Origin of the sequence: Pseudomonas sp. 10S4, assembly GCF_034344865.1 — a bacterium.
Taxonomy (GTDB): Bacteria; Pseudomonadota; Gammaproteobacteria; order Pseudomonadales; family Pseudomonadaceae; genus Aquipseudomonas.
Window position 1 is genome coordinate 5,970,839 of sequence record NZ_CP133774.1, and the last position, 57,671, is coordinate 6,028,509.

At 59.8% G+C, this 57,671-nt stretch carries 40 protein-coding genes and 10 pseudogenes (1 of these 50 cut by a window edge); 27 read left to right on the forward strand and 23 right to left on the reverse strand.

Going from position 1 to position 57,671, the window contains the following annotated elements; genetic code table 11:
- Positions 1 to 276 carry the 5' portion of an oxidoreductase gene (locus RHM58_RS27850; RefSeq protein WP_322268788.1) on the reverse strand. Its footprint begins 570 nt before the window's first position, so the window shows 276 of its 846 coding nt (coding positions 1–276); the start codon lies at positions 274 to 276; its stop codon lies off the left edge, out of view.
- A 113-nt stretch (positions 277 to 389) separates the two neighbouring features.
- Between RHM58_RS27850 and RHM58_RS27855 the strand changes: the two genes are divergently transcribed.
- Positions 390 to 1,307, forward strand: coding sequence for a LysR family transcriptional regulator (locus RHM58_RS27855; protein WP_322268789.1), 918 nt, complete (start codon positions 390 to 392; stop codon positions 1,305 to 1,307).
- A gap of 158 nt (positions 1,308 to 1,465) precedes the next feature.
- Here the strand turns inward: RHM58_RS27855 and RHM58_RS27860 are convergent.
- Positions 1,466 to 1,636 (reverse strand): annotated as a pseudogene (locus RHM58_RS27860) (transmembrane sensor/regulator PpyR); the annotation flags it as partial.
- A 69-nt stretch (positions 1,637 to 1,705) separates the two neighbouring features.
- Positions 1,706 to 3,064 carry an XAC2610-related protein gene (locus tag RHM58_RS27865; protein ID WP_201257418.1) on the reverse strand — a complete coding sequence of 453 codons (1,359 nt, stop codon included), beginning with the start codon at positions 3,062 to 3,064 and terminating at the stop codon, positions 1,706 to 1,708.
- Positions 3,065 to 3,223: 159 nt separating this feature from the next.
- On the opposite strand from RHM58_RS27865, the gene RHM58_RS27870 reads away from it, so the two are divergent.
- The 3 genes from RHM58_RS27870 to RHM58_RS27880 all read left to right on the forward strand — a co-directional run bounded on the left by RHM58_RS27870 (position 3,224) and on the right by RHM58_RS27880 (position 8,561).
- Positions 3,224 to 3,721: a VOC family protein gene (locus tag RHM58_RS27870; protein ID WP_322268790.1), complete on the forward strand. Its 498-nt coding sequence runs from the start codon at positions 3,224 to 3,226 to the stop codon at positions 3,719 to 3,721.
- Positions 3,722 to 3,755: 34 nt separating this feature from the next.
- Positions 3,756 to 4,589, forward strand: coding sequence for an AraC family transcriptional regulator (locus tag RHM58_RS27875; RefSeq protein WP_322268791.1), 834 nt, complete (start codon positions 3,756 to 3,758; stop codon positions 4,587 to 4,589).
- Between the two features lie 288 nt (positions 4,590 to 4,877).
- Positions 4,878 to 8,561, forward strand: coding sequence for a hypothetical protein (locus tag RHM58_RS27880; RefSeq protein ID WP_322268792.1), 3,684 nt, complete (start codon positions 4,878 to 4,880; stop codon positions 8,559 to 8,561).
- Positions 8,562 to 8,571: 10 nt separating this feature from the next.
- On the opposite strand, the gene RHM58_RS27885 is transcribed toward RHM58_RS27880, so the two are convergent.
- The 5 genes from RHM58_RS27885 to RHM58_RS27905 form a co-directional block, all read right to left on the reverse strand.
- The gene (locus RHM58_RS27885) at positions 8,572 to 9,159 is read right to left on the reverse strand and encodes a LysE family translocator (RefSeq protein ID WP_322268793.1); all 588 of its coding nucleotides are present in this window, start codon (positions 9,157 to 9,159) and stop codon (positions 8,572 to 8,574) included.
- A 196-nt stretch (positions 9,160 to 9,355) separates the two neighbouring features.
- On the reverse strand, positions 9,356 to 9,631 hold the full coding sequence (locus tag RHM58_RS27890; RefSeq protein WP_322268794.1) for a hypothetical protein: 276 nt from the start codon (positions 9,629 to 9,631) through the stop codon (positions 9,356 to 9,358).
- A gap of 11 nt (positions 9,632 to 9,642) precedes the next feature.
- Positions 9,643 to 10,371, reverse strand: a complete 729-nt coding sequence (locus tag RHM58_RS27895; protein ID WP_322268795.1) for a rhomboid family intramembrane serine protease — start codon at positions 10,369 to 10,371, stop codon at positions 9,643 to 9,645.
- Positions 10,372 to 10,454: 83 nt separating this feature from the next.
- The gene (locus RHM58_RS27900) at positions 10,455 to 10,889 is read right to left on the reverse strand and encodes a hypothetical protein (RefSeq protein ID WP_322268796.1); all 435 of its coding nucleotides are present in this window, start codon (positions 10,887 to 10,889) and stop codon (positions 10,455 to 10,457) included.
- A 25-nt stretch (positions 10,890 to 10,914) separates the two neighbouring features.
- On the reverse strand, positions 10,915 to 12,084 hold the full coding sequence (locus RHM58_RS27905; RefSeq protein ID WP_322268797.1) for a lysozyme inhibitor LprI family protein: 1,170 nt from the start codon (positions 12,082 to 12,084) through the stop codon (positions 10,915 to 10,917).
- Positions 12,085 to 12,298: 214 nt separating this feature from the next.
- On the opposite strand from RHM58_RS27905, the gene RHM58_RS27910 reads away from it, so the two are divergent.
- The 4 genes and pseudogenes from RHM58_RS27910 (at position 12,299) to RHM58_RS27925 (ending at position 15,953) form a co-directional block, all read left to right on the forward strand.
- On the forward strand, positions 12,299 to 13,339 hold the full coding sequence (locus tag RHM58_RS27910) for a DMT family transporter (RefSeq protein ID WP_322268798.1): 1,041 nt from the start codon (positions 12,299 to 12,301) through the stop codon (positions 13,337 to 13,339).
- An 80-nt stretch (positions 13,340 to 13,419) separates the two neighbouring features.
- Positions 13,420 to 14,502 (forward strand): bifunctional transcriptional activator/DNA repair enzyme AdaA, encoded by a 1,083-nt coding sequence (locus tag RHM58_RS27915; RefSeq protein WP_322268799.1) that lies wholly within the window; start codon positions 13,420 to 13,422, stop codon positions 14,500 to 14,502.
- Positions 14,503 to 14,526: 24 nt separating this feature from the next.
- Positions 14,527 to 15,343 (forward strand): annotated as a pseudogene (locus RHM58_RS27920) (isocitrate lyase/PEP mutase family protein).
- The gene (locus tag RHM58_RS27925) at positions 15,336 to 15,953 is read left to right on the forward strand and encodes a DNA-3-methyladenine glycosylase family protein (protein ID WP_201202611.1); all 618 of its coding nucleotides are present in this window, start codon (positions 15,336 to 15,338) and stop codon (positions 15,951 to 15,953) included. The pseudogene RHM58_RS27920 and the gene RHM58_RS27925 overlap by 8 nt, the downstream one beginning before the upstream one ends.
- A 143-nt stretch (positions 15,954 to 16,096) precedes the next feature.
- On the opposite strand, the gene RHM58_RS27930 is transcribed toward RHM58_RS27925, so the two are convergent.
- The 3 genes from RHM58_RS27930 to RHM58_RS27940 all read right to left on the reverse strand — a co-directional run bounded on the left by RHM58_RS27930 (position 16,097) and on the right by RHM58_RS27940 (position 19,297).
- Complete coding sequence (locus tag RHM58_RS27930) at positions 16,097 to 17,194, reverse strand: extracellular solute-binding protein (RefSeq protein WP_322268800.1); 1,098 nt, start codon at positions 17,192 to 17,194, stop codon at positions 16,097 to 16,099.
- A gap of 2 nt (positions 17,195 to 17,196) precedes the next feature.
- The gene (gene aguA / locus RHM58_RS27935; RefSeq protein WP_322268801.1) at positions 17,197 to 18,312 is read right to left on the reverse strand and encodes an agmatine deiminase; all 1,116 of its coding nucleotides are present in this window, start codon (positions 18,310 to 18,312) and stop codon (positions 17,197 to 17,199) included.
- A 100-nt stretch (positions 18,313 to 18,412) separates the two neighbouring features.
- The gene (locus RHM58_RS27940) at positions 18,413 to 19,297 is read right to left on the reverse strand and encodes a LysR substrate-binding domain-containing protein (protein WP_322268802.1); all 885 of its coding nucleotides are present in this window, start codon (positions 19,295 to 19,297) and stop codon (positions 18,413 to 18,415) included.
- A gap of 246 nt (positions 19,298 to 19,543) precedes the next feature.
- On the opposite strand from RHM58_RS27940, the gene RHM58_RS27945 reads away from it, so the two are divergent.
- The 3 genes from RHM58_RS27945 to RHM58_RS27955 all read left to right on the forward strand — a co-directional run bounded on the left by RHM58_RS27945 (position 19,544) and on the right by RHM58_RS27955 (position 21,617).
- Positions 19,544 to 19,948 carry a PaaI family thioesterase gene (locus RHM58_RS27945; protein WP_201256995.1) on the forward strand — a complete coding sequence of 135 codons (405 nt, stop codon included), beginning with the start codon at positions 19,544 to 19,546 and terminating at the stop codon, positions 19,946 to 19,948.
- 100 nt (positions 19,949 to 20,048) lie between these two features.
- A complete protein-coding gene (locus tag RHM58_RS27950) occupies positions 20,049 to 20,537 on the forward strand; it encodes a GFA family protein (protein ID WP_201256996.1) in 489 nt (162 codons plus the stop codon).
- Positions 20,538 to 20,828: 291 nt separating this feature from the next.
- Entirely contained in the window at positions 20,829 to 21,617 is a 789-nt protein-coding gene (locus tag RHM58_RS27955) for a MipA/OmpV family protein (protein WP_201256997.1), read from the forward strand.
- A 125-nt stretch (positions 21,618 to 21,742) separates the two neighbouring features.
- On the opposite strand, the gene RHM58_RS27960 is transcribed toward RHM58_RS27955, so the two are convergent.
- The 3 genes and pseudogenes from RHM58_RS27960 to RHM58_RS27970 form a co-directional block, all read right to left on the reverse strand.
- Entirely contained in the window at positions 21,743 to 23,029 is a 1,287-nt protein-coding gene (locus tag RHM58_RS27960; protein WP_201202604.1) for an ATP-binding protein, read from the reverse strand.
- A complete protein-coding gene (locus tag RHM58_RS27965) occupies positions 23,030 to 23,737 on the reverse strand; it encodes a response regulator (RefSeq protein WP_322270912.1) in 708 nt (235 codons plus the stop codon). It lies immediately after the preceding gene.
- A 213-nt stretch (positions 23,738 to 23,950) separates the two neighbouring features.
- Positions 23,951 to 24,558, reverse strand: a pseudogene (locus tag RHM58_RS27970) (tRNA-(ms[2]io[6]A)-hydroxylase).
- Positions 24,559 to 24,716: 158 nt separating this feature from the next.
- On the opposite strand from RHM58_RS27970, the gene RHM58_RS27975 reads away from it, so the two are divergent.
- The gene (locus RHM58_RS27975; RefSeq protein WP_201202600.1) at positions 24,717 to 25,580 is read left to right on the forward strand and encodes a universal stress protein; all 864 of its coding nucleotides are present in this window, start codon (positions 24,717 to 24,719) and stop codon (positions 25,578 to 25,580) included.
- Between the two features lie 146 nt (positions 25,581 to 25,726).
- On the opposite strand, the pseudogene RHM58_RS27980 reads toward RHM58_RS27975, so the two are convergent.
- Positions 25,727 to 26,196: pseudogene (locus RHM58_RS27980) on the reverse strand (DUF1289 domain-containing protein).
- A 509-nt stretch (positions 26,197 to 26,705) separates the two neighbouring features.
- On the opposite strand from RHM58_RS27980, the gene acnB reads away from it, so the two are divergent.
- The gene (acnB, locus tag RHM58_RS27985) at positions 26,706 to 29,315 is read left to right on the forward strand and encodes a bifunctional aconitate hydratase 2/2-methylisocitrate dehydratase (RefSeq protein WP_201205215.1); all 2,610 of its coding nucleotides are present in this window, start codon (positions 26,706 to 26,708) and stop codon (positions 29,313 to 29,315) included.
- Positions 29,316 to 29,386: 71 nt separating this feature from the next.
- Here the strand turns inward: acnB and RHM58_RS27990 are convergent, their stop codons facing one another.
- Positions 29,387 to 31,054 carry a SulP family inorganic anion transporter gene (locus tag RHM58_RS27990; RefSeq protein ID WP_201256998.1) on the reverse strand — a complete coding sequence of 556 codons (1,668 nt, stop codon included), beginning with the start codon at positions 31,052 to 31,054 and terminating at the stop codon, positions 29,387 to 29,389.
- 194 nt (positions 31,055 to 31,248) lie between these two features.
- Positions 31,249 to 32,529 carry an HAAAP family serine/threonine permease gene (locus tag RHM58_RS27995; RefSeq protein WP_201204389.1) on the reverse strand — a complete coding sequence of 427 codons (1,281 nt, stop codon included), beginning with the start codon at positions 32,527 to 32,529 and terminating at the stop codon, positions 31,249 to 31,251.
- Positions 32,530 to 32,910: 381 nt separating this feature from the next.
- On the opposite strand from RHM58_RS27995, the gene RHM58_RS28000 reads away from it, so the two are divergent.
- The 4 genes and pseudogenes from RHM58_RS28000 to RHM58_RS28015 all read left to right on the forward strand — a co-directional run bounded on the left by RHM58_RS28000 (position 32,911) and on the right by RHM58_RS28015 (position 35,816).
- Complete coding sequence (locus tag RHM58_RS28000) at positions 32,911 to 33,294, forward strand: tautomerase family protein (RefSeq protein WP_201256999.1); 384 nt, start codon at positions 32,911 to 32,913, stop codon at positions 33,292 to 33,294.
- Between the two features lie 30 nt (positions 33,295 to 33,324).
- Positions 33,325 to 33,942, forward strand: a complete 618-nt coding sequence (locus RHM58_RS28005) for a TetR/AcrR family transcriptional regulator (RefSeq protein WP_322268803.1) — start codon at positions 33,325 to 33,327, stop codon at positions 33,940 to 33,942.
- A gap of 175 nt (positions 33,943 to 34,117) precedes the next feature.
- A pseudogene (locus RHM58_RS28010) lies at positions 34,118 to 34,641 on the forward strand (cysteine hydrolase family protein).
- A 209-nt stretch (positions 34,642 to 34,850) separates the two neighbouring features.
- The gene (locus RHM58_RS28015; protein WP_322268804.1) at positions 34,851 to 35,816 is read left to right on the forward strand and encodes a 2-hydroxyacid dehydrogenase; all 966 of its coding nucleotides are present in this window, start codon (positions 34,851 to 34,853) and stop codon (positions 35,814 to 35,816) included.
- A 261-nt stretch (positions 35,817 to 36,077) separates the two neighbouring features.
- Here the strand turns inward: RHM58_RS28015 and tssA are convergent, their stop codons facing one another.
- The 5 genes and pseudogenes from tssA to RHM58_RS28040 form a co-directional block, all read right to left on the reverse strand.
- Complete coding sequence (gene tssA, locus RHM58_RS28020; protein WP_201257003.1) at positions 36,078 to 37,157, reverse strand: type VI secretion system protein TssA; 1,080 nt, start codon at positions 37,155 to 37,157, stop codon at positions 36,078 to 36,080.
- A pseudogene (locus RHM58_RS28025) lies at positions 37,154 to 40,971 on the reverse strand (type VI secretion system protein). Before RHM58_RS28025 ends, tssA begins: the two are co-directional and overlap by 4 nt.
- Complete coding sequence (locus RHM58_RS28030) at positions 40,968 to 41,735, reverse strand: DotU family type IV/VI secretion system protein (RefSeq protein WP_322268805.1); 768 nt, start codon at positions 41,733 to 41,735, stop codon at positions 40,968 to 40,970. Before RHM58_RS28030 ends, RHM58_RS28025 begins: the two are co-directional and overlap by 4 nt.
- An 18-nt stretch (positions 41,736 to 41,753) precedes the next feature.
- Positions 41,754 to 43,085, reverse strand: coding sequence for a type VI secretion system baseplate subunit TssK (tssK, locus tag RHM58_RS28035; protein WP_201255515.1), 1,332 nt, complete (start codon positions 43,083 to 43,085; stop codon positions 41,754 to 41,756).
- A gap of 55 nt (positions 43,086 to 43,140) precedes the next feature.
- Positions 43,141 to 43,590, reverse strand: coding sequence for a type VI secretion protein (locus RHM58_RS28040; protein ID WP_201255516.1), 450 nt, complete (start codon positions 43,588 to 43,590; stop codon positions 43,141 to 43,143).
- Positions 43,591 to 43,816: 226 nt separating this feature from the next.
- Here RHM58_RS28040 and tssB point away from each other — a divergent pair.
- The 10 genes and pseudogenes from tssB to RHM58_RS28090 all read left to right on the forward strand — a co-directional run bounded on the left by tssB (position 43,817) and on the right by RHM58_RS28090 (position 57,077).
- Positions 43,817 to 44,385, forward strand: a pseudogene (tssB, locus tag RHM58_RS28045) (type VI secretion system contractile sheath small subunit).
- Positions 44,386 to 44,413: 28 nt separating this feature from the next.
- A complete protein-coding gene (gene tssC / locus RHM58_RS28050) occupies positions 44,414 to 45,895 on the forward strand; it encodes a type VI secretion system contractile sheath large subunit (protein ID WP_201255518.1) in 1,482 nt (493 codons plus the stop codon).
- Between the two features lie 336 nt (positions 45,896 to 46,231).
- Positions 46,232 to 46,735: an Hcp family type VI secretion system effector gene (locus RHM58_RS28055; protein WP_201255519.1), complete on the forward strand. Its 504-nt coding sequence runs from the start codon at positions 46,232 to 46,234 to the stop codon at positions 46,733 to 46,735.
- A gap of 15 nt (positions 46,736 to 46,750) precedes the next feature.
- Positions 46,751 to 47,193, forward strand: a pseudogene (gene tssE, locus RHM58_RS28060) (type VI secretion system baseplate subunit TssE).
- Positions 47,177 to 48,969 (forward strand): annotated as a pseudogene (gene tssF, locus RHM58_RS28065) (type VI secretion system baseplate subunit TssF). Before tssE ends, tssF begins: the two co-directional pseudogenes overlap by 17 nt.
- Positions 48,933 to 49,958, forward strand: a complete 1,026-nt coding sequence (tssG, locus tag RHM58_RS28070; protein WP_201255522.1) for a type VI secretion system baseplate subunit TssG — start codon at positions 48,933 to 48,935, stop codon at positions 49,956 to 49,958. The pseudogene tssF and the gene tssG overlap by 37 nt, the downstream one beginning before the upstream one ends.
- 2 nt (positions 49,959 to 49,960) lie before the next feature.
- Positions 49,961 to 52,503: pseudogene (tssH, locus tag RHM58_RS28075) on the forward strand (type VI secretion system ATPase TssH).
- Between the two features lie 155 nt (positions 52,504 to 52,658).
- Complete coding sequence (locus tag RHM58_RS28080) at positions 52,659 to 54,020, forward strand: hypothetical protein (RefSeq protein ID WP_322268807.1); 1,362 nt, start codon at positions 52,659 to 52,661, stop codon at positions 54,018 to 54,020.
- A 490-nt stretch (positions 54,021 to 54,510) separates the two neighbouring features.
- Complete coding sequence (gene tssI / locus RHM58_RS28085) at positions 54,511 to 56,520, forward strand: type VI secretion system tip protein VgrG (protein ID WP_322268808.1); 2,010 nt, start codon at positions 54,511 to 54,513, stop codon at positions 56,518 to 56,520.
- A 14-nt stretch (positions 56,521 to 56,534) separates the two neighbouring features.
- A complete protein-coding gene (locus RHM58_RS28090; RefSeq protein WP_201255526.1) occupies positions 56,535 to 57,077 on the forward strand; it encodes a toxin-antitoxin system YwqK family antitoxin in 543 nt (180 codons plus the stop codon).
- A 122-nt stretch (positions 57,078 to 57,199) separates the two neighbouring features.
- On the opposite strand, the gene RHM58_RS28095 is transcribed toward RHM58_RS28090, so the two are convergent.
- Positions 57,200 to 57,595 carry a DUF4280 domain-containing protein gene (locus RHM58_RS28095; RefSeq protein WP_322268809.1) on the reverse strand — a complete coding sequence of 132 codons (396 nt, stop codon included), beginning with the start codon at positions 57,593 to 57,595 and terminating at the stop codon, positions 57,200 to 57,202.
- Positions 57,596 to 57,671: the final 76 nt, after the last annotated feature.

Genomic DNA, 57,671 nt, shown 5'->3' on the forward strand with positions numbered 1-57,671 from the left:
ACCGAAACCGGCGTTGTTGACCAGCACGTCGATGCGCCCGAAATGCTCGATGGCAGCTTGAGCTACCGCCGTGCTCTGGGCTTCGTTGGTCACGTCCAGGGTGGCGGCCAGCAAGCCCGGTTGATCGCCGAAACGCTGAACGATTGTGCTCGCGTCGCGAGCCGTGGCCACCACCGCATCACCGTTGGCCAGCGCGGCGGCAACGATTTTCGCACCGATACCACGGGAAGCGCCGGTGACGAGCCAGACACGTTTGAAAGAATGAGAAATGCTCATGTTCGATACCTTGTGTGGGGTTGGGATAGACACCAAGGTACGCAGGAAGATTGGTCGGAAAAATGCCCTCGTGTTACAAGCACTATGAAACGCTCTTTCATAATGGTTCGACCATGAATCACGATCCGTTCGACGGCTTGACCGAGTTCCTCGCGGTAGCCGAGCACAAAAGCTTCACCCTTGCCGCCACCCGGCTGGCCGTCACGCCCACGGCGGTCAGCCATGCGATCAAGTTGCTGGAGCGGCGCACTGGCGTGTTGTTGTTTCAGCGCACCACCCGCCGCGTGGCGTTGACCGAGGCCGGCGCCAGCCTGTTTACGCGCTTGCGCCCGGCGGCCAGTGAGATCGATGAAGCGCTGGCGGTGCTCAGCGGCTTTCGCGATCAACCGATGGGCACCCTGCGCATCACCGCGCCACGTTTGTCTGGTGCGCTGTTGATCGAGCCGCTGATTCCGTTGTTTCGCCAGGCCCACCCGCAAGTCACCCTCGATATTTCCCTGGATGACGCCACGGTGGACCTGATGGCCGGCGGCTTCGATGCCGGGATCCGTTTGGGTGAATCGATCGAGAAAGACATGGTCGCCGTGCGCCTGACACCGGACCTGCAATGGTCAGTGGTGGGCTCTCCGGCCTACTTCGCCAAGGCTGGCCAACCCGCCAGCCCGGAAGAACTGACCGGGCATGAATGCATCGGCTTTCGCTTTTCGACCTCGGGCAATGCCCATCGCTGGGAGTTTCAGCGCGATGGTCGCGACTTTACCGTCGGCGTTGCCGGTGGCGTGATCGTCAACGACCGCAAGTTGCTGGCGGCCGCTGCTCGAGATGGCTTGGGCCTGGCGTATGCCTGCGACCTGGAGATTACCGACGATCTGGCGGATGGACGACTGCAACGGGTGCTGCAGCCATTCGTGCCGCTCAGTTCGGGGTTGTACCTGTACTTCCCGAGTCGCACCCAGACCCAGCCGAAACTGCGGGCGTTTATTGATTTGGCGACCCGCTGGATCGCTGAACGCGGCGGCCTCGGACGCTAATGTCAGTCAATTAAGCCTGACACCGATTCTGTGGCGAGGGGCTTGCCCCCATTGGGTTGCGGGGTAACCCCCGGCTTTTCTCAGTGTCACCGAGTCGTCTGGATTTACGACTGCTCCGCAGCCGAACGGGGCAAGCCCCCTCGCCACAGGTTTGATTATCAGACCACCACTCGGGATAGGTAGATACTCAGCCGATGCGGGGTCAGCAGGCGCATCACATAACCGATTTTGAGCAGGGTTGGGCCGATAATGGTCATGGCATGCATCGAAATCAGCGTCAAAATCGACAAATACCCGGTGTAAAGGTAAGCGCCGGAGATGCTGACCAGCGGTCTTAATGACTCGAGATCACGTCATTTTGACTGCTGATAGCACGGTGGGATTTCTAGCCCCCTGCCTCAAGGTACTTTTACATAACCGCCGCTGTATTTCTGATACTCACCGTAACCCGTCACGCTAGCCGCACCGTTGAGCAATTGCAGGCGAAAAATCGGCCCGCCCTGGGCATCCAGCACAATGGCCAGATTGCCGGCCAGCAACGTCGACTGATAATGGATCTCGCTGGGTGGATCCTTAAGCTGGAAAGCGTTGAGGCTGATGTCTGCGGTCTCAGGGCCGTTGTCGACCCCCGGCAGTATTTTCACAAACATCTCACCCACTCGCTGCTCTGCGGCATTGCTAATCATGTAGTGGCCCTGACGTTGATTGTCGGCAACCCGCTCGAGTTTTTGCGGCGCAACTTTGAAAGCGGTGGGCCGCATTTTGATGCTGAACTCACGGCTGGCGCTACGCCACGTACCGGTCTGGGTCCCCTGTACGTTCGGCGTGCCTTCCAGGTACCAGTCGCCGGTCATCTGACCGTCGTCGCTCAATTCGTGCAACAACACACCGCCATCGTCGTACGCCCCACCGACCAGCCGGATCGGCTTGCCGCTGCCATTCTTACCGTAACGAACTTCACCGACGTACACCGCCCCCTGAAGTTGCCACCAGAGTTCGACCGCGATCTTGTCGTCGAGGGTGCCACGCAACATCACCGGAGGCTCAGTGTCCGGGCCCTCAAGATGATGTCGTTCGATCCACTGACCCGCCGTCAGTTCGCGCTCGGTGACGTCCATGTAGCCCGCCGGCATGAAGGGGTTTGCCTCCGTCGGCATCTGCGCGGCCATGATCTTTTCGGCGACCATGACCGGTTGATTTTTCTCTATCTGCCAAGTCGCGTACTGATGCCAGCAGCAGCCGCTTTTCGAGCTCGTATGCAAGCGCTTGGCGACTGGATCAACACCGAACATGCCCAACTGCCCATCACGGGTCAGGTAGGAGTAATTGGGGTTAAAGACCAGAGTCGGGCTCGCGGGATCGGACAGGTAGATGTCATAGGAAGGGCCGCCGTAACCGCCCTCACTGCCGTTGCGTACCGCCATATCCTGTTGCCCGTCGAAATTGAAGTCATCGAAAAACAGCAGGCTCTGATCGCCGTAGGCCGGAGCCTGGTTGATCTCCATCATTTTGCTGTTGCGTTCTAAATCGACAAACGCCTCGGGCGACTCAATGCGTTGCAGCTCCTGGCCACTGGACTTATCGCGCAAGGTGACCTGCGCGGGCGCGCCCTCGAAGCTTTGGGCTGGAGGATTGGGGAACACCACCTCAATCGCATACTTCTGTGCCGGATCGGTGAGGTGAAAAGTCAGCGGCTCAGCACTCGCACAAACGCTGGCGAGCAGGCAGGCAACAGCCAATAAACGAGGGGTAACCATGATGCTGAGCGTCCTTGCGGCAAAATCGGGGCGGCAAGTCTAGCGACAAACAGTTCGGGCCGATATGTCTTCTCGACTTGTCGATCTACGGCACCGCCAACCGGCTACCGAGTGACTACGCTGATAGTCCAGCGTGCTAACCCCGTAGAGGAGAACACCATGCAACGCGTGCAAAAACTCACACCCTGCCTCTGGTTCGATGATCAGGCCGAAGCGGCTGCCAAATTCTATTGCTCGATCTTCGATCACTCCAAAATCACCGCCATCACCCATTACGGCAAGGCTGGTTTCGAGCGCCACGGTCGCCCCGAAGGCTCGGTGCTGACTGTGAGTTTCGAACTCGATGGCCAGGGCTTCACCGGGCTCAATGGCGGCCCGGTGTTCAAGTTCAACGAAGCGGTTTCGTTCCAGGTCAATTGCCAGACTCAGGAAGAGGTCGACCATTACTGGGGCGCGTTATCTGCCGTACCCCAGGCCGAGCAATGTGGCTGGGTGAAGGACAAGTTCGGGCTGTCCTGGCAGATCGTCCCGGTGGCCATGATGGAGATGCTCAAAGACCCCGACACGGTCAAATCCCAGCGGGCCATGCAAGCGATGATGCAGATGAAAAAACTCGACATCGCTGAACTGCAGCGGGCCTTTAACGGCGAGAGCTAATACACTCAAGCGCTGACCTGCCAGGACACTAACGATGAAGCATGCCGCTGCCAAAGATGCCGACAAAGCTCCACGTTTCTGGCGCGACGACGCCCTGCCCTTCATCGAAGCCCGGGCCATCGCCGATGGCCGCGAAGTCTGCTACGCCCGGCATTCCCACGCGCACTTTTCCATCGGCGCGATTACCGCCGGGCTCAGCACCTATGTGCATGAGCAATCGGAGTTTCAGGTCAGCACCGGCACCGTGGTGCTGATGAACCCCGGCGATGTCCACGCCTGCAACCCGATCGATGACCAGCCCTGGTCGTACCTGATGCTCTACGTCGAGACGCCGTGGTTGACCGACCTGCAGCATCAACTGGGGTTCAGCCAGGACCAGGCGTTTCGCCGGTTTGCCATCACCCACAATCGTGACGCCAGGCTGTTTGTCGGCCTGAAGGATCTGTACGCCGTGCTGGTCGATGAACAGCAAGACATACTGCGCAAGCACAGCGCCGCAGTGGAATTTTTCACCGAGATGCAGCAGTGCCTCAACCCTATCGATCAGCCGCTGCGCGAGCCCAATTTCAAACTCGAGCGAGCCGCCGACTACATCCGCGACAACTGCACGCAACTGCTCAAGCTTGAAGATATTTGCGAAGCTGCGCAGTTGTCACCGTCCTACCTGATCCGCGCGTTCAAGCAGCATTACGGCATGACGCCCCATGCGTTTTTGCTCAATCGGCGCATCCAGTTCGCCCAGGACCGCTTGCGCAGCGGCAAGCTGATCGCCGATGTGGCGCTGGAAGCCGGGTTTGCCGATCAGGCGCACTTTCAGCGGGTGTTCAAACAGCATCTGGCTGCGACTCCGGGGCAGTATCGCGGTTAGAAGTAATCGCCTGTTGAAGGTTTGGTAAACCAATAGTCCCGTGCAACTTTATACAATCAGCAATACACCTCCCTGGCTAACTCCGCCCTGACAACAACCTATAACGGCGCTATTGCTGACTGCCCAGCAATACGGTCATCTGCAAACAAACATGCAGACATACAGCAACAATGGCAACGCTGCATGTTTGCCTTTAGCCTGCAAACCCGAACAACTTCTAAACATACTTGCACCCTTCAACAAACACCAAATCAACAGTAACAACATCCGAAGATGGAACTTCAGAGCATGCAAAACCAGAACAACAACCCAGTTACTTCCAGCAATGAACTTCAAAAACCAGCCATCACCAAAGCACTGGAAAACTTTCTCACTGACGATCATGTTCAAAGCACTCTTCAATGGTCCTGGGATCGCCTGGCCATGAAAAGCGTGAGCGGTTCCAACTTTGATCTGGTTCATCGCTCTGGGAGCATTTGCCTTTCGAGACTGATCCGGCATCCGGCTTTTCTGAAACTGCGACGGGAACACGCCCTGCCCGACCAGGCGGCATATCAAGTCGATAAACATGGCCGTATTTATCACGTTCGGCAAAACCTGAGTTCCATCGAGCGTCCGGGGAGCCCTCCCGTCGTCATTACTAACGCCTACTTCTCGCGCACAGACATCACCGCTCACATCGCCGGTATTCCGGCGCTGGACGAAGACCTGAAACTACTGACGAAAATGGCGGCATTGACCGGTGGGTTCATCAGCTCAAGCGAGTGGATTTCGGTAGGCCAATGGCTCGACTTCCAGGGTTTACCGTTGCCAACCAACGAACAAGACGCCAGAGGGCTGATTGATCTGCTCAACTTCGCGACACTCCCCGAGGCCCCTAGATTTGGTAACTACTGGCAACTTCTGGATGCCCCCGAAGACTCGCCCTTCAAACTCACCGATAACAATCGCGCAATCATTCGTAAGGTAACCCGGTATTTAACCGGTGGCAAAACCTCCCTGGTGGCACATTTGGGCAAACACTTGCTGTTTGAAATCGCCTCGGCGGGTCAGTTACCCACCAGCCAGGATTACCGCTTACAAAGGCTGATCGAAATTACTTCAGGGACGTCGGAACAAGGGCAAGCGTACTTCGATGCCCTGGGCTGGTTCACCGACGAAACCAAGCCGAAACCGTCACCCGAGTTTGTCGAGCAGTTGCTGATCGCCGCCATGCTGCTCGACCTTGATCCTACCGTCGACAGTGCCAATACAACATTTGCCGGCTTCGATCTCTATTCGGCCGATGACTTCATGCTTCATCCGTCCACTGTGCGCACGCGCCTGGAACAGCATCTGGTCGACAGTCTCAAGCTTCATCAAGCGTTCGCACCGCTGGTTGCGCAGCTGGTGCTTGGCGGCATGGCGCCGCAATACCTGTTTGCCGACTGGCCTGGTGAACTGCGCCTCGGAACGCCAGCCTGGGTGGTGAGTACTCAAGCGGTACATTTTGCTGAAGCCCTTATCCCTGGTGTTTCGCGCAAGTTGAGCCATCAACATCTGCTCGGCCTGGGTCAGTCTTCCCAGGCAACCCCGCAACTGGCTTCGTTGCATGCCGCCCATACGGTGGACCCGATGGTCACCTGGGCGCTGATGAACAAAATCATTGCGAGGGACACCAACGGCAACCTGACCCAGGAAGCGCTGACCCTGGCCGCTAAGGAATACGAACAGTACCTCGATAAAATACTCAACGCCGCCACAGCACTCGGCCAGGCAATACCCCACCGCAAACCACTCGCGCTGAAAGAACTGAAATCCACCGCACCCGCCTGCGATCCTGGCGAACTGTTGGTCAAACACCGAGGCAGCGGTGGCGGTGCCGGGCGAAAGGTCTCGGTTCTTGATCTTTACATGGGCGATGAACTTCACAGCCAGGATTGGGATCGCGTCAGAGGCACCAGTATTTACCAATCATTTCCCGAGTTGGCAGAACTGTATCCCGTTGCCGACTTGTATGAAGAGGCCATCAATCGGCATCACAGCGCAACAACAGAAGCATTGGCCAGCAACATCGAAGTCACTCTTTCGCAATTGTCCCGCAGTGAAGCTTCATTCATCGAGTACGGCGCTGTCGGTATTTATTGCATTGAGGAATACAACACGACCCGCTTTCCAACTTTACCGTCACCGGGAGGTATACCCCGTCCCTTGACCCCTATTCCAGGAGAAACCGGTCGTTACGGTGTGATTCTCTGTGCGCAAATGAATTCGCAGGTTCGTTGCTTTGAGCTGTTTCCATTACGACTGGAATGCCGACTCAATCCGAAACTCGAATCCGTGTTCCGCCCCCTTGTGACGCAAGAGGGGAATGGCCGCAAGGTGAAATTTGCCGGCCGTGAAAAGTTCGATAACGTCCCTCTGGACATACGGGCGTACTTACAAAACCAGGCACCGCGCAGCAATGCGCAATCAAGGATGTTCATCCGAAAGATCGGAGAGTTCCAGGCACCGTCGGCCACAACCGTTTCGAGCGTTGAAAACCCCTTCTTCCGCTCGGCACGCAAAGAAGCACTCAGCAAGCTTATTGCTGAAGAAAACCCCTATTTCACCGTCAAAGAACTGAAGCAGATAGGCCTCGACCAGACCGAACGGGAACGAGCGATCGAGAAGACCGATGCCATCTTCAATACAGTGCTCAATATGATTATTCCGTTCAAGGAGTGCGTCGAAGAGATGTCCTCGGGCAACCCCTCCCGCCAACAAAACGCACTCCTGGGGTGTGTCATGGATGCAGCGGCACTTGTCCTGGTCTTTGCGCTCGTGCCGGGCAAAATTGCCGTCACCAGTGCCAAAGCCACGACCGTGGTAACGAAACTGCTTTCTGCATCGAGGGTCGGTGCCCGTGCCGTGGTCGGGTTGATCAACCCTTTGGACGGTATTCCGAAACTCCTCAAGGGCGGCCTGAAGCTGATTGGCAAAGGCGCCTTGAAAGTTGGCCATTACTCCGCCTCTAGCGCCCAGATCGCCCGGGCGCAGTTACGGCATCTGACCGGCACCCACTCTTATGATCTGATCAAGGCAATCAACCACACCGGCAGCGCATCGCAGATCCGCATGAGCCTGGACACCTTGGCCCATGCACGGGCGTTGTTTAAAAGTGATGGCCTGGAAACTGCCGAGCACGTACTCAAACACCTGCACGCCAATGACGTGAAGTTGCTCAAGCACGTGCCTGAACAGGAACTTCAGCATTTGTTGGAAAACTCGTTGGCCGAGATAGCGCGCAAGTCTGGCGACACCCAATCGCTGACGAAGCTACTGGATGCTGACGTTGTCGGCTCGCTGATACGCCAGCAAGCGCAAAAGTATTCACTGGCCAACCTTCGCCAGTTCAAGGATCACGCTGTATTGCCGGAGCTCTTCCACGACACCCTGAAGGTGGAATACAAAAATCTGACGGCCATGAATCAACACCAAACGACATTACTCGCCTCGGACCTTGGCAAGTCGCCTTACAACGGCATCCTGGAAGATGTGTCCTTTAACCCTGACCGTTTGACCGACAACGCAGATCGAGCCACCGCCTGGATTCTCAAAGCGTCGAATTCCCGAAACGAGGCTGACAACATCAGGACTTTGCTCCACGAATACAGCAACAATGGCAAGTCCCTGACTGATCCTGCGGTTTACAAGGAACTGCATCGACGTCTGGTGCCCGAGACGACAGATGCCCTGCGCAGCCCTACCGCTCAGGCTCGTTACCCTTCCAACGTTTCGGGCGCGGCGATGTTGGAGAAACACCTGGCAACCCTGGATCCAGCCCATGAGCATTTCGGTAAGCAGATGCTCGGCTCCTTTCTGGGCTACCACAGCTTCGTCGACGGAAATGGCCGTACCGCACGGGCGATCTATGCCATCACGGAACTGCGCGCCAATCGATTCAACGCCCTGCCTGTCTCGACAGAAAATGCCCTGAGCGGTCTGGCGTGACACAGGGAATCTAGGTCCGGATCAGATACCCCGCACACACCACCAGCAGCAACGCCATGCTCCGGTTGAACAGCCGCATGCCCCTGGCGTTGCTCAAATACCCGCGCAAGAAGGTCCCGGCATAAGCCCAGCAGCCGACCGAGAGATAACAGACCACCAGATAAATCGCCGCGAATTGCCAGACCAGCCGCGCGTCGCCGTCCGCGACAAAGGCGCCCATGCCCGCGACACAGGCCAGCCAGGCCTTGGGGTTGAGCCATTGCATCATTGCGCCGTAAAACATCGAGGGCGCCTTGCCCTCCTGACTGGCGCCCAAGTGACCGTTATCGACCGCCAGTTTCCAGGCCATGAACAACAGAAACGCCACCCCAGCCACTTGCACCACCCGGGTCAGCACCGGCCATAACCGCAGCAACTCGTGCAGGCCCAGGCCCATCAACACCAGCAGCAAGACAAACCCCAGGGTTGCCCCCGCCACATGCCGCTGACTGGCACGAAAACCAAACTGCGCCCCGGAACTCAACGCCACGATATTCACCGGCCCCGGGGTTATCGAAGCGACCAGGGCAAACGCCGCCATGGAGATCAACACACTCATCACACACCTTCTTCAATTCAGTTGAACCGGACCTCAAGGTAAAGAGCGCACCGATCACTGTATTGAACAAAACACCCCTCCCGTGCCCACCACAAAACAATGTGGGAGCAGGCTCGCTCCCACAGGGATGTTTTCGTCAGGGTATACCGCGGCGGCGGCGCGGCAGGATTGTTGGGTGGGGTAACCCTGACGGTTGCTAAGGGTGGCGACCATCAATAGGAGATGAAAGTCTTTTAACAGCGGCGACCTGCACCACTGAGTCGCTCATGAGTGCCCTGAACTGGGCCTGCGTCGCTGCATCCGGCTCGCGGCCCTGATTTCCCATGATGACTGCCACGCGATACATTTTCCGATTGTCGTCGATGTAGCTCAGGATCGCTTCCCGTAGTGCAATTCGTGGCGAACCGTTTGGTAGAGGGGCATTCTCGAAGGAGGCATACAGCTTTTCCCATTGAGGGACGACTTCCTGCATGATTTTGTTGGCTATCGCATATCTTTCGCCTGGCGTATGCACAGGTACCCGCAAGAGCGCGCCCCCTCGCTCATCGCTTTTGCCAAGCTGGGGGCAATAGTGTGCTCCAAACTTGTGAATTGAAGCTCTTCATTGTAAGCCTCGCGGATATGCGCCAACAGGTAAGTCGACGAGCCCAAAACGACGAGTGCCAGCGCAGAGGAAAGCAACGCGCTTTTAAGCGCTACTTTTGCGCGAGCCGGCTCGTTGAGCGGCCTTGCCAGCGTCAAGCCGAGTAAAACGCCACCCACCAACCCGCCAAGATGCGCGCCGTTGTCGATGCCCTGGTGCGTAAAACCGTAGAACAGGTTGTACGCGATGAGCACCACGATCGAGATGCGTTGTTGCAGAGCAATCGACGTCGGCAACTCGTGGCGGAACTTCAGCACATACACCAGCAGCCCACCGAACACCCCGAAAATGGCGCCCGATGCACCCGCACTGTTGACGGTCGGATGCCACAGCACACTGACAATGCTGCCGGCCACGCCGGCAAACAGGTACAGCGCCAGGAATCGCCCACTCCCGTACAGGCGCTCCGCCAGTCGGCCGATCTGGAACAGTGCGAGCATGTTGAACATCAAGTGAACCAGGCCGAAATGGACAAACACCGATGTGAGCAGGCGCCACCATCCACCACCCAGGGTTTCAGGGCCGAAGTTCGTGCCCCATCGGACGGTCATAGGAATGTTCTGCGCCATGATCCCGACGCCGCCCGCGCACATCGCCAGGTAAACCAGAACGTTTATCGCGATCAGCCCGTAGGTGACCCTGGTGATCGGCGTCAGCGCAAGGATTCGTTCGGAGTAGCTGGATAACGCTGTTTGCTCCGCCTCATGGGCAGGCGTTGTTTGCCTGGGGAGCCATTCCAGGATTTTTTTGCTTCGTCGCCGCTGGACGCGATCAAGAAGACACGTTGAATTCCGGCTGGCGCATGGATGTCGAAATAGACGTACTTGCGGATGGTTTTTGCATCAAAGATCTGGTCGCGCGGGATAACCCGCTTCGTTTCGAAGGGGCGCTGAAACAGCTTAAGACTCGACTTGATGAGCGCTACATCCTCATCGGTGACGCAAAGCTCGCCTTTCCTGAGCATTGAGCGCAGAACAGTGCCGCGCTGTCCACGTGGAGGCCGGACCGCGAACCGGACCCTCGACGTTCCAATTGGCGTCCCCTGCGCAACTTCCGGAGGTTGCGAGGTGTGGGTGAAGTCGTCCATCGTTGGCTCGATCCGTTCCATCGTCTTACCCTCTCTCGCAAAGATCAAAAGCCCCGGAGATGAGCGCACTCACTGCGCTCATCGCCTGTTCTTTTGCAAGCACTGGCGGGACACCGAAATGGCTCGAATAGTACGTCGCCAACTCATCGCTCGCGTCCCGAATTGACGCCTGATGCCGTGTAATAAAATGCGGCTCGTCGACCTCTTTTTCCGCTCCGTCGTTGTTTTCATCCTGAGCGCCGGGACTTATATCGAGTGCTTTCGCCTTCCATAAGTCAGTGCGGTGCAAACGAACGGCAACCAGTGTGTAGTCAAACTCACGTGCGAGACTGAAGCGAATGGTCCCCGGGCAAGAGGGTTGTACCGCCACCGCCGCTTCCGTCAGTCGATCCACCGTTTTCAATCGCGACGTCATCGCCTTGCAGTCACTCTGGGTCAGTCGACCATCGATTGCCCCGCCGTATTCCGAACGCAGAACGCCCAGCAACCCGGGCCGCCGCACAAGCGCCGAACACGGAATTGTCAGCGAATAATCGTCGACCGATGCGACATTCAAGAATGCGGAAAAGTTTTTATCCGATGACGCCGCTTCATGTGCATTTTTAACGCCGGACAACGGCGATGCCACCGGTTTGTCATGAAGCGCTTCGAAAGACGGGGCAATCAGCCTCTCCACAGCTGTCGCACGATCGGCGCCATCCTCGATGGTCGCGTAGCGATAGATGGCTTCATACAACGGGGCGGATCTGGAATTCTGTCGGGCAAGTTCTGCCAGCGCGACATCCGGCGCCCGGAAAAGCGCCGCAACGGCCAGTTGGTTCAGCCGCTCATCGTAGGCACTGACGAGACACGCATGCATGTCGTCATTCGAACATTGCTTGTCGCGCGTTTTCAGCCATTGCCGTTGCACGGTTTGCTGCTGCGACAGACCCCGATCTGACGCGTCCGAACGGGACGCTGCGAACAGGACAGCCATTGTTCGATCCCGTGTCGACAGCGCGGGATCATTAAAGATCATCCTTTCGATGGCGTTACTCGACGCCTCACATGAAAAGCTCGGGCCGGACATCGCCGGATCCTGCGCGGAATGTGCGATGGGCACTCCCAACGCAGCACCTTGCAGGGATAGAACGACAATCAGGCGTGTTATTCGACTCGCGTATGACGTGACCTGCACTCCAGCCTTGGTTTTCAATACGCGTGTCCCGTTAGCTTATTGTTGTATGTCAAAATGCTACCACCGCCACCTACCCTTTCCTAATGAATACCGTGAACAGATATTCGGGCGCCCTTGCCTTCAATTCGCGCGGGGTTGTTGTCGGCGGCGGCTTCGATACTATTGATGGCGCGCCGTGCGTGAACAGCGCAAATCCTGCGGGTTACGTTGACTCAATGCCTTGGAGCCCTGAATGAACCTGAACATTGTCTACGCCCTGGGCGCCGCCGCCCTTTTCGGTGCGAGCACGCCGCTGGCCAAGTTACTGGGGCTGAACGTCTCGCCAATTCTGCTCGCCGGGTTGCTGTATCTGGGCAGCGGCGTAGGGCTAACCATCGTCCGTTTGATCCGCGATCGGGGCTGGCAGCCCAGCGGCCTGAAGTCCTCGGAATGGCCGTGGCTGATCGGCGCCATCGCTTTTGGCGGCGTGCTGGGGCCGGTGGCGTTGATGTTCGGTTTGACTATGACCTCCGGCGCCACCGCCTCGTTAATGCTCAACCTCGAATCGGTACTCACCGCCGTGCTGGCCTGGCTGGTGTTCAAGGAGAACGCTGACCGGCGCATCGTCGCCGGGATGCTGGCGATTGTCGCCGGTGGCTTGCTGCTGGCCTGGCCCCAGGGTTCGGCGCAAACACTGGGCTGGATCGGGCCATTGGCGGTGGCGCTGGCCTGTGCCTGTTGGGCGGTCGATAACAACCTGACGCGCAAGGTCTCGGCTTCGGATGCGCTGTTCATCGCTGGCATCAAGGGGCTTATTGCCGGGCTGGTCAATTGCAGCCTGGCGCTGCTGCTCGGCGCGAAACTGCCGCAGTTCAATGTGCTCGGGCCGACACTGATCGTCGGCTTCCTGGGCTATGGCATCAGCCTGGTGCTGTTCGTACTGGCTCTGCGAGGGCTGGGCACTGCCCGTACCGGCGCGTACTTTTCGACGGCACCGTTCCTCGGCGCGGCGATTGCCATCCTGCTGCTGGGCGAACCGGTGACGCTGACGTTCTGGGCCGCCGCCCTGCTGATGGGCCTCGGGGTGTGGATTCACCTGACGGAAAGCCATGGCCACGACCATCAACACGAGGCGCTCCAGCACGGTCATCGGCATGTGCACGACGAGCATCATCAGCACGAGCATCCCTTTGAATGGGACGGCACCGAACCCCACAGCCATGAACATGAACACACGCCGATGCGCCACAGTCATCCGCACTTTCCGGACATTCACCATCGGCACCGGCATTAATTCAACGCCGCGACGCCTGAGCGAAATTACCTGTCGATTTTCCGGTGGAGGCGCCGCATGTCCCGCCTTATGCTCAGGCCATGAACCTACAAAACGCTGTGCTGCCGCCCCACGCCGAGATGGTTCGCGCCATGCTCGAACGAGACACCGCCTACGAGGGGGTATTTTTTACGGCGGTTAAAACCACCGGAATTTTCTGCCGCCCCAGTTGCACGGCGCGCAAACCCAAGCCGGAAAACGTCGAGTTCTTTGCCCATGCCGACGAATGCATGACCGCCGGTTACCGCGCCTGCCTGCGTTGCAAACCGCTGGATGCGGCGGCCATCGCGCCGGACTGGGTGCAGCGCTTGCTCAACCGGGTGGACGCCGAACCCGACCAGCGCTGGACCGACATTCAGTTGCAGGCCGATGGCATCGAGCCGCTGAAATTACGGCGCTGGTTCAAGCAGCATTTCGGCATGACCTTCCACGCCTGGCTGCGTACCCGGCGCCTCGGTATGGCGCTGGGCGGGATCAAACAGGGCGAGTCCATCGACAACGTGGCGTTCGATTCCGGCTACGAATCCCTGAGCGGTTTTCGCGATGCGTTTCAAAAGTTCTTCCACACCACGCCGGGCCGCGCCGCCAACAGCGAGCCGCTGCTGTTCACCCGGCTGACTACGCCGCTGGGGCCGATGATTGCCATGGCCGAAAGTCGAGGGTTGGTGCTACTGGAGTTTCTGGATCGGCCGGCGCTGACCAAAGAGGTCGAGGCATTACAAAACCGCTATGGTTATGCGGTGGCGCCGGGACACAACGCGCATTTGCAGCAGATCGAAGCAGAACTGGCGCAGTACTTTGCCGGTCAACGCACAGAATTCAACGTACCGCTGCACTTGCCGGGCAGCGAATTTGCCCGGCTAGTCTGGGCTGAACTGGCGCAGATACCCTACGGCCAGACCAGCACCTACGGCGCCATCGCGGCGCTGCTGGGCAAACCCGGCGCCAGCCGCGCGGTGGGCCTGGCCAACGGACAAAATCGGCTGGCGATTGTGCTGCCCTGTCACCGAGTGATCGGTGCGGACGGCTCGCTGACCGGCTATGGTGGCGGACAACCGCGCAAGGCGTTTTTGCTCAGGCTGGAAAAAGCTGCGGTGCAGATCACTCAACAATTGGCATTCTGATTATTTCAAAGGGAAGGAAATTCGATGCAATCGTTAGATCAACAGTTCCACAGGCTGCACCACCGACGGCCTGCTGATCCTCACCAACGTCGCCGACGCCGCCGGGGCGCGACTGGTGGAGCAACTGGGCAGTAAAGCCGTGGCCACCAGCAGCGCGGCGGTGGCCTGGGCTCATGGTTATCCGGACGGCAACACCCTGCCCCTCGAACGGCTGGTGTCGACGGTCGAATCCATCGCCCGGGTCATTCGCGTGCCCTTGACCGTGGACATCGAGGCCGGCTATTCCGATGACTTGGTGCGGGTGGCCGAAGTGATCGACGCGGTGATCGCCGCCGGTGCCGTCGGGATCAACATCGAGGACGGTGCTTCACCGCCCGAGTTGCTGGCGCGCAAAATCGAGATCGCCCGTCAGGTGGCGGAACGCCGGGATGTGAAACTATTCATCAACGCGCGAACCGACGTCTACCTCAAGGGCCTGGTGCCAGCCGAAGATCGTGTCGCAGAAACGCTCAAACGCGCTGCGTTGTATCAGGCTGCCGGGGCTGACGGGTTGTTCGCGGCGGGCGTCACGGCGGAGTACGAGATTGCTGCGATCTGCCGGGGCACGCCACTGCCGGTGAACGTACTGGGCTTTGCCTGCCTGCCGTCGCCTGACGAATTGAAAGCCCTCGGAGTTCGACGCCTAAGCGCCGGTTCGAGCATTGCCGAGTTCTTGTATGGCGCCATGGGTACCCTGGCGAAGAGCTTTCTGGAAACCGGCAAGCTCGACACTCACGACCTCAAGGCCTTCACGTATGGCGAGGTGAACGGCCTGCTGAAAAATCCTGACCTGCATGCCTGACCTCTATCGGCCTGCCAGTACTTTTCTAGCGTCCCTCGATGAGGACTGGCAGCGCCACATCGCCGCCATCGGCCCTTGCCTGCATCAACCGCATCCAGCGCGCGATCCTTATGAATCGCTGGTGCGGGCAATTGCCTATCAGCAACTGCATGCCAAGGCCGGGGATGCGATTGTCGGGCGATTAGTGGCGTTGTTTCCTTCAGGCGGGTTCCCTCGGCCCGAGCAAATACTGGCGACAGACTTTGAGCAGATGCGCAGTTGCGGGTTTTCTGCCAGCAAGATTTCGACGATTCAGGGGATTGCCCAGGCAACGCTGGACGGTGTCGTGCCGGATTACGCCACCGCGCTGGCCATGGACGATGAAGCGCTGATCGAGCGCTTGATTACCTTGCACGGTGTCGGACGCTGGACCGTGGAAATGCTGCTGATCTACAGCCTGGAGCGGCCGGATATTTTACCGGCGGATGACTTCGGGGTGCGCGAGGGGTATCGGCGGTTGAAGGGGTTGGAGGTGCAGCCTACTCGCAAGCAGATGATTGAGATTGGATTGGGGTGGAGTCCGTTTCGGACGGTCGCTTCCTGGTATTTGTGGCGGGTGCCTGGCAGGTAGACCGCGTTATCGTTCTTCGCGAGCAAGCCCGCTCCCACATTAGATCTGCTGCGAACACAAAATATGTGACCAACACCGATTAAATGTGGGAGCGGGCTTGCTCGCGAAGGCGATCTCACATCCAATACATCAACCAACGCCAATCACAACCCCGACTTCAACCGACTAAACGCCCGAACCAAAGCCCGGTTAAAGTCTTTCCCATTGTCATTCTTGCTGTACAACGAAGCCCGCACCTGCGCCGACGGATACGTCCCCGGATCATTACGAATCGCCGGATCGATCAACCCGTCCGCCGCTGTTATCGCGTTGGCGTAGTGAATGGTGTCAGTGATCGGCGCAATCACTTGCGGCGTCATCAGGTAATCCATCAACGCCAGCCCTGCCTGCGGATGCGGCGCGTCCTTGGGGATGACCATGGCATCGAACCAAATCAACGTGCCCTCCTTCGGGATTCGGTAATTCAATTTGAACGGCTTGTTCGCCGCCGTAGCCTGACCGGCAGCAATGGCGACGTTACCGTTCCAGGACATCGCCACACAGGTGTTGCCATTGGCCAGGTCGCTGATGTTCAGGTCGTTGTCGAAGTAGCGGATGTACGGCCGGATCTTCGCTAATTGCTGTTCGGCGAGTTTCAGGTCATCGAGGCTCTGGCGGTTGATGTCCAGGCCCATGTACTTCATGACCGCGGCAAACACCTCGTTGGGATCGTTGAGCAGGCTGACCCCGCAATCGGCGAATTTCGACACCACGGTCGGATCGAACAACATTGCCCAACTGTCCCGTGGCGCATCAGGCAAACGCTTTCTGACCGCCTCTTCCTGTGCACCTACGCCGGTGGTGCCCCAAGCGTAGATCCCGGCGTAGCGATTGCCCGGGTCGAACACCGCCATGTGCTGGCGGAACTCTTCACCGACGCCGGCAAAGTGCGGCAGTTGCTGGTGGTCCAGCGGCTGGATCGCGCCACTCTGGATCGCCCGGGACAGATGCTGCCCCGCCGTCAGCACCAGGTCATAACCGCTACGGCCGGTGAGCAGTTTAGTCTCGACGGTTTCCAGGGAATCGAAGTGATCGGCCACCACATGAATACCGGTCTGCTTCTCGAAATTGCTCAGGGTATCCGGGGCCAGGTACTCGCCCCAGATGTATAGGTTGACCACCGGTTTTTCGGTGTCGGCGGCCTGCACACACAGAGGTGCGAGCATCAGCATTAACGCTTGAGTCAGTTTGTGCAGGCCCATGATCACACTCTTTTTTGGGTGCCGGCGTATTGCGGCATGGTGATGCACGCGACGTTGCCGCCGCCGAGGAGGATTTCCCGGGAGTTTTCGATGCCGACAATCTTGTGCTGCGGGAACAGTTCAGCGAGGGTCGCCAACGCGGCCTGATCCTGACGATCACCAAACAACGGCACCACGATCGAGCGGTTGCCGGCGTAATAGTTGATGTACGACGCGCAGATTTTCGTCCCGGCCTGACGGGTATGGGTGCTGTCTTGCTGATCGAGGCCTTCGGCTTCTTCAGCGGTCCATTCAAGCACGTCCGGTTGCGGCAACTTGTGCACGATCAACTCGCGGCCACGGCTGTCGCGGGTGCTGCGCAGGATGTCGTAGGCTTCCTGGTAGATCTCCCACTGCGGGTCATCGCGGTTGTCGGTCCATTGCAGCACCACTTCGCCGGGGCGGATGAAACAGGCGAGGTCATCGACGTGGCCATCGGTTTCGTCGAACTTACAGCCCCGGGGCAACCAGATGATTTGCTCGGCGCCGAGGTAATCGGTCAGCCGCCGAGTGACTTCCTCCTTGCCCAAATGCTGGTTGCGATTGCGGTTGAGCAGGCATTGCTCGGTGGTGAGGATGCTGCCCTGGCCGTCAGCCTGGATTCCGCCGAGTTCGGCAATCAACGGGGCGCGGTAACGGTCGAAGCGTTCGATTTCGAGGATCTTGCTGGCGATCTGGTCGTCCTTGTCCCACGGGTAGTACAAGCCGCCGTCTAGGCCGCCGTAGGCGTTGAATTCGAAGTCGACGCCGCGCACTTCGCCACTGGCGTCATTGACCACAAAGCACGGGCCGCTGTCGCGGAACCAGGCGTCGTTGCAGGTCATTTCCACTACGCGAACCTGCGGCGGCAATTGACGGCGTGCGGTGGCGAATTGTGCGGCGGAGGCACACACGGTGACGGGTTCGCTCTGAGAGATCGCGGTGACAATCTGCACCCAGACCTTCTGCGCAGGCTTGGCGCCGTTGCGCCATACATCAGTGCGCTCCGGCCAGCCAAGCCAGCAGCCGGACTTGGTTTCGAACTCGCCGGGCAGGCGAAAACCATCGTGCTTGGGGGTGGAATCGAGCAAATGTGCCATGGGCAAACCTCATCAGTGGGGATTGGAATGACCACAGGCTAAGGTCGCAGGCAGACTCCTCGCCAACGATGATTATTGCGGAATACTTGAATTTAACTCATCAATCGACCAGCTGATCGTTGAACCATTCCAGCATCTGCGCCACCGCCGGCCGCTCCATTCGCACCCGTTCGCAGACCAACGCATATTGACCGAGCGCGGTCATGCTGGAGGTAAACGGCCGCACCAAACGCCCGTTGAGCAGGTCTTCCTGGGCCGTCAGATTGTCGCCCATGGCCACGCCCTGCCCTTGGGCCGCCGCTTCCAACGCCAACCCGGCGTGGGCGAAATACAGCTGCCGTTGCGGGCGCTGGTCGCCGGCATGGCTGGTGAGCCAAGCGGTCCAGGTCTTGCCATCCTGATCGTCGTGCAGCAGGCAATGGCGGGCCAGATCCTTTGGGGTTTTCAGCGTGCCCTGGTTGAACAGGCCAGGGCTGCACACCGGGAAGAACTGCAACGCCGGCAGCGGCCGGACGAAGTACGCGCTGCTGTCCACCGGGCCGGTGCCGTAAGTGATCGCCAGGTCGATGTCTTCCCCCGGCGCGGTCGCGTCGATGGGTTGTTCGTAGAGGTGCAAGGTGATGTGCGGATAGCGCGCGTAGAAATCCGTGAGGCGGTTCATCAACCACTTTTGCGCCAGTTCGGCGGTGACCGCCAGACGTAATACCGCCAGCGATGACGGATCGCGCAGTTCATCGCAGGCCTCGCCGATCAGTTCGAAGGCTTGCTGCAAGCTCTGCATCAAGCGCCCGGCGGCCATGGTCGGGCGAATCTGCCGGCCTTCGCGGATGAACAGCGACACACCCAGTTGCTCTTCGAGCTGGCGGATTTGGTGGCTGACGGCGCTGTCGGTGACGCACAACTCGGCGGCTGCCCGGCCGAAATGCGCATGGCGGGCGGCACATTCGAAGGTTTTAAGTGCTGCCAGGGAAGGTAGACGTCGCATCGATCAAGCCCTTTTTTGAGGCGCTCATGCTGACGTGGTGGGCGGTGGGCGTCCAGCGGGACCGCGTTATCGTTCTTCGCGAGCAAGCCTGCTCCCACAGGGATATGCATTCCACTGTGGGAGCGGGCTTGCTCGCGAAGACGCCGGTACATTCACCACAAATCCAACCGCCCATCACCCGCCCTTATCCACCATGACTTCCCCCAAACCCGGCGCATGTTGAACCCTCAACCGGAGGGATTCGACATGCTCAACACACTCAAACAGATCAATTCAACCTCAGCCTTCAACCGCTGGGCCGGCATTGAAGTCACCCGTGCCGTAAGCGGTGAGGCGGATTTGTCCCTGGCTTTTCGCGAAGCCGACATGGCGCAATATGCCGGTTTCCTGCATGCCGGCCTGATTGGCGCCTTGCTCGACACGGCCTGCGGTTTTGCTGCCGGGACGGTCGCGGGCAACGTGCTGGCTTCGCACTTTTCGGTCAACTGCGTGGCCCCCGCCGTCGGAGAGGTATTTATTGCCAAGGGCCGAGTGGTGAAGGCCGGCAAGAAGCAGGTGTTCGCCCGCGCCGAGCTGTACGCGCAAACCGGCGATCAACTGAAACTGGTGGCGACCGGCGACGCAATTCTGGTACCGGTCGAAAGCCGCTGAGGGTCTAGGGGCGTTCTCAATTAGTTTTCCCGCCGCGAAAACTAATTGAGAACGCCCGCTAGGCTGTCTTGAATCCATTCAAGAACAGTTGGAGGTCGAAATGCAGCTCGAAGGTTCCTGCCATTGCGGCGCGGTGTCGTTCAGTTTGACCAGCGTCCACCCCTACCCTTACCAACGCTGCTATTGCTCGATCTGCCGCAAGACCCAGGGCGGTGGCGGTTACACGATCAACCTCGGTGGCGATGCCGAAAGCCTCAAGGTTCACGGGCGCAAGCACATCGCGATCTACCATGCGCGGCTCAAGGACGAAGGCGATAAGCGCGCCCACAGCAGCACTGCCGAGCGGCATTTCTGTTCGGTTTGCGGGAGCGGTTTATGGCTGTTCAGCCCGGAGTGGCCGGAGCTGATTCACCCGTTTGCCTCGGCCATCGACACCCCGCTGCCGGTGCCGCCGGAACACACACATTTGATGTTGGGTTCGAAGGCTTCGTGGGTGGAGGTTGAGGTGCAGCCCAAGGACCAACAGTTTGAGGTTTATCCTGAAGAATCCATTGCTCAGTGGCATGAACGGCTGGGTTTAACCAAGTGACACTGGATTAAGAATAAACACTGTCCTGTGGCGAGGGGCTTGCTGTGGTGAGGGGGCTTGCCCCCGTTGGACTGCGCAGCAGGCCCATCTTTTGGGGCCGCTTCGCGACCCAACGGGGGCTTGCCCCCTCACCACAGCAGCCCTCTCACCACAGCAAGCTCCCTCGCCACAGGTTATCCGTCGGTCGTTCAATCTGTTCACAGTCTTTGACAGTTTCCCGACAAAGCTCTCAAAGATTGCTGGCCTCCGGCCGCCTAGCATGGGCGCATCCAACCTCCCTCGGGTGCCCCCATGTTTCGTTCGATGTGTTTGTCGCTGACTTCACTTTGCCTGCTGGTTCCCAGCGCCTCGTTGCGCGCCGAAGACTGGCGCTACACCTTGCGGGCCGGCGCCGCCAGCGTGCCGCGTTACAGTGGCAGTGACGAGCGCACCGTAGCGCCACTACTGGGCGCCAAAGTCGTCAGCCCTTACGGAGTTTTTCTCGACACCGAAAAGGGCCTGGGCTGGGCCTTTGACGAGGACGACTTCGGCCTCAGCGTTTACATCGGTGCCAGTGACGTGCGCAAGGATCGCAAGACTGGCTTCAAAGGTTCGGACGAGCTCAACGGCATGGGCTCGATCAAGGCGCGCCCGGTCATCGGCCTCGACGGCACCTATCACATGGGCCCGATCATTCTCGGTGCGAGCTTCGAACATGCGCTGGAAAAAGACGATGACGACCACGACACCGATTCGGCCTGGAACCGTTTGAAGCTGAGCATCAGCGCGCCGTTTTACAAAGGTGACTATGGCAGCGTGGTCGGCAGCCTCAACAGTCAGTTCGGCGACAGCAATTACATGCGCACTTGGTATGGCGTCAGCAATGCCCAAGCGTCGCGCAGTCAGTTCCGGGCGTATGACACCCATGGCGGGATGGTCAGTCGCGGGGCGGATCTGACCTGGTCGTTGCCGATTGATGAGCAGTGGAGTTTCACCACGGTGCTGGCGGTGCAATACCTGGCGGGAGAGGCGGCGGACAGCCCGATTGTCGAGCGGCGGTTGCAGACTTCGGTGGCTGGGCAGGTGGTCTACACCTTTTGATTTGGGGGTGTTGCTGATGGCCTCTTCGCGGGCAAGCCTCGTTCCTACAGGTCATGTATCGATTATGAATACACCGATAACCTGTAGGAGCGAGGCTTGCCCGCGAAGGCGTCCTCGAGAACACACTAATCCAGATGCGCCCAGGTCATGCGAAACGACGCCCCACCCCACGGCGAGTCCGCCACTTCCACCTGCCCGCCATGGGACTGAGAAACCCGTCGTACCAACGCCAACCCCAGCCCAAAACCACCGGTGCGCCGATCACGACTGGCATCCAGCCGCGAGAACGGTTCGAAGATCTTCTCCCGCCCGTCCACCGGCACGCCCGGCCCGTCGTCGTTGACCCGCACTTCGTAATGATCACCGCAGCGCGCCAACGACACTTCGACCCGCCCATCGGCATAGCGAATGGCGTTGCGTAGCAAATTGATCACCGCCCGGGCCATGAAGCGCGGTTCGATACGTACCTGCTCGATCTGGCATTCAACTATCAGCAGCTGCACCCCCGCTGCTTCCGCTTCCAGCGCCACACTGCCGACCACGCTGTCGAGCCAACTGTTGGCCTGAATGTTTTCCCTGGTAATCACCGTAGCGCCGCGCTCCAGGCTGGCGTAGGTCAGCAGTTCCGAGACCATTTCCTCCAGCTCGCCAAGGTCGGCGTACATGTCGGCGATCAATTCGCGGTTTTGCGCCGGATCGGGCTGTTGCTTGAGCTGATCGAGTTCAAACGACAGCCGGGCAATGGGCGTGCGCAACTCATGGGACACCGCGTTGGTCAGCTCGCGCTGGTTGGCGATCAAGCCTTCGATACGCGCGGCCATCAGGTTGAAGTGTTCGGACAGGTCGCGGATGTTCGAGCGTTTGGACAACTGGATTCGCGACGACAAATCGTTATCGCCAAACCGCTCGGCAGCCAGGCGTAGTTTTTCCAGATCCCGCCAGTGCGGCCGCACCCAAAAGAACAGCACGATACCAATCAGCACCGCCAGCATCAGGTAGGCCGCCGAAATGTAAAACGGCATCAGGCTTGGCTCGGCCGGCAACTTGATGCTCAGCAGTTGAGGGCCGCCATCGATGGACGAAATGAACTGCGTGTACTTCTCCCGAATCACCAGCAGGCCTTCGGCCAACAAGGCTTTTTCCTGATCATCCAGGGCCAGTTGTCCGGCATCGACCAGCGTCAATCCCAAACCATAATGCGGGCGCAACGAGTCCAGCTGTTGTTCCCGGCCCTGACCTTCCAGACCGCGCAGTTGCTCGACCAACGAGTACGCCTGACCGCGCACGGCCTCGCGGTTATACGCCTGCATCTGATTGTCGAGCAGCGCATTGAAGGTGTGCTCGACAGTCTGCAAGGCCGCCACCAGTCCAACCGCCAGCACCAGGTACAACCCCAGAAATAACCGCAGCATTTACAGCTCCCACGCGAACGGATTGAACAGGTAGCCCTTGCCCCAGATGGTCTTGATGCACACCGGTTCGCGAGGATTGTCCTTGAGCTTGGCCCGCAGTTTGCTGATGTAGACGTCGACGCTGCGGTTGAGGCCGTCGAAGGCGATGCCGCGCATGCGGTTGAGGATGTCATCGCGGGACAGAATCTTGCCGGCGGCGCTGGCGAGCAACCACAGCAGTTCGAATTCCATGGTGGTCAACTCGATGCCCTCACCCACCAGGCGCACTTCGCGGCAACTGCGGTCGATGCTCAGGTTGCCGAATTCGAGGGCACTGCAGACGCCGGTGTCCGGCGCCTGCCGACGTTGCAAGGCGCGCAAACGGGCCAGCAGCACCGGCGGTTTGATCGGCTTGGTCACGTAGTCATCGGCGCCGGATTCCAGGCCCAGAATGTGGTCGAGGTCGTCCTCCTTGGCGGTGAGGATGACGATCGGCGTGTCCGACACGCTGCGAATCTCCCGGCACACATGCAGGCCGCTCTGACCCGGCAACATCAGGTCGAGCACGACGACTTTCGGTTTGAATTCAAGAAATGCGGCCAACGCCAGGTCGCCACGGTGCACCGCCCGGACCTCGAAGCCATGTTGGGACAGGAAATGTGCGATCAGCCCGGCAAGCTTTTCGTCGTCTTCCACCAGCAATACTTTGCCAAAACCCAGGTTATCCATAACGACCGTCTGCCAACCCTTGTTTGAAGTAGGCGGCATTATGGCGGCAATCGGTGGCGGGACGGTTATGGCAGGCAGCAAAAACCGGCCATGGGGGCCGGTTTTCAGAGATCTTTCATACTCTTAAGAGTTTTTAACAATATTGAATCAAAACATCACAGCCTGCGGCTGACGTTTTTTGTAGGAGCGATCGGTGCGGCGATCCGACAAGGGTTACGCGGCGGTTGGGATGCCGCTGTGGAAGCGGAATTCCACGTCCGGCGACTCGATCAACTCCTGCTCGGCGGCACGAACCCGGTCGATCACCTGAGCGATGTCCTTGGCGTCGCCGTACTGATAGGCCAGTTTCAGATAACCCTGAAAATGCCGGGCCTCGCTTTTCAGCAGGCCGAAGTAGAACTTGCCGAGTTCCTCGTCCAGATGCGGTACCAGCGCCTCGAAACGCTCGCAGCTGCGGGCCTCGATGAACGCGCCAACCACCAGGGTATCCACCAGTTTCACCGGCTCGTGGCTGCGCACCACTTTGCGCAGGCCCGAGGCGTAACGCCCGGCGGAGAGTTGGCGCAGCTCGATCTTGCGCTTTTTCATCAGGCGCATGACCTGTTCGTGGTGCACCAGCTCTTCCCTGGCCAGACGCGACATCAGGTTGATCAGATCGACATGCGAGTGGTACTTGGCGATCAGGCTCAACGCCGTGCTGGCGGCCTTGAATTCGCAGTTCTTGTGGTCGATCAGCAAGGTTTCCTGATCGGCCAGCGCGGCCTGGACCCAGCCGTCAGGGTGCGGCAGCCGAGGAACTCGTGAATTTCGGGAAGGATCATGGGGCTCACGGATAAAAGGTTCAAAACGAAGGGCGCCGATTATACCGGCCTGTCGGCAGACCACCAGTCGCCGCCATTGATATGCATCAAGTCCCGGGTTGCCGGGCAGCAACTATAGTTGTCCAACGCAGTGTTTTTACTTCTTGGAGATCCCGCTCATGCAAGCCATTCGCAGCATCCTGGTGGTCATCGAACCCGAACACTCGGAAAGCCTGGCGCTCAAGCGCGCCAAACTGATCGCGGGCGTGACCCAGGCCCACCTGCACTTGCTGGTTTGCGACCCCAAGCACGACCACAGCGGCATGTTGGGCGTGCTCAAGGCCGCCCTGATCGACGACGGCTACAGCGTCACCACCGAACAGGCCTGGAACGAGAGCCTGCACGAAACCATCGTCGATGTGCAGCAAGCCGAAGGCTGCGGGTTGGTGATCAAGCAGCATTTCCCCGACAGCCCGCTGAAAAAGGCCCTGCTGACCCCGGCCGACTGGAAACTGCTGCGCTACTGCCCGACGCCGGTGTTGCTGGTCAAAACCTCGAAACCGTGGACCGGCGGGGTCATTCTGGCGGCCATCGACGTTGGCAATACCGACGGCGAGCACCGCACGCTGCATGCCTGCATCGTCGACCACGGCTACGACATCGCCAGCCTGGCCAAGGCCCAACTGCACGTGATCAGTGCCCATCCGTCGCCGATGCTGTCATCGGCCGACCCGGTGTTCCAGCTCAGGGAAACCATCGAGGCCAAGTATCGCGAGCAGTGCAAGGCGTTCCAGTCCGAATTCGACATCGACGACGAACACCTGCACATCGAGGAAGGCCCGGCAGATGTGCTGATTCCGCATATGGTTCACAAGCTGCAAGCGGCGGTGACAGTGATTGGCACCGTGGCGCGGACCGGGTTGTCCGGGGCGCTGATCGGCAATACGGCGGAAGTGGTACTGGATGCGGTGGAGAGCGATGTGCTGGTGCTCAAGCCGGATGAGATCATGGATCATCTGGAAGAGGTTGTGGCCCAGCATTGAGGTTTGCCTAGCCTTTGTGGCGAGGGAGCTTGCTCCCGTTCGGCTGCGCAGCAGTCGCAAAATCTGCTGGTGCGGTATTCCTGGAAGAATGCAGGGGCCGCTTCGCGACCCAACGGGAGCAAGCTCCCTCGCCACAGTCTTAGTGCTTACCCGCCGAAGGCGTCCTTGAGGAACCCCGGTGCGATGTAGCGCTGGTAATGCGCCTCAGACAGCAAAAAAATTCCCGATCAATGGCATCACGCAATTCCGGCAGGTTCCAGTCGCGAAACTCCGGCATCAGCACCATCCCGTAAGCCTCCAGGTTGTTAATGACCCGCGCCCCGCGAGCGATCAACTGATAGGCCCAGCAATATTCCGACTGATGGGGTACAAAGCGGATTTTCCGTTGTTCAAGCTGCAAGCGCAGGCGCTGCGGGTCGAACACTTCCAGCTTGCTGGCCATCACTTGGGACAGCAATTGCTCAAGACGCAGCCACACCGCGCGCTTTTCTTCCTCGTTGTAACCGTTCCAGTTGATCACTTCGTGGTGGAAACGCTTGCAGCCACGGCACACCAGGTCACCGTAAACGGTGGAGCAGAGGCCGACGCAGGGGGTCTTGATGGTCTGATTGGGCATAGGTAGGCAAAACACGGGAAAGCAGAACAGGTCCGCATGTTAGCCCTTTGTCCAACATTGATCACCCCTCAATCTTGAGGGCCTCAGGGTCTATTGGACTTTGATGACGGCCGCGACGGATGCCCGCGCCTTGCCTCGCGCACGTTGACCCGGCAACGCGGCACGCCACCAAAGTCCAATAGCCCCTGACTTACCTTTAATTTTTTTGCCGTAGAATCAGCCAGCCTTTTAAGGCGCCAATGTCCGTTAGAAGCTGTTTTCAAAGCGTCACGAGCACAGTCGTTCCTACAGAGCGGTGTTGGCGAAGGGTTTTTCCAGCGGGGAAAAGCTCTACGCCAACCCTCATCAGCTCCCCGTTCTGCAGGCGTAAAACTTTGAAAGCAGCTTCTGTAAGGAATTGCCGGTAATTCTGGCTAAGTGGCCCACAACGCCACGCAGCGCATGAGTACGGCCATTTCGGGATGAGCGTCCCGGACACCCATTTGGGACCACTGATGAGGGTAATAACTGTGCTTGAAGCCTACCGCAAACATATCGAAGAGCGTGCAGCACTGGGTATCGTTCCCCAGCCGCTTAACGCCGAACAAACTGCAGGCCTGGTCGAGCTGCTGAAGAATCCCCCGGCTGGCGAAGAAGCTTTCCTCGTTGACCTGATCACCAATCGCATTCCACCTGGCGTGGACGAAGCAGCCTATGTAAAGGCTGGCTTCCTGTCTGCCCTGGCCAAAGGCGAAGCAACCTCCCCTCTGATCGACAAGAAACGCGCTGTTGAATTGCTCGGCACCATGCAGGGCGGCTACAACATCGTGACCCTGGTTGACCTGCTCGACAGCGCCGAACTGGCCCCAGTCGCTGCCGCTCAACTCAAGCACACCCTGCTGATGTTCGATGCGTTCCACGACGTCGCTGAAAAAGCCAAGAACGGTAACGTTCACGCCAAAGGCGTGCTGCAATCCTGGGCTGACGGCGAGTGGTTCCAGAACCGTCCGACCCTGGCCGACAAGATCAGCCTGCGCGTGTTCAAGGTCACCGGCGAAACCAACACCGACGACCTGTCCCCTGCCCCGGATGCCTGGTCCCGCCCGGACATCCCGCTGCACGCCTTGGCCATGCTGAAAATGGCCCGTGAAGGCATCGTGCCTGACGTCCAAGGCGTGACCGGCCCGATGAAGCAGATCGAAGAAATGCGCGGTCAAGGCTTCCCTATCGCCTACGTCGGTGACGTGGTCGGTACTGGTTCGTCGCGTAAATCGGCTACCAACTCGGTACTGTGGTTCTTCGGTGACGACGTTCCGCACGTGCCGAACAAACGTGCTGGCGGTTTCTGCTTCGGCAGCAAGATCGCTCCAATCTTCTACAACACCATGGAAGATGCTGGCGCACTGCCAATCGAGTTCGACGTTTCCAACATGCACATGGGCGACGTGATCGACCTGTACCCGCATGCTGGCAAAGTCTGCAAACACGGCACCGACGAAGTCCTGACCACCTTCGAAATGAAGACCCCGGTTCTGTTGGACGAAGTTCGTGCTGGCGGCCGTATTCCGCTGATCATCGGTCGCGGTCTGACCGACAAGGCGCGCGCCGAGCTGGGCCTGGGCCCTACCGATCTGTTCAAACTGCCTGAAGCACCTGTCGACACCGGCAAGGGTTTCACCCTGGCACAGAAAATGGTCGGCAAGGCTTGCGGTCTGCCAGAAGGCAAAGGCGTTCGTCCTGGCACCTACTGCGAACCGAAAATGACCACCGTCGGTTCTCAGGACACCACCGGTCCTATGACCCGTGACGAACTGAAAGACCTGGCGTGCCTGGGCTTCTCGACCGATCTGGTAATGCAGTCCTTCTGCCACACCGCGGCTTACCCTAAGCCGATCGACGTGACCACCCACCACACCCTGCCAGACTTCATCATGACCCGCGGCGGCGTTTCCCTGCGTCCGGGCGACGGCATCATCCACAGCTGGCTGAACCGCATGCTGCTGCCGGACACCGTCGGTACCGGTGGTGACTCCCACACCCGTTTCCCGATGGGCATTTCGTTCCCGGCCGGTTCCGGCCTGGTTGCGTTTGCCGCGGCCACCGGCGTTATGCCGCTGGACATGCCGGAATCGATCCTGGTGCGCTTCAAAGGCAAAATGCAACCGGGCGTTACCCTGCGCGACCTGGTTCACGCCATTCCTTACTTCGCGATTCAGGCTGGCCTGCTGACCGTCGAGAAGAAAGGCAAGAAGAACGCTTTCTCCGGCCGCATCCTGGAAATCGAAGGCCTGGACAACCTGAGCATCGAGCAAGCTTTCGAGCTGTCCGACGCCTCGGCTGAACGTTCGGCTGCCGGTTGCACCATCAAGCTGTCGAAAGACTCCATCACCGAGTACCTGAACTCCAACATCACCCTGCTGCGCTGGATGATCGGCGAAGGCTACGGCGATGCGCGTACTCTGGAACGTCGCGCTCAAGCGATGGAAGCCTGGGTTGCCAACCCTGAGCTGATGGTTGCCGATGCTGACGCCGAATACGCTGAAATCATCGAAATCGACCTGGCCGACATCAAAGAGCCTGTGCTCTGCGCGCCAAACGATCCGGACGACGCCCGTCTGCTGTCCAGCGTTGCTGGCGAGAAGATCGACGAAGTGTTCATCGGTTCGTGCATGACCAACATCGGTCACTTCCGCGCTGCCGGCAAGTTGCTGGATCAGGTCAAGGGTCAGTTGCCAACTCGTCTGTGGCTGTCGCCGCCGACCAAAATGGACGCTCACCAGTTGACCGAAGAAGGCTACTACGGCATCTACGGCAAGGCCGGCGCACGCATGGAAATGCCGGGTTGCTCGCTGTGCATGGGTAACCAGGCACGTGTAGAGCCGAACTCGACTGTTGTGTCGACCTCGACCCGTAACTTCCCGAACCGTCTGGGTGACGGCGCGAACGTCTACCTGGCTTCGGCTGAGCTGGCGTCTGTTGCTTCCATCCTGGGTCGCCTGCCGACCGTCGAGGAGTACATGGAATACGCTGGCAAGATCGACAGCATGGCGGCTGATGTTTACCGCTACCTGTCCTTCGACCAGATCGCCGAGTTCCGTGAAGCTGCTGCGAACGCCAACATTCCGGTCGTTCAAGCCTAACGCTGCAACGCAATAGAAAACGCCGCCCATCGCGAGATGAGCGGCGTTTTTTTATGCCTGTAGGGTTTGCACTAACCCTGTGGGTTTGACTTGAGGGCTTGTTGCACCGCACCGTCAACACTCAGGCCGCTGAGAATGACCTGTTCCAACTCTTGCGCCGGCAACATCGAGAGCACGGCCTGCGCCTCATGCTTGAGCCGCGCCAGGATCAACAATTTATCCAGCGCCCGCACCTGCAAAAAGAACCCTTCCAGCACTTCGATACTGGTGCCATCCAGGTCCGGCGATTCTTCCAGACTGAGAATAATCGTATGCACCGGCGGCGACGCATGCCGCGCCAGTCGCAGCGCACCGCCCAAAATACGCTCCACGTTGGCGAAAAACAGTGCCTCGCTGGGCCGCACGATCAGCACGCCGGGTATCTCCTGAGCGTCAGGATGGCGTTGCACATCGACGTAATCGTGACCACTGCCCATTTGCCCCAGCACTTGAATATCCGCCGACGACATCTGTTTGAGCATCAGCACCACACTGATCGCCACCGCCACCAGCAAGCCGTCCAGCACGCCCAGCACCAACACCGCCGCTACCGCGCAGATCACCAGCACCCGATCGCGGCGCCAGATGAAATAGCGGCCCAATGGCTGCAGGCTCAAGCCGCGCGCCAAGGCATGAATGACAATGGCAGCCAAAATCGGCTCGGGGGTCAGGGCAATGTAGGGCAGCACCGTCAAGACGATCAGCAACACCACCACCGCTGCGACCACGCCGGACAGACGTGAACTGGCACCCGCCGCCTCATTGGCCGACGTCGCCGAGTAACCAGCGCCCGCCGGCATGCCATGGAACAGGCCGGACAACAGATTCGCCGCACCGAGGGCCAGCAGGTCGCGGTTCGACGACACCCGGTCGCCATGCTTGAGCGCAAACGAGCTGATCGAGCCATAGGATTCGGCGTACAGAATCATCACCATCGCAAACGCCAATTCCCCCAGGCGCAGCCAATCGGCAAACGGCAACACCGGCAGACGCGGCACTTCCAGGCTCAGGTCGATCACGCCGATCAGCTTCACCCCGTAGGCCGGCAGGTTCAGCCATTGGCTAGCCGCAATTCCCAGCGCCACCACCAGCAAACCGCCCGGCACTCGCCGGAACCGCGCGCACACCCACAACACCAGCAGTGCCACGGCTGCGACCAATAAGCCGACCCGATTCCACTGCGGCCACTGTTCCAGCAGCTGTGGGACGAATCGGATCAAGTTGCTGTTGCTCAAGTGCACGTCAACGATGCTCGCGACCTGCTTGAGGATGATGGTCACCGCCAGGCCAAACGCAAAGCCGCGCAGCACCGGTTTGGCGATAAACGAGGTCACGCTGCCCAGCTTCAGCAGCCCGGCCAGCAGGAAGAGCCCGCCCGTTATCAGCACCAGGCCGATCGCCAGGGTCATGCGCAAGGCCGGATCAGCGCTGGCCAGGGTCGCAGTGGCGGCGGCCAGTACCGCCGCCGAAGACGAGGTCGCCGAGACAATCGCAAACCGGCTGGTGCCCAGCAGCGCGTAGCACAGCAAACCGGCAAACAACGCAATCACCCCGGCTTGGGGCGGCACGGCGGCGATGCTCGAATAGGCCACCGCCTCCGGCAACAGCAAACCGGCAATCGACAGCCCGGCCAACAGATCCTGCCAACGGTTAGGGGTGTCGGTACGGGGTTGCACCGATGCGCCTTGAGCACGAGCCATGCAGCGTCTCCAGAGAAAGATCCACACGCTCTACGACGCGTAAATTCAGGCTCTAGCGTAGCCGTTTATCCGGTTGGATGTGTGCTCTGAGTCAGGTGCTGAGCGCAGGCCATAAAAAACGCCGCTCCCTTTGCAAGGAGCGGCGTTTTTTATGCCTTCAGAATCAAAAGATCGCAGCCTGCGATCTTTTGATCTTAAGCCGTCAACGAATAGATCAACGCCGAAATCGCCACCAGGCCCACCGCCGTCACGAAGACATTGGACGCCTGACCGCGATAACGCGCCATCGCCGGCACTTTGCGGATCGCATACATCGGCATCAGGAACAGTATCGACGCGATGATCGGGCCACCGAGTGTTTCGATCATGCCGAGGATGCTCGGGTTCAGGGTCGCGACGATCCAGCACACCACCAGCATGAACGCGGCGGTCATGCGGTCCAGGGCTTTAGGCGAAGGACGCTTGCCGCTTTTGACGATCAAGCCTTTAAGACCTTCGCTGGCGCCGATGTAGTGCCCCAGGAACGACTTGGAAATCGCCACGAAAGCAATCAACGGCGCCGCGAAGGCGATGGTCGGGTTGCTGAAGTGGTTGGCCAGGTACGACAGGATCGACAGGTTCTGCGCCTTGGCTTCGGCCAGTTGCGCCGGGGACAAGGTCAGCACGCAACTGAAGACGAAGAACAGCACCATCACCACCATCAAGGCGTGGGCGCGGGACAGGATCTGCGAGCTGCGCTCTTCTGCGTGTTCACCGTAACGACGCTTCTGGTCCACGGCGAACGCCGAGATGATCGGCGAGTGGTTGAACGAGAACACCATCACCGGAATCGCCAGCCACAAGGTGTGCAGCAGCGCAGACGGTGCAGGCAGCGTGGACGCGGTGCTGAGGATGCCGCCGTTCCAGTGCGGAATCAGGAACACCGCCAAAAACAGCAGCGCGACGATAAACGGATACACCATCAGGCTCATGGCCTTGACGATCACCTGCTCGCCACAACGCACCACCGCCAGCAGGCCGAGGATCAGCACAAACGACAGAATCGCCCGTGGCGGCGGCATGATGTGCAGTTGATGCTCGAGGAAGCTGCCCACGGTGTTGGTCAGCGCCACACTGTAGATCAACAGGATCGGGAAGATCGCGAAGAAGTACAGCAAAGTGATCAGCGCACCAGCCTTGATGCCGAAGTGTTCTTCCACCACTTCAGTGATGTCCGCGCCTTCGCGGCCGGACAACACAAAGCGGGTCAGGCCACGGTGTGCGTAAAACGTCATGGGGAACGCCAGCACCGCCAAGACCATCAACGGCCAGAAACCGCCCAGGCCCGCGTTGATCGGCAAAAACAACGTACCGGCCCCGATCGCCGTGCCAAACAGGCCCAGCATCCAGGTGGTGTCATGGCGATTCCAGCTCTCAAGGGTCGCTGGTGCCGCCGCTACATAGCGTTCGTCGACGCTATTGGCCTGATCATTCATCCGGTGGGATCTCCACATTCCGGTCAGTTGCTACCCGGTCAGGACGAGTCGGAAAAACCCGACAGGCAGCGCCCTGGCCGAAACAGGGGCGCGATTCTCCGGGATAAATGAGCAGAAGCAAAGACTTAGCTGAGGAATGGTTATGCGGATCAGATGCCAAGTGCGCTGCAGGCCCCTGTGGGAGTGAGCCTGCTCGCGATGGCTATTTCACTTTCAACATTGATGTCGGCTGATACTCCGCTGTCGCGAGCAGGCTCGCTCCCACTGGGATCTTCGTTGTTGTCGGGATTGTGCAGTTCGTCTGCCGGACAAAATGCATGCTTGATAAAGGTTAACCATCATGTATTTTGAACTAACCCACATTCTGTCTGGAGTCATCCCATGCCACTGGTTCGCGTTGACATCAAAAAGCATCAGGACCCGACTTTCGCCAAACGCGTGGGTCAGTTGATTTACGCCGCCATGCGCAGCGCGATCGGCGTGCCGGAACACGATAATTTCCAGATCCTGGCAGAGCACGATGAGCAGCATTTCATCTTCGACACCCAATACCTGGGCATCCAGCGCACCGACAACCTGGTGGTGATCCAGATCACGATGAATGAAGGCCGGACCCTGGAGCAGAAAAAACTGCTCTACAAGACCATTGCCGAGAGCCTGAACAGTGAACTGGCGGTGCGCCTGGAAGATGTTTTCATTAATCTGGTGGAAGTGAAGAAAGAGAACTGGTCGTTTGGAAACGGGATTGCCCAGTACGCCAGTTGATTCCTGTCCACTCAAACCTGTGAGCCGCTGATGCCCCGAGTCTCCCGCAAACAAGCCGACCTCAACCGCGAAATCATCGTCGAGGCGGCCACTCGGCTGTTTCGTGAGCACGGCCTCCACGGCATCAGCGTCGTCGACGTGATGGGCGCGGCCGGGCTGACCCACGGCGGCTTCTACGGACACTTCGAGTCCAAGGAAGCCTTGGCCCGTGAGGCCGGTGGTCGGGCGTTCGAGCAATCGGCAGAGCGCTGGAAAGCCAGGATCGCCGAGCATGATGACAAAAACGCCGCCCGCCACGCCTTGGTCGATCCGTACCTGTCGGCCGCCAGCCGCGACAATCCCGGCGACAGCTGCCCGGTGGTCGCCTTTGCCGGGGACATGTGCCACGAAGCGGCCGATAGCGGCTTGCGCCAGACCTTCATGGAAGGCCTCAACAAACTGCTGGAGTCTTATGGTTCGCTGCTCAACTCTGGCGATGCGGAACGTGATCGACGACAGGCGTTGGTCGAGTATTCACTGATGGTAGGCGCTCTGACTCTGGCCCGAGCGACCCGTGGGGAGCCCTTGTCCGATGAAATCCTCGAGGCGGCGCGCACGTTTTTGACCGCCGACGATGCCGTTGACAAGCCAGAAGCGCCCACCGCATGATCGGCCTCATGAACCTTTCTGCGCTGAACCTCACCCGTACCACCACGACCGCTTCCGGCGGGTCGTGGGGTGGCTGGCTGAGATAATCCCAGCGCAGTAAACCCAAGGCCCCGCCAGCAATGGACGGGGCCTTGTTGTTTCTCCCGTCCGTTCGGCACTTCACGGAGAAACACCTATGTCATCGGCACTTTTGATCATTGATATGCAGGTCGGGCTGTTCAACGGCCCGGACAAGCCCCACGACGGCGAGCGCTTACTGGCCAACATCCAGCAGCTCATTCGCCAGGCCAGGGCGCGCAAGGTGCCGATCTATGCCGTGCGCCACACCGGCCCTCAAGGTTCACCGATCGAGGCTGGCAGTCCTTTTGGCAGTTGCTGCCCGATCTGGAGCTGAATGCCAGCACTGATATCTTGTTCGACAAGGGCAAACCCAATGCCTTTTTCGCCACATCGCTTGCGCAGCAGTTGCGGGCTGGCGGAATCGACGAGCTGTTCATCGTCGGCATGAAAACCCAGTACTGCATCGACAGCACCTGCCGAGCGGCAGCTGATCTGGGGTTCAATCCGGTGCTGGTGGCCGATGCCCATACTTGCATGGACACGCCTGCGCTGCCGGCCCGGGCAATCATCGAGCACCATAACGCGACCTTGAAGGGTGCGTTCGCCAAGGTCGTTGACACGGCGGAAGTTGAATTTTGATTGATTGAAAAGATCGCAGGCTTCGCCAGCTCCTACACTGATCGCATTCGTCGACACGTTGTCGACAACCGCAATCGTGCAGGAACTGCCGAAGGCTGCGATCTTTTGATCCTTTTCGGCGATCCCTGGTGATTGCCAAACCGCTCTGGAATCAGCAATCTGCACCCATATTCGAGCCCCCGACATTCCGATGCCCACAGGAGCCCAGCATGACCGCAACCGTTCTGGTATTGGTTGAAACCATCAATGACTACCTGCCGATTCTCGAGCATCAGGGCTTTCACCTGATCCTGGCGCCGACGCCTGCCGAGCGCGCCCAAGCCATCACCACTCACGGCGCCCGTATCGATGCCGTGCTGACGCGTGGCCCGTTGGGTCTGTACGCCGAAGAAATCGCCGCCCTGCCCGCCCTGAAAATCATCTGCGTGATCGGCGCCGGTTACGAACACGTCGACCTGCAAGCCGCCAGCGACCGTGGCCTCACCGTCACCAACGGTGCCGGGGTCAATGCCTCTTCGGTGGCTGACCACGCCATGGCGTTGCTGTTGTCGCTGGTGCGCGATATTCCCCGAGCCGATGCCGCCGTGCGCCGTGGCGAATGGCCGAAAATCATGCGCCCGTCCCTTGCCGATAAACGCCTGGGCATTCTCGGGCTCGGCGCGGTCGGCATGGCCATCGCCAAGCGTGCCGCCAATGGTTTCGACATGAGCGTGAGTTACCACAACCGCCAGCACCGCAGCGACGTGCCCTACAGCTACTGCTCGACGCCGACAGAACTGGCGCGGGCGTCGGACTTCCTGGTCGTCGCCACCCCCGGCGGGCTCGGCACCCAACACCTGATCAATCGACAGGTGCTGGACGCGCTGGGGCCGAAAGGTTTCCTGGTCAACATTGCCCGGGCCAGCGTCGTGGTCACGGCAGACCTGATCAATGCACTGGAACAACGCAGGATCGGCGGCGCTGCACTCGACGTTTACGACCACGAGCCCAAGGTACCCGATGCCCTCAAGGCCTTGACTAACGTGGTCCTGACGCCGCATGTCGCCGGGCTATCGCCGGAAGCAACCCAAGGCACCGTGGAATTGGTGGGTAAAAACCTGGTGGCGTTCTTTGCCGGCAGGCCGGTGCTGACACCGATAGCCCTGCCGACACCCGTAGTGACCCGGACTGTCTGACACTCGGTTTCCCGACCACACACATAACCCATTGTGGGAGCGGGCTTGCTCGCGAAGAGGCCATCACATTCAACACCGATGTTGACTGTAAAACCGCTTTCGCGAGCAAACCCGCTCCCACAGTTGTTATGTGGTGAGCCGAGTATTTGTGGACGACCATAATCCATTGTGGGAGTGAGCCTGCTCGCGATGAGGTCATCACATTCAACACCAATGTTGACTGCTAGGCCGCTATCGTGAGCAGGCTCGCTCCCACAAAAGCTAAAGGACGCCGAGTAATGTCCAGAGTCGCCGGGACTCAGCATCAGCCGAGATCAATTCACCCAACAATTCGCTCAGGGGTTTGTTGCCCCACTCCACGCCTCGCCGGATCAAGTACGGCACGGGGCTGTGGGGTTCGGTGCGGGCCAGGTATTCGGCGATCAATAACAATTGCCGATACGCCTCTTCGCGACTCGCCGGCTCGCGAAAAACCTGTGGCGCCGCGGCCACATCCGCAGGACTTGATGCCACTTCGGGCGTTGTTTCGACAGGAGCCTCGGTGGAGTGTCGTGGGTGCATGGCGATGAACTCCTGAACCAGCGTCAATAACGCCTCGATGACATCCTGCAAGGCTTTGAAACCCGGGGCCTGGGCGCCGAGATAAAGGTCGCTCCAGGCTTCCAGCCGTTGCAGATGCTGAATGCTCAACAGCAAACTGCCCTGGCTGCGCAACCAGAAGGACAACGGCGTGGCGCGGATCTGCTCGGTGAGTTTTTTCTGCTCACTGCGCGCGGTTTCTGCCGAGGTTTTCGCGCCTTTGCTGTCATTGGCCAACACCTGCTGCACTTGCAACCGCCGCCAGGCATCCAGGCACACACCATCGAACTCGCCGTTACGCGGATCGAGCAACGGCACCCGGGTCAGCAGCACTTCGGTGTAGCGTCGGGCCAGCCATTCGAGCGGGATCACCCGCCACGATTGGTCACCATCCTCCGCCTGCGGGTGAAGGTGCTCGGGATAGCGCTCACACAACCCGGCGACCAGCGCGAGACTGCCCGGCAACCCCTCCAAACCATCCTGATGCAACCAGGCCTCGCCCAGCCAGGCACTGAGCATCAGGTCTTTGCTGCGTTCCAGCAGCAGGCTGGTGGTCAGTTTCTCCAGTTCCGGCCACTGGGCGCGTTTGATCGACGACTGCCAGACCCCGGTCGGCAGGCTCGTATCGTCCTCCCGGCGCAGCTCCCGCGCCTGATCGAATTCACGTTCATAACGCAAATCCAGGCCACAGGGCGCTTCGTCGCTGATCGGTGCCAGCAAGCGGTCAATCAGTTCCGGCAACGCTGTTGAAGGCATATTCACAAGCCCTCCTCCTGATTCATGGCGGTGGCGGATGCGGTCGCCCGGGTCTGCATAAACGGCGAACGCGGGGCCCGGGTGGGCAGCGGTTGAATGGATAACGGCAGCTTGGAACCCTGGCTCATCAACGACAGGCGCACATACATCAGGGTTTGCTCAGCCGTGCTGGACGACGCCGTCACCGGCAGGCGCAACATCAGCGGAAAATCCGTGTAATCCATGCTCGGCTGGCGCTGCACTGACTGGTGCGAACGCATCAGGCGCAGCAACGACCAAGGCCCGCCATACTCCCAACCGGCTTCCAGATCGCGCACCATCAGGCTCGGCTGCAGCGGATCGTTGGCCGGCCGCTGCGAGCCGTTTCGGGCCCAACGCAAGGTCAGCCGCACCGGTTGGCCGACCATCCAGCGCAAGTTCGGTTGAGCGTCGCCGGGGTAGTTGATTTGTTGGTTGCCGGCATTCAGGCTCCAGGCGATCACTTGATCGGCGCCGCGCTCCTCCTCGCGATCGGTGCGCCAGCGCACGTCCATCTCAACCCCGAGGATGCCGCTCTTGTCCCGCACAAACAGTGGGCCCAGCCAGGTGCTGGCCTGCTTCAAACGGTTGAGAAAATCTTCAGCGGCCAGCCGTTCCGGGGTCTGGCTGATCACCAATCCGGCCTGAGCCACCGGCAGGCGTTTGTCGATCAACTCCAGAAAGTGCTGGACCCGCGCCGGGTCGGCGTCGGTCGCCTGTATCCCATTGGCAAACGGAAAGCGCTCGGCCAAGTATTGATTGAAGTAGTTGGCCAGGTCGTTCCACGCCGCCGAAGCTTGTTGCTGTTGCAGGAACTGGCAACGCTGCATGGCCGATTGCTGTAATTCCAGTGCACGCAACGCCAACGTCCCGCGCCCGCCGGACAGGCTGGCGGTTTGCAGGATCTGCCCGCAGGACGTCGCATCCATTTCGATAAAGTCGCGACTCACCAACTGCTCGATCTGGGCCGGCGAACTGGCGGGGTTCGAATCCTTGTACTTGAGCAGTTCGTCATTGAGGGCGCTGAATTGCGTCACCCGCTCATAATCCAGCGCCGACAGCGTCTGCTGCTGGGTTTTCAGCCATTCCAGCGCGGAGGTCCGGCGCTCGGTGATGCCGAGCATGGTGTTGAATTGCTGCTTGAGGCTCAGCTTCAAATCCTGCACATCACTGGCGCCATACAGTTGCAGGCCAAGGTTTTTCGAGCCGTCCCACTGACTGATTTCGGTGCGCCCGCTGAACAGCGGCTGCGCGGTGATTTCATCAAGACCGCCGACGACCTGAGCCATGGCACGCCGGTTCAAGGCACTTTGCAGACGCGTCGCCAGGTCGCTGCGGCGTAACTCGATAAAGGCTTTCTGCAAGGCCACCGCTTGCGGCGCTTGCACGTCGAATGTCCCGTAGCCGTGCGGTTGATCATCGTGCTCCTTGAGGCTCAACCACATAGCCTTGGCTGCCGCGCCTTCAGCGGCTTCGAGCAAGGCACCGCGATACGCCGGCGGAATGCGCGGCAGTTCTTCGGCGGCGTAACTCTTGTAGCTGGCGAAGTAGTTCAGCGCGCTGTTGAGGTCATCGCCGTCGGCGTTCTGCCCCTGCATGTCACCGGACTCATCCGCACGCATGGCAATGGCGACGAAGTCTCGCTTGAACAGCGCTTGCACAGCGGTGTTCAACTGGCTGACATGCTCCTGCAACACCAACTGCCCGCTGCCTTGTTGCACCAGCAAGTTGCCCCTGGAACCGGCCTGGGCAATCCACTGATCACGGAAACTCTGCTGCAACTTCGACGCTTGCTGATCCAGTTGCTGCTCGACCTGCGGGCCGAGCAAAGCGCTCTGGCGCACCTTGTCCATCATCTCGCGATAACCGGGCACCAGGTCCTGGCCCTTGCCGCGACTCCAGGCCGAGTTGGTCAGGCCGACCAACCCTTGCAGGTCGTCGATCAGCGCCCGCAGATCTTCAAGTTCGGTCAGGGAGTTACCACTGCCGGCCTCGAGCTGCTCCAAGTGCAACTTGAGATAACCGGCCTGGCGCACAAAGTTGTCGGCCAGGAAGTACTGGTCGAGCCAATGCTCCATCAGCCCGGAAAAGTTCTCCTTGATTGCCGGGCGCTCTGGCGTCAGGTCCAGCGGTTTCAAGCTGTCGCCATTGGCATCCAGCAGCACCCGGTTGTAGAAACCGGCGCGGCGCAAGGTGCCAAGATTGAGGTTCAGGGACAACGCGTTGTTGCTCAGCGTCACCACGTCTTCGAGGGGCCCCTTCGGGTTGTTCAGAGCCTGATTGAACCACTGGTTCTGTTGCTCAAGGCGTACCGCCCGTTCTACAAGATCCTTGGCCTTGACGTAGTTTTGCCACTGGGCCGGGTCTTCACTTTCGACATTGCCACGACGTTCGGTGTTGCGAATGGCCTTGAGCTGCGCCAGATCCGCGATCAACAAGTCGTGCAACGGTTGCAACCATTGGCTTTGGGCGGTGCTGCGCAATTCATTCTCCAGTTGCACGTCCAGGGACGAAAACCAGGAAGTGGGAAAGACCAGCGATGTGTAGCTCCAGCGCGGGGCTTTCTCCAGGACTCGCCAAAAGCCCTGAACGTTGCGTCGGGTCGCTTCCAGACGATGGGACTCATCAGTGACCGCCATGTAGTTCTTCTGTGCGCCTTGCAACAGGCGCGACAGTTCATGGGCGTCATTGACCGAGTCCCGCCAGACCCAGAGCATCCCGGCAATCCAGATCACCCCGACCACCAGTGCGATCCCCCGGTCAGACGCTGCCAACGCTGGCGCAGGCGCAAAAGACGCGGCACCACTTGGGCCAGGCCTCGTTCGGCCACCACCCGCCGCTGCCACAACTGCCGGGCGAAGGCGCTCTGCTGCAAGTCGCTGTCATCGGCGTCAAACCCGTCGAGCGCGTCTTCGGCAGGCTGGTTGGCGGTGAAATACACCCCGCGAAAACGCGGCGCCTCACCCTGGGCATTGCCCTGGAATACCGGCTCCAACAGGGTTTGCAGGTTGCGCCGCAATGCCTCAAGACGTTCCGGTAAACCGTATAACTCGCCACTCAAATGGCCGGCCAAGGTGCCGATTTCGATGATTGATTCCGACAAGGCGCGATGGACCTGATCCAGCGCCTGGTCACTCCATTGCGAATGCCAGACGGCTTCAGGGCCATGGGGCGAAGACCAGCCCAGCATTCGCTCGCGACTCTCTTGCGGCAGCGCGCTGATCAACTCCTGAAAGCCCGGCAGCTCTTCCATGCCGGTAATCACCACGTACACCGGCAGGCTCAAGCCAAAGCGCTGCAGCAAATCAATGAAGCGCCGACGCGCCGCCAAACCGAGGTTCGCGGCCTGTTCGACATTGGCCAGATGGCTGACCGGCACGGTCCAGATCACTCCGTCCAGCGGCCGTTTGCTGCGCAGGCGCAAGATCAACCCGAGCAAACGCCACCAGCCGCCCCGTTGCAGGTTCATGCCTTCGTCGGGCAGGAACAGCGCTTGCGGCACCACCAGCACCGCGCCTTCGGGGTCCGACCACCAGCGCCCGAACCAGGCCGGTTTGTCGGTCGGTTGCAAGCGCCATTCGGTGCACAATTGCGTGCCTTGGGTTTCGTTGCCGAGCATCAACAACCAAGGAATCTGATAGCGGTCCTGGGCGCCTTGCTCCTGCTCCATGTGCCGCACGGCCGCATAGAAACTGCGAATCGCCGCCCCGCTCTGGGTACGCAACCACCAGAGCGCCACGGCAATAATCACGATCAGCAACAGCACCGCAACGATCAAGCCAATCATCTGCAGGGTGCTCATGAGTCTTGCTCCGAGACGCTGACCGAGTCGGTCATCTGCAACACCGGCTCCAGTTCCTGGCGGATATCGTGCCAGAACAACTGCCCCAGCCCGGTCAGCAATAGCAGCATGGCCAAAATCCCCACTCCGAGGCGAAAGCCATCCGGTATCGATAGCCGCACCGGCAAATGAATCGGCGGTACAGTTGACGGCTGCGCCAGCCGGGCGCCGACATCGGCATAATCGGCTTCGTGTTGCCAGGCAAAGGAGAACAGCGCCAGGCGCAATTTTTCATGCTGGGCCTGACTGTGCTCACCGCGCAGCCGCCCTTCGAACCCGAGCACCAGGCATTGCAAATAGACATTGGCCAGGTCGCGGGTGGTGGGGATCTGCTCCTCCAGCAATTCCTTGATGGCGGTTGGCAGCCGCTCACCGGCCTGTCGGCTGGCGTACATCCTCGACTCCAGGGGTTTTTCCTGCCACGCGGACTGGCCCGGCCACGGAGTAAACACCAGGGTTTCATCGATCAGCGCGACAAAGGCATAGACCAGCGCCTTGACTTGCTCGGTCGCCCCATCGCCAACCCGGGCGAATGCCGTGCGCCACAGTCGCTGGGAGATTTGCGTGGACATCTCAACCACCGCCTCGACCAACGCCGCCTCATCACCGTCCCTGGGCAACTGGCTCCATTCCTCGGACCATTGCAGCCAGGCCTGGCGAAAGGCACTGCTCAGCGGTGCTTCGTGGAGGCCCCGTGTACCCGCCCCGGCATTCCCTTCAGACATACGACGCCCCTTCCTTGATCAAGCACTTTCACTGGCCTGGGCCACAAACAACACCACTTGCCATGGGCTGCTCGCCGGTTTTGAGGCCGGCGCGGCAATCAGCAACGGCAACTGCCCATCGAACCATTGGCCTTCGGCCGTCACCACGAACAACCGCGTATCGTCGCCAACGCTGTAGGCCACCTGTTCGTTGCGGTTCATGGCCTGATGCACCAAGCCGCTCATGCGCTGGCGACTGAGCAACGGGATGTGCGGCTGCGAGGCGATGATCGCGCCGCTCAGCCATTCACTCGCGGCGTGATCACTGACGCCGTTAGGCATGCGCAAACCGATCACCAGACGCTGGCTCGGCTGATCGTCGGGCAGTTGAATCGAGAAGCTCTGTTCGCTGCGCGCAAACGGCAGGCTGCGATAGCCGGCGCGAATCAATTCGAGGGTTTTCTCCAGCCAGTCGAGGACCGCCTCATAACCGCGTTGCAGCTCAAGAAAATCCAGCGGCGCGAACGGCGGCACACCGGCCAACGGGTCCAGCGCCGACCATGCGCCGGCCAGCCCGAGCAACACGCCGTATAAGGTCTGCGGGGTCGCCTGGCGGCTGCCCAGCGTGCCTTCGACCTCCGGCAGCCGCGCCCAGAGCGCGGTCAACTGACGGCGAATTTCTACCGCGTCGTCCTGATCCCCGGCCTGCTGGGCCTGACGCAAACGGCCGGCGAGGAACATGCATTTCTCCCGCGCCCTGGCACACAAACCGGCCACCCGCCGGCCAATAACGGATTCCGGCAACAGGCTTGGGGTCGGTGGTGTGTAAGGCAACGAGATAAACCCGCCGCCCTCCTTGCGGATTTTCAGCAACGGCAGGCAGACGGAGTCCGCCTTGTTCAATTGCGTGCACAAGCGCGGGTTCGGGCGCCACACGGTGATCGATTCGGGGTACTCGCCGCTGGTCAAATCCGGCAACGCATCGCCGACCACCGATTGCAGTCGGCCCTTGAGCGGCAGCAACTGCCCGGCGCGCCACAACGGGCTGACTGCCAGGTAAACCGTGACGGTTGCGTCGTCGGTGGCGTTGATGGCTTCACCGACGTTGAGCTCCAGCATCGGCCCCACTCCGGCGAGCAGATTGACTGGCAAACCGTCGGGCATCGTCGCTTGAAGATTGATTAACCGCACCAGCCCGGCACTCAGTGCGCCGGGGTCGACTTCGATTCGGCTTACACCCCAGAACCATGGATTACACGCTTGGGCAAAATGCGCGACCAGCGCCTCTGCCCGCAGCCCTTGCAACTGAAAATGCTGGGGCAATAACTGCATGCCTTCATGCCAGCAAACCGCGTCAGGTAACAGGCTCATACGATTCCTTTCGACGTCTAAGTGCGGCCGCGCACGGGGCGTTGTTGCGAGTGACTCAGTGCGGGCTGTCGCTGAGCAGCGTCATCTCGCGACTGTCGAACTTGAGCCAGGCTTTGCTCTGGTCATCGAGCCTTAACCGGTGTGCTCCGGGAGTGTTATAGCTGGCGAAGACCAAAAGTCCAGCCGCCCGCTTGCCCCCCAGCGGGAAGGGTTGTTTGTCGATGAATTGACCGGGGACCAGCTCCAGCCCCCAGACCGTTATCAACTGCCGGTAGTCGCGCTGGAACTGCTCACGCTCGGTGAACCACTGGCGGGCGGTGATGCCCGACAGTTGCTTGAGCAGATCCGGGTCATTCACCGCAATGAAATCCACGGCAATCGGGGTGTCGTCGTTGGCCTTCGGCGCGACGTCGATGGTCAGGCTGTCGAGGTCCACCCGTGGCCCGAATAACGAACACCCGGCGAGGGACAAGAGCACAGCGCAGGCAAAAAAACGTGCAGACAAAATGAATTTTCCTTTTCTCATGACGGTCCTAAAAAGGTTTTCCCTTGCTTTTTTATAGACCTGTTCTAGCGTCTTGGGTAGTTCGGCCCACACGGCGAATGAGGAAGGTTTGTCAAAGGAACGACAGGTCCATCTGCCACCCTTTCTAACCTACGGTCCAGCAAGGGAAAGCGATGAACGGGCCTCCCGATGCATTGCGCCCGCTCATGCATCGGAGTCAACCAACATGGCAGAAAGTACTCAGCACAAGCTCGACAGGGTTCGCCCACCCCGGGTGCAAATCACCTACGACGTCGAAATCGGCAACGCGATCGAGAAAAAGAATTGCCGTTGGTGGTGGGCATTCTCGCCGACCTTTCCGGCAAACCCCTCAACGCCCTTCCCAAGCTGACCGAACGACGCTTCACCGAGATTGACCGCGACAACTTCAACGAAGTGCTTGCCTCGATCGCTCCCCGCGCCACCTTGCAGGTCAACAACACCCTCACCCCCGGCGACAACAGCAAGCTCAACATCGAGCTCAACTTCAAGCACATCGACGACTTCGACCCCGTGAGAGTGGTCGAGCAGGTCACGCCGCTGCGGCGCCTGTTCGAAGCCCGCCAGCGCCTGCGCGACCTGCTGACCAAGCTCGACGGCAATGACGATCTGGACAAGCTGTTGCGCGATGTCATCGCCAACACCGAAGGCCTGCAAGAGATCAAGTCTGCCCGTCCGGAAGCCCCAGCCCCTGCTGCCCCTGCTGCCCCTGCTGCCGCAGGCGACAGCGAAGCGCCGGCCGAACCGCAAGCCTGATCACTCAATCACTTAGGGAGAAGTTGCCATGCCTGCTTCAGCCGCCGCCAAAACCAGTGAAAGCACCACAGAAAGCCTGTCCCTGCTAGACCGCATCATCGCCGACGGCCGCATGGCCCATGACGACAGTCAGCAGGACTATGCCCGCGACATGCTCGCGGAATTCGCCATCCAGGTACTCGACGAAGGCATGGCCATCGACAAGGACACCGTGGCGATGATCAACGACCGCATCAGCAAGATCGACAAGCTGATCAGCGCGCAACTCAACGAAGTGCTGCACCACCCCGACATGCAAAAACTCGAAGCCTCCTGGCGTGGCTTACACCTGCTGGTGCAAAACACCGAAACCAGTTCCCGGCTCAAACTGCGTCTGCTCAACGTGACCCAAAAAGAGCTGCAAAACGACCTGGAAAAAGCCGTCGAGTTCGACCAGAGCGCGCTGTTCAAAAAGATCTACGAAGAAGAGTACGGCACCTTTGGCGGCCATCCGTTCAGCCTGCTGGTGGGTGACTACACCTTCGGCCGACACCCGCAGGACATCGGCCTGCTGGAGAAACTGTCGAACGTCGCCGCTGCTGCGCACGCGCCGTTCATAGCCGCCGCCAGCCCACGGCTGTTCGACATGAACAGCTTCACCGAACTGGCCGTACCGCGTGACCTGTCGAAAGTCTTCGAGAGCCAGGAGTTGATCAAATGGCGCTCTTTCCGCGAAAGCGAAGACTCGCGCTATGTGTCACTGGTGCTCCCGCACTTCCTGCTGCGCCTGCCGTACGGCCCGGAAACCTCGCCGGTGGAAGGCATCACCTACATTGAAGACGTCAACGGCAGCGACCACAGCAAATACCTGTGGGGCAACGCCGCATGGGCCTTGTCGCAACGCATCACCGAAGCCTTCGCCAAGTACGGCTGGTGCGCGGCGATTCGCGGCGCTGAAGGCGGCGGCGCGGTCGAAGGGCTGCCGGCGCATACCTTCCGCACCAGTTCCGGCGACCTGTCGCTCAAATGCCCGACCGAAGTGGCGATCACCGACCGCCGGGAAAAAGAGCTCAACGACCTCGGCTTCATCGCCCTGTGCCACAAGAAAAACAGCGACGTGGCGGTGTTCTTCGGTGGCCAGACCACCAACAAGTCCAAGCTCTACAACACCAACGAGGCGAACGCTAACGCGAGGATTTCGGCGATGTTGCCGTACGTGCTCGCCGCATCGCGCTTCGCGCATTACCTGAAGGTGATCATGCGCGACAAGGTCGGCAGTTTCATGACCCGCGACAACGTGCAGACCTACCTCAACAACTGGATCGCCGACTACGTGCTGATCAACGATAACGCGCCGCAAGAGATCAAGGCGCAGTACCCGTTGCGTGAAGCCCGAGTGGACGTGACCGAAGTCGCCGGCAAGCCGGGCGCCTACAAGGCCACGGTGTTCCTGCGGCCGCACTTCCAGCTCGAAGAACTGACCGCCTCGATCCGCCTGGTCGCCACCCTGCCGCCACCGGTTGCAGCCTGACAGCTGAAACTTGTGGCCCCACTAAACCTGTGGCCCCACTGAGTCCTGTGGCTCTACTGAGTTCTGTGGCTCTACTGAGTTCTGTGGCTCTACTGAAAAACTGTGGCGAGGGAGCTTGCTCCCGCTGGGGCGCGAAGCGGCCCCAACAAATGGGCCTGCTACGCAGTCCAGCGGGAGCAAGCTCCCTCGCCACAGGTTCAGTGTTCTGCTCTCAGGTTCAGTATTCAGCTCCACAGGTTCGGTGTTTGGCTTATCAGGTTCAGTGTTCGGCTTAATTGATTGGCATTGGGCATTCACCCACGTGCCTATAGCGATAACCTTCAGGAGTTTCATGCGATGGATGCAATCATTCTCGACCTCGGCGGCGACATCAAAGGCGACAGTCTGCTCGAGGGCTACAAGGACAAAATCGAAGTCATGTCCTACAGCCACAACGTGGCGATGCAGGTGACCAACGACGTCAGCAACTCGGAGCGAACCTCCGGCAAGCCGCACATCGGCGAGTTCACCCTGACCAAATTCGTCGACAGTTCCACCCCGTCGCTCAACGAATATTGCTGCGCCGGCAAACCGATCCCGGAAGCCAAGATCACCATCGGCCGTAACGCCTCCGAAGGCAGCGGCCAACTGATGCCGTTCATCATCTACACCCTGACCAACGTGGTGCTGTCCAATGTCAGCGTCAGTGGCGGCACCGGCGGCAAACCGGTGGAAACCATCTCCCTGAACTTCACCAAGATCAAATGGGAACTCACCGCGCAGAAAGACGACGGCACCAAGGAAGGCACGGCTGCCTCGACCTGGGACCTGGCCGCCAACAAACTCATCAAAGCCAAGTAAGCGGACGCGTCGGCCATGGCAGGCACCGGCATCCTCCCCCGCTGTTCGAGCGTCTCGCAACAGGCGATAGCGATACCGTGCAGGTGTTCGACCGCCAGGGCTTGCTCGAATCGGTACAAACGGAGTTGTCACGCCTGTTCAACACCCGACGCGGCCCGCGCGCCCTGACCTCCCCACCGAGCATTCTCGACTACGGCATCGCTGACTGGACCGCCCTGCAACAGCAGCGCAGCGATGACCGTCGTCAGTTGGCGCGGGAAGTGCGCGAGGCTATCAATCAATTTGAACCGCGCCTGAAACTGGGCGAGGTTCACGTCAATCCGGTCCCCGGCCAACCGCAGCAACTGAGCATTCGCCTGCTTGGCGAATTGCGCAGCGGCCAGCAGCACTGGCCCGTGGCATTTGTCATCGAGAAGGCCCGCGATGGCCTTGAGGTGCGTCATGAGCGACTCGATTGACCCGCAACTGCTCGACTACTACCAACGTGAGCTGACCTGGCTGCGACACGCCGGGAGTATTTTCGCCGAGCGTTATCCCAAGGTTGCCCGACGCCTGGAACTGTCCCCCGGCGAATGCCCCGACCCGCATGTCGAACGACTGCTGGAAGGCTTCGCGCTGCTGGCGGCGCGCCTGCAACGGCGCCTCGATGACGACTACGCCGAATTCAGCGATGCCCTGCTGGAACAACTTTACCCTTTGGCCATGCGCCCGCTGCCGTCCTGCGCGATCGTGCAGTTCGAGCCGGACCCGAGCAAAGGCAACATCGCGGGTGGTTATCCATTGCCACGGGATACGCCGTTATTCGTCACCACCAGCAAAGGCGAAAACATCCACTTTCGCACCAGCGCCGCGGTTCGACTGTGGCCGGTGGAAATCAATGAGGCCCTGCTGCTGGGCAGCGACGAAGCCCAGGCCCTGACCGGCGTGGCCCAGGCCCGATCGGCGCTACGCCTGAGTTTGCGTTGCCTGGGCGAAAGTCAGTGGTCGCAGCTCAATATCCAGCATCTGCGCATCCATCTGGCCGCGTCGCCGGTGATCAATGCCTGCCTGTATGACCTGCTCGGCGCCCATGCCACGCAGGTACTGGCCGGACCGGCGGGCAGCGTGCCCAAAGAGCTGGCGGGGTTGCCGCAGATTGTCGGGTTTGCCAGTGATGAAGTCTTGCTGCCAGACGAGGACGGTGTGCACCCCGGCATGCGCCTGCTCGCCGAATACTTCGCCTTCCCGGACAAATTCAACTTCTTCGACCTGCCATTGGCCGGCGCCAGCAGCGACAGCCAGACGCTGTTTCTATACATCGTCTTCGACCGGCCGCCGACCAATCGCATGCACCTTCAGGCCAGCGACATCGCCCTCGGTTGCGCGCCAGCGATCAACCTGTTCCCGCGGACCTCAGAACCTTTGCGCCCGGACGGCACCCGTAGCGAATACCGCTTGGTGGCCGACAGTCACCGGGAAAACAGCGTCGAGATCCACAGCATCCGCGCGGTTCGCGCCACGACCCGTCAAGGCGTGCAACGGGTGCCAGCGTATTACGGCAGTCAACACGGTGGCGGCGACAAACAATGCTACTGGCATGCGCGACGGGTCAGCGGCATGACCCCCAATCGGCTGGGCACCGACCTGATGCTCAGCCTGGTCGACACCCGGCTCGACCCGCTCTCGGAGTTCGTCGAATTCAGCCTCACCGCCGAATTGCTGTGCACCAATCGACACCTGGCCCAAAGCCTGCCAGCCGGCACTGCGCTGGGTTTCGAACGGCCGGGGCCGGTGGCGTGGGCACGGCTGCGCAACCCGCCGAGTCCGCAAAGCTTGCCGCGCTTGGACGGTGAATCGCGCTGGCGATTGGTGTCGCAACTGACCCTCAATCATTTGTCGCTGGTCGAAGGACCGAAAGCGCTGGATGCACTCAAGGAAATCCTCCAACTGCACAACTTGCGGGACGAGGCCAGTGCCCTGCGGCAAATCCAAGGATTGCTGAGCCTGGGTTGCGAACGGGTTATCGGCCATGTCGGCGAAGACGCCTGGCGCGGCTGGCGCAATGGGCTGGAGGTGCGGCTGCAACTCGATTCGCAGCATTTCGTCGGCAGCAGCGCGGTGTTGTTTTCGGCGGTACTGGCGCAGTTTTTTCGCTGTATGCCACGGCTAACCGCTTTGTGCGCACGGTGTTGGTCCAGTCAGACAAGGAGGTGAAAACATGGCAACCCCAAGCTGGAATGCCGCTGTCCCTCTGAACCTGAGTGAAAAACTGCGGCGCGATCCACAAGCGTTTGAACTGTTGCAGGCCTTGCTGTTGCTGGAGCGTGAACACCCGCAGGCCGAATCCCTGGGCAGCGGTACTTCGCCGCAAGCCGAAGCCATTCGCTTGCGCGGGCCGTTGACGCCGCTGTTCGCCGCCAGCGAAATCGAAAGCCTGACTCAGGAAGCAGGCCAACAACCGACCCTCAGCACACCGGTATTTGGCCTCGGCGGGCCGGACGGCCCCCTGCCCTACGCCTATCAGGAATGGCTGCAACAACGGGCCCGGGCCAAGGATCATGCACCGGCCGAATTCCTCGACCTGTTCCAGCATCGCTTGCTGAGCCTGCTTTATAAGGTGATGCGCAAACATCGAATCGCCATCGGGTTCACCGTTCCCGGCGCGTCTGCGGTACAGGCGCAATTGCGCGCGCTGACCGGGTTGCTGCCCAAAGCCTTGCAGGAACGCCAGGCTGTTCCCGATTCCGCTGTGTTGGCGTGCAGCGCGCTGTTCGCCGACGGCCGTCGCTCACTCGCCGGTTTCGCGGCAATTGTGCGCGAGCAGTTTGAGTTGCCGGTTGAACTCAGTGCCTACGAAGGCGCCTGGCGAGAAATCCCGCTCGCCAGTCGCAGCCTTATGAAACCGGGTGGGCGCAACCTGCAACTGGGCCGCACGGCGGTGGCCGGCACGCGAGTCTGGGACGAACACGCCGGCATTCGCCTGACCGTCGGCCCATTGAACTCAGCCCAGGCCGCGCGCTTTTTGCCGGACGGCAAAGCCCACCCGGCGCTGGCCAGCCTTAGCGCGCTGTATTTCGGCCCCGACCTGGATTGCACGCTGGTGTTGCTGGTGCGCGGTGCCGGCCCGATGAAACTCAGTCGCGAGGCACCGCCGCTGTTGAGCTGGAACGGCGGCTTGCAACGGCAAACCAGCCTCGCCGTGCAACGAATCGAAACCCGCCTTCGTCAGCTGGAGATCACCTGAACATGGAACTGGCCAGCCTGATCGGACGCCTCAACCCCGACAACCGCCGCGCCCTGGAACGGGCCGCGCAACGCTGCTTGCAACGGGGTCATCATTACGTCGAAATCGAGCACTTGCTGCTGGAACTGCTGGACATCGAGGGGGTGACTTCGCCTGGCTGCTGCCGCGTTTTGGCCTGGAGCGCGACGCCCTGAGCGCCGAAATCAACAAGGCGCTGGAACTGTTCAAATCCGGCAGCACCCGCACTCCCGCGCTGTCGGCGCACACCATTGGCTTGCTGGAAGACGCGGTGGTCCAGGCCAGTGTATTGGGGCTGGACAGCATTCGTTCCGGCTTGCTGCTGCTGGCCTTGATCGACCGCGACGAGCGCCGCAGTCTGCTGCTCAACAGTGCTTCATCGCTGCTGAAGATTCCCCGGGAGGCGCTGCGCAGCAACCTGCTGGAATGGACCGAAAGCTCACGCGAACACGTTGGTGGCGTGCGCCCGATTGTTCCGGGAAACCCGCAGCCGAAGCAAGACTCGGTGCTCGATCAATACACCCAGGACCTGACCGCCGACGCCCATGCCGGGCGCATCGACCCCATCGTCGGGCGCGACGGCGAGATCCGTCAGTGCATCGACATCCTGCTGCGGCGCCGACAGAACAACCCGATCCTGGTTGGCGCTCCCGGTGTCGGTAAAACAGCTGTAGTCGAAGGCCTGGCCCTGCGCATCGCCGCCGGGGACGTGCCGCCATCGCTGCAAGAAGTCAGCCTGCGGGTCCTCGACCTCGGTTTGTTGCAGGCCGGCGCCGGGGTCAAAGGCGAGTTCGAGCAACGCCTCAAAGGCGTGATCGACGCCGTGCGCAGCGCGGAGAAACCGATCATTTTGTTCATCGACGAAGCCCACACCCTGATCGGTGCCGGGGGCGCGGAAGGTGGCAGCGACGCGGCCAACCTGCTGAAACCGGCGTTGGCCCGCGGCGAGTTGCGCACCCTGGCCGCGACCACGTGGCTGGAGTACAAAAAATACTTCGAGAAAGACCCTGCGCTGGCGAGGCGTTTTCAACTGGTGCAAGTCGAGGAGCCGGACGAAATCACCGCCGTAGAAATGCTTCGTGGCGTCGCCGCCAAACTGGAGCAACACCACGGCGTGCAAGTGCTCGACGCGGCGATTCATGAAGCAGTGAAACTGTCCCATCGCTACATCTCTGGCCGCCAGCTACCGGACAAAGCCATCAGCGTGCTCGACACCGCGTGCGCCCGGGTTGCCCTCGGTCAGCATGACGTGCCGCCACCGCTGGAAAGCCTGCGCCATCGGCAGAACAGCCTCAAGGATGAAGTCGAACGCCTGCGCCGGGAACAAGCCACCGGGCTCGATCACCGCGAGCGCATCACCCTGCTGGAAAGCGAATCTATCGGCAACGTGCAGGCCATTCGTGAACTGGAAACCCGTTGGAACGAAGAACGGGTCGCCGTGCGCGAACTGCTGGAAACCCGCCGTGAGTTACTGGCGTTGAGCGAACGCGCCGACAGCGACAAACCGGACGAAGGCACCGACAGCCGCATCGATCATTTGGCTGCCGAACTGGTGCGACTGGAAGCCGGACTCGACGCGATCCGCCAAGACGACCCGCTGGTGCCAGAACAGGTCGACACCAAAACCGTCGCCGCCGTGATCGCCGGCTGGACCGGCATCCCGGTCGGCAAAATGCTCGCCGACGAAGCCCACGCCGTGCGCACCCTCGGCCAACGAATGGGCCAACGCGTCATGGGCCAAAGCATCGCCCTCGGCACCATCGCCCAACGCTTGCAAGCCTACCGCGCCGGCCTCACCGACCCGCAAAAACCGGTCGGGGTGTTCCTGTTGGTCGGTCCCACGGGCGTCGGCAAAACCGAAACCGCTTACGCCTTGGCCGACGCGTTGTACGGCGGCGAACGCAACCTGATCAGCATCAACCTCTCGGAATACCAGGAAGCCCACACCGTCAGCCAACTCAAAGGCGCCCCGCCTGGGTATGTCGGTTATGGCAGCGGTGGCGTGCTCACCGAAGCGGTGCGGCGCAAACCGTATTCGGTGGTGTTGCTGGATGAAATCGAGAAGGCGCATCCGGATGTGTTGGAGGCGTTTTATAACGTCTTCGATAAAGGCGTGATGGAGGATGGGACCGGGTTGGTGGTCGACTTTAAAAACACCGTGATGTTGGCCACCAGCAATGTTGGGGCTGAGTTGCTGCTCGATACACCGGTGGCGCAGTTGGGCACCGATGCCTTTAACGAAGCGCTGCATAAGGTGCTGCTACAAGCGTTTCGACCGGCGTTTTTGGCGCGCATGACCGTGGTGGAGTATCGGCCGCTGGATGAAGCGACGCTGGAAGGGATTGTGTTGGCCAAGCTTGAGAAGTTACGTGCACGGTACAAAGCGGCGACCGGCAAGCAATTCGAGTTTGATGCCGGGATTGTGCAGGCGGTGTTGGCCAAGTGCAGTGCGGCGGGGGCCAGGGATGTCGAGAATGTGTTGATGACCCAAGTGACGGGGAAGTTGGCGGAGTGGGTGTTGGAGTAGCGCCTGTCCCGTTTCGCAGTGCAAGGGATGTTGAAATGTATTGATGGTTAAAGTACCGGGAAAGTTGGCGGGGTGGGTGTTGGAGTGTCCCAAAAACACAACTCAAAAGGCAAACCTACCCGAAAGCTCCCCAACACACATCAAGGATGTGAATCATGCCCAATACAATCGTCATTGGAACAGGTATTTCGGCGGCCGCTTATCTCATTTCAATCCAGCAGTACTTAAAGTCCATTAATAAAACACTGGGCGATATCTATTTGATGGGTGGCCCGGACCTGTGGCAAAACATGTCACCGAACCATGCCATGGGACAACCACAGCAATTACTCTCAGGCAACCTTCTAGGCCATGGCCGCGAAGACCGTGGTTTTTCCGGCCAGCCGGTTCCTGGAGCCGACTTCATGAAGGCGGGGCTTTTCTCGACCGTCGTAAAGTACTATCTAAAACAACATTGCCATGCCCAGATCCCCCTCTCCTATGTCACCAACATAAGCAAAACCGGGACCGGTTACTCTCTGAAACTGACCGGCAGTGTGGGTGGACGGATTACCTGTGAGCAAGTAATTGTTGCAATGGGGCCCGGCACCGCGCGGGCGTTGATGGAGGAGGAAAACAAGCCCGTCGAGGTTGATATCGAGTCATTCAAGGGCTCGATCGTCGGGGGCAATGAGTTCATGGATCCTGGCTGGAAGATGCCTGAAGAGGCAGCTATCGCTGGATCCACTGTCGCCGTTTACGGTGGCTCGGCGACAGCCGCATGGGTAGTAGAATTAGCCGTCATGCGAGAAATGAACGTTCTTGTATGGTTCACGCGTCCCGGCAGCGGCGAGAACCCATGGGACGCGGAAGCTCGTTTTACCGAAGCCTTTCCCGCCGGCAATAGAAACAGCACCATAGAAAAAGACTTCGAGAAAGTCAGAAGTGTTTTAAAGCTTACGAAAGTTACACGCTTAGAGACAGGAAAGCTGGAACTGGCATTTAAAAACAAAGAAGGGAACGTCGAAATACAAGTAGTCGACCTCTTGGTGTATGCACTAGGAGCGGACCACCTGACCAAAGGCATAAAAACAATTCTAGACCCTGGAATTCACGCCGACCTGGTTGCCTTTTACGACAAAAACCTTGCGATCAGTGCAAAACCTTCATTATTGGCCATCGGTACTGAAAACCGCTCATTGATTATTGTCGGATCGGCGATGAGCAGTGAAGCCGGATTCGGCAGGGACACACTGTGGTTGCAAGGTGATCCGCAAAAACTTATCGAAAACAACACCAGAGGCGTAAAACTGGCCAGCTATAAAGACATCAGCAACACACTTCCAGCCGCAGCCCGACCCACTGAAGGCATTGCCATGATCATGGCGAGTATTGAGGCCCTGAATGAATATATGCCTGTCACAGTTGCTTCACAAAGACGCCTCGTCATGCATTCAACGCCAGATTTAACAACGAGCGCAGGTGTACTCCCTAGAGGCTCAGCCAACCCGGATGCCGGGCATGACCACCTGGCATGACATAGACTTCGAATGGGACATAAACTTCAACACAAGCAACCGCACACAACTGGCAACCTATATAGCGCAAACCACAGACCTTAAGCCATTTCCTGCCAATTTTGCGGTGGCGCTGCTCGTACACTTACGCACACGACCTGGCAATGCACTAGGCTTAAGTGACCCGCAAGCACACTTCGTTATTTCTACCGCAGAACGCTTTACCCAAGCACTTATAAACTTAAACCCACACATAAATTTTGATACAGCCCGACTGAGATACGACAAACTTTGGGGCGCTGACAGATACCTGAGCATATGTATAGAACACATAACGACACCCGGAGACTGGGCAGCATTCTGGAATAGACACGGGATAGAGTGCTGATGGCTTAAAAGCCTATAGAGGACTGATTTATCAACCACTTTTTTAAAAAAACGGAACCGATAAATCTGTCCCCTTAGAGGTCGAAGAATGCTGCTTCTTAGCCCCGTTGTTTAAGGATGTCTTATGTCTAGAAGTATCGACAGCAACACCAGCCTCTCCCTCACCGCCTCCACGCTGTCGGCGCTTTACCCTGAGTCGCTGTCCGGCGAAGAAGCACTCAATTCGATCGGATCACAAATTCTCAACGGCCTCAACGACGGCACTTCCCTCACCCTGACCAGCGCCGTCGCCACCCACGTCACTACCTCTCTGCACAACGACGCTCTACTCCGTCCATTCGACGCACTGGTCGCCGAAATCCGCCAACTCCCCGCCGACGCCACCGCCGAGCGCTATCAACTTGTTCTAAGGCCATGGCTCTGGTGGTTGACCCTGGCCAGCAACAACCGTGTCTTCCAGAGCCTCGCCACTTCCGACATCGTCACCACGATTTTCAAGGCTCACGGCTTCACCGATTTCACGCTGAAACTCACCGGCAGCTACACCCCGCGCGAATACTGCGTGCAGTACGGCGAAACCGATTTCGTCTTCGTCTCGCGATTGCTGGAGGAAGAAGGGATTTTCTGGTTTTTCACCCATGAAGCCGGCAAGCACACGCTGATATTGGGCGACAGCAACGACGCGTTCCCGCAGATCCCCAACGGACCAAAAGTCACTTACCTCGGCCAGCAAATGGGCGAGCGCGAACTGCATGGCATCCGCTCCGGCCAGGTGTGCATGCAAGCCGTGGCCGGGGTGTATCGCGCGACAGATTACGAGTTCACTACGCCGACCACCTCCCTTTATGACCAAGCCGAAGCGGTGGCCGGGCCCCGCTCGATCTACGAGCATCCGGGCGGTTACAACGCCAAGGCCCGGGGCGATGCGTTGACCAAGCAACGGGTCGACGGGTTGCGCAGTCAGGAGAAACGCTTTGTCGGCGAAAGTGACTGCCGCTGGCTGGTGCCGGGGCACTGGTTCACCCTCGCCGGGCATGATGATGCGAGCCTGAATATCGATTGGGTAGTGACGTCGGTCACTCATGAAGCCAGTCACGAAGACTATCGCAATCGCTTTGAAGCGATCCCAAAAGCCACGCCGTTCCGCCCGGCGCGAACCACGCCCAAACCACGAATGCACACCCAGACCGCCATTGTCGTCGGCAAGTCCGGCGAAGAGATCTGGACCGATCAGTACGGCCGCATCAAGTTGCAATTTCCTTGGGACCGCGACGGCAAGAATGACGAAACCAGTTCGTGCTGGGTCCGGGTGGTGCTGCCCTGGAGCGGCAAGGGTTTCGGTATGCAATTCGTCCCGCGGATCGGCCAGGAAGTGATCGTGACCTTCATCGATGGCGATCCCGATCGACCGCTGGTGACCGGTTGCGTCTACAACGGTGACAACGCCCTGCCCTATGCGCTGCCAGCGAATCAGACCCAGTCCGGGATCAAGACACAATCGTCCAAGGGCGGTGGCGGGTTCAACGAATTGCGCTTCGAGGACAAGAAGGACGCAGAAGAGGTGTTCTTGCAGGCGCAGAAGGATTTCAAGATCAACGTGCTCAACGACACCACCGCCACGGTCGGCCACGACGAAACCCTGATAGTGCAGAACGCCCGCACGCGCACGGTGAAGGAAGGCGACGAGACGGTGACACTGGAAAAAGGTAAACGCAGCGTCACGATCCAGACCGGCAGCGATACGCTCGATGTGAAGGACAGTCGCACGGTGAAGGTCGGCGCCGATCAGACCCACAGCACCGGAGGCAATTACGAGCACAAGGTCACCGGCAACTACAGCCTGACGGTGGATGGCAACCTGACGATCAAAGTGAGCGGCACCCTGACCCTGCAAAGCGGCGGCAGCTTCAGCATCAAAAGCGGCGCGGACCTCGCGGCCGAGGCCAGCACCTCAGTCACGCAGAAGGCCGGCACGGCCCTGACCAATCAGGCCGGGACTTCGCTGACCAACAAGGCCGGCACTACGCTGACCAACGACGCCGGGGTCAGCCTGATGAACAAGGGCGGTGCCGAGCAGACCGTGGACGGCGGCGGCATGCTGACCATCAAGGGCGGGCTGGTGAAGGTTAACTGAGGAGGTTTACGGCGATGTCATCGAGCAAAGTCGACCTGCAACGCGGTGACAGCCACATGGACGGTCGCCTAGTTGATGAGCAACTGGAAGGCCCGCTGCACATCAAGGAAGCCGGGCGGCCCCAGGCAGATTTGAATTACAGCCAGGGCGAACTGCAAGGCACCAGTTTGCTCTATCACCCCAACGGCAAGGTCTCGGCGCACCTGCCCTTTGTGCGGGACAAATTGCAGGGTGTCGCCAGTTTCTATGCGCCCGAGGGTTGTCTGCAGCGCAAGGCCAGCTATCGCCGGGGTTTGCTGCATGGTGAGGCGAATAATTACTTCCCGGACGGGCAACTGGCCGAGGCCGAGTTCTACCGTGACGGTGTGCGTGAGGGGCGTTATCAGCGCTTTCACCCCAATGGCAAACCGGCGGTTGATGCGCGTTATCTCAATGGGCAATTGATGGAACCGGAACAGGGTTTTGCCAGTGATGGACGACCGCTGGATGCCGAGGGCAAGCCGATATCGCGGGTGCGCTGGTGGTTTCGGCGTTGGACGGATCCGGCGCAGGCTTGAGATTTGGGTTGTCTGTGATGGCCTAATCGCGAGCAAGCTCGCTCCCACATGGGTTGGGTTTCCCTGTGGGAGCGAGCTTGCTCGCGATTAGGCCGGCACATTCAATATCAATCATGAAGGTGTCAGGGAATAAGCATCTGCATCTGCCCCGGCATCGCGATTTTGATCACCCCCGCCCAGTTGCACATCAGCATGCTGTTGGCATCCAGCGCCGGCATGTTGCCCAGCAACACCGTTGGCGCGCCGCCAGGTATCCACGGGGCGGCGGTGGCCGGGATGCACGGCATCGGCGTCAAGACCCCGAGCGCAGCGGCGGTGGCGGCCGCGACCATCGGGTTGGCCATGCTCATGCACACGCCAAAAGGCATGACGTTGACCAGCGGGATGTGGTCCATGATGTTGGCGGCGGGCATGCCGCCGGTCAGGGTTCGGTTCACCGGCAACACGTTGAGCACGCCAGGCGCCGCGCCGAAGCTGCATTGCAGGGTTGCGGTGGCACACACTTGCGGACAGCCCATTTCAAACCTCCTTCCTGGAAGCGCTGCGTCCCCTGAACCATAGTCCGCCGTGCCACTTCTCGCACATCAGGAACGC

Excerpts from the sequence above, each read along its gene's own strand:
- RHM58_RS27855 (WP_322268789.1), top strand. The coding sequence starts at position 390 with ATGAATCACGATCCGTTCGACGGCTTGACCGAGTTCCTCGCGGTAGCC.
- RHM58_RS27865 (WP_201257418.1), bottom strand. The coding sequence starts at position 3,064 with ATGGTTACCCCTCGTTTATTGGCTGTTGCCTGCCTGCTCGCCAGCGTT.
- RHM58_RS27870 (WP_322268790.1), top strand. The coding sequence starts at position 3,224 with ATGCAACGCGTGCAAAAACTCACACCCTGCCTCTGGTTCGATGATCAG.
- RHM58_RS27875 (WP_322268791.1), top strand. The coding sequence starts at position 3,756 with ATGAAGCATGCCGCTGCCAAAGATGCCGACAAAGCTCCACGTTTCTGG.
- RHM58_RS27880 (WP_322268792.1), top strand. The coding sequence starts at position 4,878 with ATGCAAAACCAGAACAACAACCCAGTTACTTCCAGCAATGAACTTCAA.
- RHM58_RS27885 (WP_322268793.1), bottom strand. The coding sequence starts at position 9,159 with ATGAGTGTGTTGATCTCCATGGCGGCGTTTGCCCTGGTCGCTTCGATA.
- RHM58_RS27890 (WP_322268794.1), bottom strand. The coding sequence starts at position 9,631 with ATGCAGGAAGTCGTCCCTCAATGGGAAAAGCTGTATGCCTCCTTCGAG.
- RHM58_RS27895 (WP_322268795.1), bottom strand. The coding sequence starts at position 10,371 with ATGGCGCAGAACATTCCTATGACCGTCCGATGGGGCACGAACTTCGGC.
- RHM58_RS27900 (WP_322268796.1), bottom strand. The coding sequence starts at position 10,889 with ATGGACGACTTCACCCACACCTCGCAACCTCCGGAAGTTGCGCAGGGG.
- RHM58_RS27910 (WP_322268798.1), top strand. The coding sequence starts at position 12,299 with ATGAACCTGAACATTGTCTACGCCCTGGGCGCCGCCGCCCTTTTCGGT.
- RHM58_RS27915 (WP_322268799.1), top strand. The coding sequence starts at position 13,420 with ATGAACCTACAAAACGCTGTGCTGCCGCCCCACGCCGAGATGGTTCGC.
- RHM58_RS27925 (WP_201202611.1), top strand. The coding sequence starts at position 15,336 with ATGCCTGACCTCTATCGGCCTGCCAGTACTTTTCTAGCGTCCCTCGAT.
- RHM58_RS27930 (WP_322268800.1), bottom strand. The coding sequence starts at position 17,194 with ATGGGCCTGCACAAACTGACTCAAGCGTTAATGCTGATGCTCGCACCT.
- aguA (WP_322268801.1), bottom strand. The coding sequence starts at position 18,312 with ATGGCACATTTGCTCGATTCCACCCCCAAGCACGATGGTTTTCGCCTG.
- RHM58_RS27940 (WP_322268802.1), bottom strand. The coding sequence starts at position 19,297 with ATGCGACGTCTACCTTCCCTGGCAGCACTTAAAACCTTCGAATGTGCC.
- RHM58_RS27945 (WP_201256995.1), top strand. The coding sequence starts at position 19,544 with ATGCTCAACACACTCAAACAGATCAATTCAACCTCAGCCTTCAACCGC.
- RHM58_RS27950 (WP_201256996.1), top strand. The coding sequence starts at position 20,049 with ATGCAGCTCGAAGGTTCCTGCCATTGCGGCGCGGTGTCGTTCAGTTTG.
- RHM58_RS27955 (WP_201256997.1), top strand. The coding sequence starts at position 20,829 with ATGTTTCGTTCGATGTGTTTGTCGCTGACTTCACTTTGCCTGCTGGTT.
- RHM58_RS27960 (WP_201202604.1), bottom strand. The coding sequence starts at position 23,029 with ATGCTGCGGTTATTTCTGGGGTTGTACCTGGTGCTGGCGGTTGGACTG.
- RHM58_RS27965 (WP_322270912.1), bottom strand. The coding sequence starts at position 23,737 with ATGGATAACCTGGGTTTTGGCAAAGTATTGCTGGTGGAAGACGACGAA.
- RHM58_RS27975 (WP_201202600.1), top strand. The coding sequence starts at position 24,717 with ATGCAAGCCATTCGCAGCATCCTGGTGGTCATCGAACCCGAACACTCG.
- RHM58_RS27990 (WP_201256998.1), bottom strand. The coding sequence starts at position 31,054 with ATGGCTCGTGCTCAAGGCGCATCGGTGCAACCCCGTACCGACACCCCT.
- RHM58_RS27995 (WP_201204389.1), bottom strand. The coding sequence starts at position 32,529 with ATGAATGATCAGGCCAATAGCGTCGACGAACGCTATGTAGCGGCGGCA.
- RHM58_RS28000 (WP_201256999.1), top strand. The coding sequence starts at position 32,911 with ATGCCACTGGTTCGCGTTGACATCAAAAAGCATCAGGACCCGACTTTC.
- RHM58_RS28005 (WP_322268803.1), top strand. The coding sequence starts at position 33,325 with ATGCCCCGAGTCTCCCGCAAACAAGCCGACCTCAACCGCGAAATCATC.
- RHM58_RS28015 (WP_322268804.1), top strand. The coding sequence starts at position 34,851 with ATGACCGCAACCGTTCTGGTATTGGTTGAAACCATCAATGACTACCTG.
- RHM58_RS28030 (WP_322268805.1), bottom strand. The coding sequence starts at position 41,735 with ATGTCTGAAGGGAATGCCGGGGCGGGTACACGGGGCCTCCACGAAGCA.
- tssK (WP_201255515.1), bottom strand. The coding sequence starts at position 43,085 with ATGAGCCTGTTACCTGACGCGGTTTGCTGGCATGAAGGCATGCAGTTA.
- tssC (WP_201255518.1), top strand. The coding sequence starts at position 44,414 with ATGCCTGCTTCAGCCGCCGCCAAAACCAGTGAAAGCACCACAGAAAGC.
- RHM58_RS28055 (WP_201255519.1), top strand. The coding sequence starts at position 46,232 with ATGGATGCAATCATTCTCGACCTCGGCGGCGACATCAAAGGCGACAGT.
- tssG (WP_201255522.1), top strand. The coding sequence starts at position 48,933 with ATGGCAACCCCAAGCTGGAATGCCGCTGTCCCTCTGAACCTGAGTGAA.
- RHM58_RS28080 (WP_322268807.1), top strand. The coding sequence starts at position 52,659 with ATGCCCAATACAATCGTCATTGGAACAGGTATTTCGGCGGCCGCTTAT.
- tssI (WP_322268808.1), top strand. The coding sequence starts at position 54,511 with ATGTCTAGAAGTATCGACAGCAACACCAGCCTCTCCCTCACCGCCTCC.
- RHM58_RS28090 (WP_201255526.1), top strand. The coding sequence starts at position 56,535 with ATGTCATCGAGCAAAGTCGACCTGCAACGCGGTGACAGCCACATGGAC.
- RHM58_RS28095 (WP_322268809.1), bottom strand. The coding sequence starts at position 57,595 with ATGGGCTGTCCGCAAGTGTGTGCCACCGCAACCCTGCAATGCAGCTTC.